General features: G+C 70.2%; 44 protein-coding genes and 1 riboswitch (1 of these 45 cut by a window edge). Of the genes, 30 read left to right on the top strand and 14 right to left on the bottom strand.

The genetic code is table 11. The features are described 5' to 3' along the window. Positions 1-86: 86 nt before the first annotated feature. The 4 genes from AOZ49_RS09900 to AOZ49_RS09915 all read right to left on the bottom strand — a co-directional run bounded on the left by AOZ49_RS09900 (position 87) and on the right by AOZ49_RS09915 (position 5284). Positions 87-2087: a ribonucleoside triphosphate reductase gene (locus tag AOZ49_RS09900; RefSeq protein WP_054475014.1), complete on the bottom strand. Its 2001-nt coding sequence runs from the start codon at positions 2085-2087 to the stop codon at positions 87-89. A 139-nt stretch (positions 2088-2226) separates the two neighbouring features. Beyond that, the gene (locus AOZ49_RS09905; RefSeq protein ID WP_054430615.1) at positions 2227-2577 is read right to left on the bottom strand and encodes a DUF3325 domain-containing protein; all 351 of its coding nucleotides are present in this window, start codon (positions 2575-2577) and stop codon (positions 2227-2229) included. After that, on the bottom strand, positions 2574-4187 hold the full coding sequence (locus tag AOZ49_RS09910; RefSeq protein WP_082380382.1) for a PepSY-associated TM helix domain-containing protein: 1614 nt from the start codon (positions 4185-4187) through the stop codon (positions 2574-2576). The genes AOZ49_RS09905 and AOZ49_RS09910 overlap by 4 nt, the downstream gene beginning before the upstream one ends. 170 nt (positions 4188-4357) lie before the next feature. Further along, positions 4358-5284: a helix-turn-helix domain-containing protein gene (locus AOZ49_RS09915; RefSeq protein WP_054475016.1), complete on the bottom strand. Its 927-nt coding sequence runs from the start codon at positions 5282-5284 to the stop codon at positions 4358-4360. A 111-nt stretch (positions 5285-5395) separates the two neighbouring features. Between AOZ49_RS09915 and AOZ49_RS09920 the strand changes: the two genes are divergently transcribed. The 4 genes from AOZ49_RS09920 to AOZ49_RS09935 are packed head-to-tail and all read left to right on the top strand — an operon-like array spanning position 5396 to position 12252. Beyond that, positions 5396-7456 carry a TonB-dependent receptor gene (locus tag AOZ49_RS09920; protein WP_197286715.1) on the top strand — a complete coding sequence of 687 codons (2061 nt, stop codon included), beginning with the start codon at positions 5396-5398 and terminating at the stop codon, positions 7454-7456. A gap of 1 nt (position 7457) precedes the next feature. Continuing rightward, positions 7458-8693: an MFS transporter gene (locus AOZ49_RS09925; protein ID WP_054475023.1), complete on the top strand. Its 1236-nt coding sequence runs from the start codon at positions 7458-7460 to the stop codon at positions 8691-8693. Then, on the top strand, positions 8690-10507 hold the full coding sequence (locus AOZ49_RS09930; RefSeq protein WP_231690291.1) for an ABC transporter ATP-binding protein: 1818 nt from the start codon (positions 8690-8692) through the stop codon (positions 10505-10507). Before AOZ49_RS09925 ends, AOZ49_RS09930 begins: the two co-directional genes overlap by 4 nt. Beyond that, complete coding sequence (locus AOZ49_RS09935; RefSeq protein WP_054475025.1) at positions 10504-12252, top strand: ABC transporter ATP-binding protein; 1749 nt, start codon at positions 10504-10506, stop codon at positions 12250-12252. The genes AOZ49_RS09930 and AOZ49_RS09935 overlap by 4 nt, the downstream gene beginning before the upstream one ends. A 42-nt stretch (positions 12253-12294) precedes the next feature. Here the strand turns inward: AOZ49_RS09935 and AOZ49_RS09940 are convergent, their stop codons facing one another. Both AOZ49_RS09940 and AOZ49_RS09945 read right to left on the bottom strand, forming a co-directional pair. Next, positions 12295-13287 carry a Bug family tripartite tricarboxylate transporter substrate binding protein gene (locus tag AOZ49_RS09940; protein WP_054475027.1) on the bottom strand — a complete coding sequence of 331 codons (993 nt, stop codon included), beginning with the start codon at positions 13285-13287 and terminating at the stop codon, positions 12295-12297. A gap of 12 nt (positions 13288-13299) precedes the next feature. Continuing rightward, positions 13300-14724: a M20 family metallopeptidase gene (locus tag AOZ49_RS09945; protein WP_054475030.1), complete on the bottom strand. Its 1425-nt coding sequence runs from the start codon at positions 14722-14724 to the stop codon at positions 13300-13302. A gap of 144 nt (positions 14725-14868) precedes the next feature. Between AOZ49_RS09945 and AOZ49_RS09950 the strand changes: the two genes are divergently transcribed. Continuing rightward, entirely contained in the window at positions 14869-15795 is a 927-nt protein-coding gene (locus AOZ49_RS09950) for a LysR family transcriptional regulator (protein ID WP_054475032.1), read from the top strand. Positions 15796-15825: 30 nt separating this feature from the next. On the opposite strand, the gene AOZ49_RS09955 is transcribed toward AOZ49_RS09950, so the two are convergent. Genes AOZ49_RS09955 through AOZ49_RS09965 form a run of 3 tightly spaced genes read right to left on the bottom strand, consistent with a single transcriptional unit; the run spans position 15826 to position 23125 of the window. Continuing rightward, a complete protein-coding gene (locus tag AOZ49_RS09955; RefSeq protein WP_054430607.1) occupies positions 15826-18885 on the bottom strand; it encodes an efflux RND transporter permease subunit in 3060 nt (1019 codons plus the stop codon). Beyond that, positions 18882-21959 (bottom strand): multidrug efflux RND transporter permease subunit, encoded by a 3078-nt coding sequence (locus AOZ49_RS09960; RefSeq protein ID WP_054475034.1) that lies wholly within the window; start codon positions 21957-21959, stop codon positions 18882-18884. Before AOZ49_RS09960 ends, AOZ49_RS09955 begins: the two co-directional genes overlap by 4 nt. Further along, positions 21956-23125, bottom strand: coding sequence for an efflux RND transporter periplasmic adaptor subunit (locus AOZ49_RS09965; protein ID WP_054475036.1), 1170 nt, complete (start codon positions 23123-23125; stop codon positions 21956-21958). Before AOZ49_RS09965 ends, AOZ49_RS09960 begins: the two co-directional genes overlap by 4 nt. A gap of 169 nt (positions 23126-23294) precedes the next feature. Continuing rightward, positions 23295-23365: riboswitch (Fluoride riboswitch) on the top strand. A gap of 115 nt (positions 23366-23480) precedes the next feature. Here AOZ49_RS09965 and AOZ49_RS09970 point away from each other — a divergent pair. Both AOZ49_RS09970 and AOZ49_RS09975 read left to right on the top strand, forming a co-directional pair. Further along, a complete protein-coding gene (locus tag AOZ49_RS09970; RefSeq protein ID WP_054475038.1) occupies positions 23481-24794 on the top strand; it encodes a voltage-gated chloride channel family protein in 1314 nt (437 codons plus the stop codon). Positions 24795-24811: 17 nt separating this feature from the next. Then, positions 24812-25180, top strand: coding sequence for a DUF190 domain-containing protein (locus tag AOZ49_RS09975; protein ID WP_054430603.1), 369 nt, complete (start codon positions 24812-24814; stop codon positions 25178-25180). 21 nt (positions 25181-25201) lie between these two features. Here the strand turns inward: AOZ49_RS09975 and AOZ49_RS09980 are convergent, their stop codons facing one another. Continuing rightward, positions 25202-26140: a LysR family transcriptional regulator gene (locus AOZ49_RS09980; RefSeq protein WP_054430602.1), complete on the bottom strand. Its 939-nt coding sequence runs from the start codon at positions 26138-26140 to the stop codon at positions 25202-25204. Between the two features lie 127 nt (positions 26141-26267). Here AOZ49_RS09980 and AOZ49_RS09985 point away from each other — a divergent pair, with 127 nt between their 5' ends. Then, positions 26268-27422, top strand: a complete 1155-nt coding sequence (locus tag AOZ49_RS09985; protein WP_054475154.1) for an FAD-dependent oxidoreductase — start codon at positions 26268-26270, stop codon at positions 27420-27422. 70 nt (positions 27423-27492) lie between these two features. Next, positions 27493-28308, top strand: a complete 816-nt coding sequence (locus AOZ49_RS09990; protein ID WP_054475040.1) for a hypothetical protein — start codon at positions 27493-27495, stop codon at positions 28306-28308. 19 nt (positions 28309-28327) lie between these two features. Here the strand turns inward: AOZ49_RS09990 and AOZ49_RS09995 are convergent, their stop codons facing one another. Then, positions 28328-29578, bottom strand: a complete 1251-nt coding sequence (locus tag AOZ49_RS09995) for an NnrS family protein (RefSeq protein WP_054475042.1) — start codon at positions 29576-29578, stop codon at positions 28328-28330. A 247-nt stretch (positions 29579-29825) separates the two neighbouring features. Here AOZ49_RS09995 and AOZ49_RS10000 point away from each other — a divergent pair, with 247 nt between their 5' ends. From AOZ49_RS10000 to AOZ49_RS10070, 15 genes are all read left to right on the top strand, one after another. Further along, positions 29826-31133, top strand: a complete 1308-nt coding sequence (locus AOZ49_RS10000) for an MFS transporter (protein WP_054475043.1) — start codon at positions 29826-29828, stop codon at positions 31131-31133. A 246-nt stretch (positions 31134-31379) separates the two neighbouring features. Next, the gene (locus AOZ49_RS10005; protein WP_054475045.1) at positions 31380-32765 is read left to right on the top strand and encodes a NarK family nitrate/nitrite MFS transporter; all 1386 of its coding nucleotides are present in this window, start codon (positions 31380-31382) and stop codon (positions 32763-32765) included. A 149-nt stretch (positions 32766-32914) separates the two neighbouring features. Then, positions 32915-36670 (top strand): nitrate reductase subunit alpha, encoded by a 3756-nt coding sequence (locus AOZ49_RS10010; RefSeq protein ID WP_054430598.1) that lies wholly within the window; start codon positions 32915-32917, stop codon positions 36668-36670. Beyond that, positions 36667-38229, top strand: a complete 1563-nt coding sequence (gene narH / locus AOZ49_RS10015; protein WP_054475047.1) for a nitrate reductase subunit beta — start codon at positions 36667-36669, stop codon at positions 38227-38229. The genes AOZ49_RS10010 and narH overlap by 4 nt, the downstream gene beginning before the upstream one ends. Before the next feature lie 14 nt (positions 38230-38243). Then, a complete protein-coding gene (gene narJ, locus AOZ49_RS10020; protein WP_054430596.1) occupies positions 38244-38891 on the top strand; it encodes a nitrate reductase molybdenum cofactor assembly chaperone in 648 nt (215 codons plus the stop codon). 17 nt (positions 38892-38908) lie between these two features. Then, the gene (gene narI, locus AOZ49_RS10025) at positions 38909-39592 is read left to right on the top strand and encodes a respiratory nitrate reductase subunit gamma (RefSeq protein ID WP_054475050.1); all 684 of its coding nucleotides are present in this window, start codon (positions 38909-38911) and stop codon (positions 39590-39592) included. A 15-nt stretch (positions 39593-39607) separates the two neighbouring features. Further along, positions 39608-40366 (top strand): peptidylprolyl isomerase, encoded by a 759-nt coding sequence (locus tag AOZ49_RS10030; RefSeq protein ID WP_054475052.1) that lies wholly within the window; start codon positions 39608-39610, stop codon positions 40364-40366. After that, on the top strand, positions 40363-41409 hold the full coding sequence (gene moaA, locus AOZ49_RS10035; protein WP_231690292.1) for a GTP 3',8-cyclase MoaA: 1047 nt from the start codon (positions 40363-40365) through the stop codon (positions 41407-41409). Before AOZ49_RS10030 ends, moaA begins: the two co-directional genes overlap by 4 nt. A 3-nt stretch (positions 41410-41412) precedes the next feature. Further along, positions 41413-42072: a carbonic anhydrase gene (locus AOZ49_RS10040; RefSeq protein ID WP_054430592.1), complete on the top strand. Its 660-nt coding sequence runs from the start codon at positions 41413-41415 to the stop codon at positions 42070-42072. Continuing rightward, the gene (gene mobB / locus AOZ49_RS10045) at positions 42069-42566 is read left to right on the top strand and encodes a molybdopterin-guanine dinucleotide biosynthesis protein B (RefSeq protein WP_054430591.1); all 498 of its coding nucleotides are present in this window, start codon (positions 42069-42071) and stop codon (positions 42564-42566) included. Before AOZ49_RS10040 ends, mobB begins: the two co-directional genes overlap by 4 nt. Before the next feature lie 81 nt (positions 42567-42647). Then, positions 42648-44585: a type IV pili methyl-accepting chemotaxis transducer N-terminal domain-containing protein gene (locus tag AOZ49_RS10050; protein WP_054475054.1), complete on the top strand. Its 1938-nt coding sequence runs from the start codon at positions 42648-42650 to the stop codon at positions 44583-44585. A gap of 13 nt (positions 44586-44598) precedes the next feature. Beyond that, positions 44599-45270, top strand: a complete 672-nt coding sequence (locus AOZ49_RS10055) for a response regulator (RefSeq protein WP_049074026.1) — start codon at positions 44599-44601, stop codon at positions 45268-45270. Between the two features lie 82 nt (positions 45271-45352). Further along, positions 45353-46369, top strand: a complete 1017-nt coding sequence (locus AOZ49_RS10060; RefSeq protein WP_054430589.1) for a ubiquinone anaerobic biosynthesis protein UbiU — start codon at positions 45353-45355, stop codon at positions 46367-46369. Then, positions 46366-47256, top strand: coding sequence for a U32 family peptidase (locus AOZ49_RS10065; protein ID WP_054475159.1), 891 nt, complete (start codon positions 46366-46368; stop codon positions 47254-47256). Before AOZ49_RS10060 ends, AOZ49_RS10065 begins: the two co-directional genes overlap by 4 nt. Then, positions 47253-47687 carry a ubiquinone anaerobic biosynthesis accessory factor UbiT gene (locus AOZ49_RS10070; RefSeq protein WP_054475055.1) on the top strand — a complete coding sequence of 145 codons (435 nt, stop codon included), beginning with the start codon at positions 47253-47255 and terminating at the stop codon, positions 47685-47687. Before AOZ49_RS10065 ends, AOZ49_RS10070 begins: the two co-directional genes overlap by 4 nt. A 21-nt stretch (positions 47688-47708) precedes the next feature. Here AOZ49_RS10070 and AOZ49_RS33425 read toward each other — a convergent pair whose 3' ends face one another. Both AOZ49_RS33425 and AOZ49_RS10080 read right to left on the bottom strand, forming a co-directional pair. Beyond that, on the bottom strand, positions 47709-49004 hold the full coding sequence (locus AOZ49_RS33425; RefSeq protein WP_231690293.1) for an amino acid ABC transporter permease: 1296 nt from the start codon (positions 49002-49004) through the stop codon (positions 47709-47711). Between the two features lie 974 nt (positions 49005-49978). Continuing rightward, entirely contained in the window at positions 49979-51019 is a 1041-nt protein-coding gene (locus tag AOZ49_RS10080) for an amino acid ABC transporter substrate-binding protein (RefSeq protein ID WP_054475057.1), read from the bottom strand. 169 nt (positions 51020-51188) lie between these two features. Here AOZ49_RS10080 and AOZ49_RS10085 point away from each other — a divergent pair, with 169 nt between their 5' ends. The 3 genes from AOZ49_RS10085 to AOZ49_RS10095 are packed head-to-tail and all read left to right on the top strand — an operon-like array spanning position 51189 to position 54482. Further along, positions 51189-52328, top strand: coding sequence for an aminotransferase class V-fold PLP-dependent enzyme (locus AOZ49_RS10085; RefSeq protein WP_054430585.1), 1140 nt, complete (start codon positions 51189-51191; stop codon positions 52326-52328). A 34-nt stretch (positions 52329-52362) separates the two neighbouring features. Continuing rightward, on the top strand, positions 52363-53658 hold the full coding sequence (locus AOZ49_RS10090; RefSeq protein WP_054475058.1) for an O-acetylhomoserine aminocarboxypropyltransferase/cysteine synthase family protein: 1296 nt from the start codon (positions 52363-52365) through the stop codon (positions 53656-53658). Between the two features lie 5 nt (positions 53659-53663). After that, positions 53664-54482, top strand: coding sequence for an alpha/beta fold hydrolase (locus tag AOZ49_RS10095; RefSeq protein WP_024068963.1), 819 nt, complete (start codon positions 53664-53666; stop codon positions 54480-54482). A 27-nt stretch (positions 54483-54509) separates the two neighbouring features. On the opposite strand, the gene AOZ49_RS10100 is transcribed toward AOZ49_RS10095, so the two are convergent. Then, the gene (locus AOZ49_RS10100) at positions 54510-55427 is read right to left on the bottom strand and encodes an AraC family transcriptional regulator (RefSeq protein ID WP_054475059.1); all 918 of its coding nucleotides are present in this window, start codon (positions 55425-55427) and stop codon (positions 54510-54512) included. A gap of 209 nt (positions 55428-55636) precedes the next feature. Here AOZ49_RS10100 and AOZ49_RS10105 point away from each other — a divergent pair, with 209 nt between their 5' ends. The 3 genes from AOZ49_RS10105 to AOZ49_RS10115 form a co-directional block, all read left to right on the top strand. Beyond that, positions 55637-56194 (top strand): carboxymuconolactone decarboxylase family protein, encoded by a 558-nt coding sequence (locus tag AOZ49_RS10105; RefSeq protein WP_054430582.1) that lies wholly within the window; start codon positions 55637-55639, stop codon positions 56192-56194. Then, the gene (locus AOZ49_RS10110) at positions 56191-57303 is read left to right on the top strand and encodes an acyl-CoA dehydrogenase family protein (protein ID WP_054475061.1); all 1113 of its coding nucleotides are present in this window, start codon (positions 56191-56193) and stop codon (positions 57301-57303) included. Before AOZ49_RS10105 ends, AOZ49_RS10110 begins: the two co-directional genes overlap by 4 nt. Continuing rightward, on the top strand, positions 57300-57671 hold part of the coding region annotated (locus tag AOZ49_RS10115) for an ATP-binding cassette domain-containing protein (protein WP_156355628.1) (this coding region is incomplete at its 3' end). The annotated region continues 58 nt past the right edge of the window; 372 of 430 annotated nt are visible. The genes AOZ49_RS10110 and AOZ49_RS10115, both read left to right, overlap by 4 nt.

Below are 57671 nucleotides of genomic sequence, written 5' to 3' on the forward strand. Positions count from 1 at the left end.
TGCGGGGTGATCACGGTTTGCATGATGGCTCCTGGGGAAAGGGCCGGGCGGGGATCGCCCGGGGAAAAACTCGATGGCCGGCGCGGTCAGGCCGGCGCGCAGCACGAAGCCTGCTTCGCCAGCAGTTCGGCGTCGCACTTGGGGCAGAACTCGTGGTGCCCGGCCAGATAGCCGTGGTTCGGGCAGATCGAGAACGTCGGCGTGACTGTGATGTACGGCAGCCGGAAATTCGACAGCGCGCGCCGCACCAGTTCCTTGCAGGCGCTGGCCGACGACACGGCCTCGTTCATGTACAGGTGCAGCACGGTGCCGCCGGTGTACTTGCCCTGCAGCGCTTCCTGCAGGGCCAGCGCCTCGAACGGATCGTCGGTGTGGCCCACCGGCAGCTGGCTGGAGTTGGTGTAGTAGGGCTGGGCCTCGGTGCCGGCTTGCAGGATGCCGGGATAGCGCTTGCGGTCCTCGCGGGCGAAGCGGTAGGTGGTGCCTTCGGCCGGCGTGGCCTCCAGGTTGTAGAGGTGGCCGGTCTCCTCCTGGAACTCGGTCATGCGCGCCCGCACCCGGTCCAGCAGCCGCACCGCCAGCGCGTGGCCGGCCGGCGTGGTGACGTCGTCGGCGCCGTCGCTGAAGTTGCGGATCATCTCGTTGATGCCGTTCACGCCCAGCGTGCTGAAGTGGTTGCGCAGCGTGCCGAGGTAGCGCCGGGTGTACGGATACAGGCCCTGGTCGATGTAGCGCTGCACCACCTTGCGCTTGGTCTCCAGCACGTCGCGGCCCAGGCCCAGCAGCAGGTCCAGGCGCGCCATCAGCGCGGCCTCGTCGCCGCGGCAGGTATGGCCCAGCCGCGCGCAGTTGACCGTCACCACGCCCACCGAACCGGTCTGCTCGGCCGAGCCGAACAGGCCGTTGCCGCGCTTGAGCAGCTCGCGCAGGTCCAGCTGCAGGCGGCAGCACATGGAGCGCACCATGTGCGGCTCCAGGTCGGAATTGAGGAAGTTCTGGAAGTACGGCAGGCCGTAGCGCGCGGTCATCTCGAACAGGCGCTCGGTGTTGGGGTGGTCCCAGTCGAAGTCGGGCGTGATGTTGTAGGTGGGAATCGGGAAGGTGAACACGCGCCCCTTGGCGTCGCCGGCCATCATCACCTCGATGTAGGCGCGGTTGATCATGTCCATCTCGGCCTGCAGGTCGCCATAGGCGAACGGCATTTCCTCGCCGCCGACGTAGGGGATCTGCTCCTTCAGGTCGGCCGGGCAGGTCCAGTCGAAGGTCAGGTTGGTGAACGGCGTCTGCGTGCCCCAGCGGCTCGGCACGTTGAGGTTGTAGATCAGCTCCTGCATGCACTGCTTGACCTCGGCGTAGGTCATCGCGTCGCGGCGGATGAAGGGCGCCATGTAGGTGTCGAACGAGCTGAAGGCCTGCGCGCCGGCCCATTCGTTCTGCAGCGTGCCCAGGAAGTTGACGATCTGGCCGATGGCCGCCGACATGTGGCGCGGCGGCGTGGCCTCGATCTTGCCGGGGATGCCGTTGAAGCCCTCGGTCAGCAGCTGGCGCAGCGACCAGCCGGCGCAATAGCCGCTGAGCATGTCGAGGTCGTGGATGTGGATGTCGCCGTCGCGGTGGGCCTGGCCGGCCTCGGGCGTGAAGACGTTGGACAGCCAGTAGTTGGCGGTGACCTTGCCGGCCACGTTCAGGATCAGGCCGCCCAGGCTGTAGCCCTGGTTGGCGTTGGCGTTGACGCGCCAGTCGCGCTGTTCCAGGTATTCCTCCATGGCGCTTTCCACGTCCACCAGGGTGTGGCGCAGCGCGCGCAGGCGGGCGTGCTGCTCGCGGTAGACGATGTAGGCGCGGGCGGTGCGCCAGTAGCCGGCCTTGACCAGCGTTTCCTCGACCTGGTTCTGGATGGTCTCCACGCCGGGGCAGACGTTGCCCTCGGCGGCCAGCGCCGCGATCACCGCGCTGGCCAGTCCCTGCGCGACGTCGGCGTCCAGTTCTCCGGTGCTGCGGCCGGCGGCGGCGAGTGCCGCCGCGATCTTGTCGCGGTCGAATGCGACGACCCGGCCGTCGCGCTTGAGGATGTGTTGGAGTTGCATCGCTGACACCATATGTTGTGGGGTAGGAAAACTCTACCACCACCTATGGTGTCAAAAACCGGGCCGCCGAGGCGTTTGTCAGGCCGGCTTGATGCCGGTCAAACGGCCCCGGCCGGGCCGGGGCGGGCGCAATGCGGCCCTAGAAGCCGAAGCCGACCCCGGCGATCGAGATCACCACCGCGAGCGCGGCGGTGCGCATCGCCGGGCGCGGCGACCACGACAGCATGCCGACCCACAGCAGCGCGCCGGCCGACAGCCAGCCCAGCCAGGCCACCACGCCCACGGTGTTGCCCCACAGGCCGACGCAGGGCAGCAGCGCCAGCAGCAACAGCAGGATGCCGGCGGCGCGCAGCACGCGGGTGTGGTTGGCGGAGGGATCGCGGCCCCAGACCTGGTCGTAGTGGCGCGGCATCGCCAGGCTCAGGCAGGCCATGCCCGAATAGGTCAGCAGCAGCGCCATGGCGATGCCGTATGCGTCGTTCAGATTCATGCCGTGGCTTCCTGGGGCGGTCGGGCGTTGCGCGGCGGCGGCGCCGACAGCGGCTTCTTCCGCAATCGTAGCGCGGCCCAGCCGGCCGCCAGGCCGGTGGCCACGGCCGTCAGTTCGACGCCGGCGCTTTCCCAGTCGCCGCGCGCGATCTGCGCCAGCGGATGGTCGCCGATCGTCGCCAGCGACAGCAGCGGCAGCAGCAGGCACAGCGCCGACAGCGCGGCCAATTGCCCGATCCATGCACGCCGCGGCGTGCACAGCCAGGCGTGGGCCAGCGTCAGCGCCCAGATGATGAAGAAAGCGCGCAGCTCCCAGCCGGCGCGCTGCGGCAGCGCCACCGGCAGCAGTCGGTTGGCCCACAGATAGCCGACGCAGGCGATCGCCAGGCCGGCCAGCGCGGCCACGTTCAGGCCCTCGATCAGGCGGTAGACGCGCGCGGTGGCGGCGCCGAATTCGTGGCCCATCTTGTTGCGGCGCTTGACCATGAACAGCACCGCGCCGGTGCCCATCATGGCGGCGCCGGCCAGGCCGCACAGGAAATACAGCCATTTCATGGCCAGCCCGCCGAACTTGACCATGTGCAGGTCGGCCATCACCTGGCGCGTCAGCGGCGCGGCGCCGCCTTCGACGCCGCCGGGCGCGCGCAGGCGCAGCAGTTCGCCGCTGGCGCCGGAGAATTCGGCCATGCCGCTGGTGCTGCTGATGTGGACCTGCTGGTCCGCCGTCTCGTTCCAGCCATAGACCGCGATGCGCATCGAGCCGTCTTCCGGATTGTTGATGACGATGGCGCGCGCGGTCTGCCCGATCAATTGTTCGGCGCGGGCCACCAGGGGCTCCAGCGCCGGCACGGCCAGCGCGGCGCCGGTCGGCGTCGGCCGGTCTTCGCGGGAGAGTTCGGCAAGATACTGGCGGGCGGCCTCGGCGCCGCTGCCATAGGCCGCGGCGATCGGCGCGGGCATCAGCGTCAGGGCCGAGATCACGATGCCGGTGTAGGCGATCATGAACTGGAACGGCAGGGTCAGCACCGCCGTGGCGTTGTGCGCGTCCAGCCACGAGCGCTGGCCTTTCTTTGCGCGGAAGGTGAAGAAGTCCTTGAAGATGCGCTTGTGCGTCACCACGCCCGACACCATCGCCACCAGCATCGCCATGGCCGCGAAGGCCACGATCCACACGCCCAGCGGCTGGGCATGCAGGTTGTAGTGGAAGTCGACGAAATGGTTGCCGCCGAACGTGGCGCGGCCTTGCGCGTGATGCGCTTCCTCTGGCAGTTCCTGGCCCGTCTCGGGATCCAGTTCGGCGTCGGCGTATTGGCCGTCGCGATCGAACCAGTACGCCACCAGGCCGTTGTCGTGAAAGCGGTCGACCGGCCAGATCTCCCACATGCCGGCGCCGGGGTGATGCTGCGCCATGTACTGCACCGCCAGGTCGAGCCGGCGCGCGCGATCCACCTTGACGGGCTCGCGCGCCGCCGCCTCGGCCTCGGCCGCGTGGTGCTCGGGCGTCATCCAATGGGTGATGGGTTCGGCGAATACCGCCAGGGCGCCCGTCAGGAAGACGGCGAACAGCAGCCAGGAAAACCACAGGCCGACCCAGGTGTGGAGCCAGGCCATGGACAAACGGAACGTGGGTTTCAGAACGCGCCTCGTTATTTTTCGACCCGGCCGCGGACCGGTGTCTTTTATTGAGAATGGTTCTGATTCTAGTCGAAATGGGGCCAGAGTAGGACGATGTAGGACCGCGAGCCGGGCGGCGGGTCGGGGACCGCGCCGACCACGATCGCCTATCCGCCGCGCTTGACCTGGTTCGGCAGGACGTCGTGGACCCGCTTGAACGCGCTGGAGAAGTGGCTCATGTTGGTGTAGCCGAGCTTCAGTCCCGCCTGCGACACACTGAGCCCGCCCGTTGCGATGAGGTCCCAGGCCGCGCGCATGCGTTCGCGCTGGTAGAGCGTATGCACCGGCAGGCCGAAGTACTGTTTGAAGGCCTGCTTGAGCTTGAAGGTGTTCATGCCGCATTGGCGCGCCAGATCGGCGATGGAGGGCGGCTGCGCCAGGTCGGCCAGCAACAGGCTGCGGGCCTGGTGCAGGCGTTCATGGTCCGCGCGGCGCACGGCGGCCGGCCGCGCCGCGACGCCCTCGGCGCGGGCGGCGCCGCGCACGCGCAGCACCTGGATCAGGAACTCCAGGCTGCGGGCCTCGCGCAGCAACGGCGAACTGGCGCCGCCCATCAAGGCGCTGTCCAGTTCCTGGGCCGCCTGCAGCAGCCGCGGATCGCTCGGGGTCAGCCACAGGCCAAGGCCGCGTTCCAGGTCGGCGGCCAGGGCATCGCCGTCTTCGCCGGCGATCTGGCGCAGCAGGGCAGGGGATACCAGCAGCCCGACATGCGGCATGTCGCCATGCATCTGCGTGTGCCAGGGGCCGCCGCCCAGCGTGCCGCACAGCAGTTGACGGCTCTGCAGCCGCTGCTGGCGGCCATCCACGGCCACGTCCATGCCGCCCTTGGGCCAAATCGACAGCAGCAGGCGCTGGTCGGAATCGCAGATCAGGCAATCGACCGGCTGCTCGTAGCGGCTGTGGCTGGCGAACGCCGTCAGTCCGGTGCCGGTCTGGTGCACCGCATTGGGCTGGGGCGCCGACGGCCACAGTTCGGGCGGCGGGTTGGGGTCGTCGGGCAGGTGCCGGGCAAGGTCGATCAACGGCAGGTCCATTGCAAATGCTCCCGATCCGGGCAGGAATACTGCCGATTCGGGCAGTAATTGTTAATGAGAATCGATATTGTATGGCCGATTCCTTCTCACCCCTGTGCGATTTTCATGTCCATGCCTACCCGAACTGCCCTGGCCGTTGGCCTGTCCCTGGCGCTGGCCGCGCCCCTTTCCCTGCGCGCGGCGCCACCCGCGGCCAACGCGGCCAATGGCGAAGCGGCCGCGGATGCCGTCCGGCTGGCGCCGGTGGTGGTCACCGCCACCAAGCAAGGCGCGGCCGAGCAAGTCACGCCCGCCAGCGTCACCGTGATTGACGGACTTGCCGTTGAACGCGATGGCCTGGACGGCCTGTTCGACGTGGCGTTGCGTTCGCCCAACGTCTACTTCACCAGCTTCACGCAAAACACGCCCAGCCTCACCATCCGCGGGTTGGGCTTCTCGGACGATGAATCCGACAGCGTCAGCACCAGCGTGCTGATCGACGGCGTGCCCATGACCGTCATGACGTTGGGCCAGTTGTTCGATGTCGAGCAGATCGAGGTGCTGCGAGGACCGCAAAGCACCCTGTACGGCCAGAACAGCATGGGCGGGCTGGTGGCCGTGCGCACCCGCGATCCGGGCTTCGCGTTCGGCGGCAACGCCCAGCTCGAGTACGCCACCGGCAACCGCCGGCGCGAGACGGCGGCCATGGATATCCCCCTGTCCGACCGCACCGCCATCCGTATCGCGGGCGGCGCCGAAAACGCCGATGGCTACGTCAAGAACGACGTCCTGGACCGTGACGACACCGGCGGCTGGCGCAGCCGCTTCGGCCGCGTCAAGTTCCTGCACGTGGACGATGCGGGCGGTGAATGGCGGTTGGGCGTGCACGGCGTGAAAACGCGGGGCGGCAACGACTTCTTCACCACGCGCCAACTCGCGGACAAGCACCATTCCGGCAATAGCGAAGCGGGCCAGAATGACCTGTCCTACACCCTGGTCACGGGCTCGTATGACCGTGAGCTGGCCAATGGCAACCGGCTCGCCGTCAACCTCGGCGGCAGCCGGATGGATTGGGATTACTGGATGCCCGAGTCGGTGCTGGGGGCATCCAGCGGCTTCAATTCCTCTGTCGAGCAGTACAGCGCCGAGGCCCGCCTGTCGCATCTGCCCAGCGGCGAGACCGGCCTGGACTGGATGGCCGGCCTGTATGGTTCGAAGATCCGCCGCGATTCGCCGTATACCTTCGCGATGCCCAATGTCTTCAGCAGTGTGACGTCGGCCCGCATCAAGGGGGCGACGGCGGCGATCTTCGGCGAACTGGGCTGGCGTTTCGACCCGCGCTGGCGCATCGCGGGGGCGCTGCGCGTCGAACGCGACGAGCGCCGCATGGACTGGCGCAGCACGCAAAGCGCCGGACCCTACAGCGCCGTGGAAACGCTGCGCGGCAAGACGCACGACACCGTGCTGCTGCCGCGCCTGACGCTCGAATACCGCCCCGATGTCCTGCAGTTCGCCTGGGCCACCCTGGCGCGCGGCTACAAGGCCTCGGGCTTCAACCAGTACGCGACCGACAGCGCTTCCGCCGCGCAGGCCTACCAGCCCGAGTATGGCAACTACGCCGAACTGGGCTACCGCCTGCAGGGACTCGACGAGAGCTGGAATGTAAGCGCCGTCGGCTTCTACACCAAGCTGCGCGACCAGCAGGTCGTGACCATCGGCAGCGGCGGCCAAAGCCTGACCAGCAACGCGGGCCGATCGCACAACGTGGGCATGGAACTGACCGGCACCTGGCGGCCCGTGCGCAGCGTGGACCTGAGCGCCTTCGTCGGCCTGGTCAAGGCGGTCTATGACGATTACCACAAGGGCGGCGTGGACTATGCCGGCCAGCAGTTTCCCAACACGCCGCGCCAGAGCTATGGCGTGACGGCGGCGTGGCGCTTCGCGCCGGGCTGGGAGGCGGGCCTGGCGGTGCGGCATCAGGGCTCGTCCTATCTCTATCCCACCGCCACGGCCAAGAACGACGCCTACACCTTGCTGGATGCGCAACTGACTTACCGCGTCGACCGCCATTGGACGGTCGGCGTCTACGGCAAGAATTTGACGGACCGCGTCTACTACACCCGCGCGCTCAACGACCTGGTGGTGGCGGGCACGGGCCGGGTGGTGGGCGTGCGCGTGGGCCTGGATTTCTAGCATGGCGACGCAACGTTCTTCGGACCGGCGCAGCCAGTTCGTGGCCCTGGGCCTGATGTATTTCGCGCAGGGCCTGCCGAGCGGCCTGGCCTTCAATGCCCTGGGCGTGCTGATCCGCGACGGCGGCCACAGCGTGTCCGACGTGAGCCTGACGGGCCTGGCGTTCCTGCCCTGGGCGCTGAAATTCCTGTGGGCCGGGCCGATCGAGAACTGGTGCGCGCGACGCAGCCATGCCTATGTGGTCGGCGCGACGCAATGGCTGGCCATCGTGCTGTGCCTGCTGCTGGCGAATTTCCCGCCGTCCACCGAGCTCTATCTGTGCGTGGCGGGCGCGGTGGCGTTGAATCTGGTCTGCGCCACGCAGGACATCGTGACCAATGCCTATGCCGTGGCCCGCATGCGCGGCCGCACGGCGGGCGCCGCCAACGCGATCCAGGTGTCGGCGTTCATCGGCGGCATGCTGGCGGGCGGCGGCGGCCTGCTGGTCGTGTATCAGCATTGGGGCTGGGCCGTGGCCATGCAGGGCCTGGCCGGCCTGATGCTGCTGCTCTACCTGCCGCTGCTGCTCGGCCGGCGCTGGCGCCAACCGCCGGCGACGGCCGCCGAAGGCGACCCGGCGCCCGGCCCTGAAGGGCGAGTGCGCCTGCGAGACCTGCGTGAACACCGCGACCTGGGCTGGGCGCTGCTGATCGCCATCCTGTTCAAGTGCGCCGGCACGGCCGTGGCGACCTTGCTGCAACCCTGGCTCATCGATCATGGCATGTCGGTGGCGCAGGCGGGCGGCCTGCAGGTCAGCAACCTGGTGGCCAGCGCCGTGGGCGGCGTGGTGATCGGCATTCCGCTGATTCGCTGGCTGGGCGACCGCGGCGCCGTGCTGGCGTCGCTGGCGGGTGCGACGCTGCTGCTGGGCACGGCGTGGGGCCTGCAGGCGGCGCAGGTCAGTGATGTCCGCGTGATCTTCGCGGCCTTCGCGGTGCAATCGCTGGCCGAAGGCGCCATGTACGTGACGGTCTGGGCGCTGTTCATGAACTGGGCTTCGCCGCGCCGGCCGGGCACGGACTACACCGTCATGCAATGTTGTGAAAGCCTGTCCAACGCCGCCGCGGCGGCCGTCATCGGCGGGCTCGGCCAGGCGCTGGGCTACCGCTACGCGTTCGGGCTGGCGTGGGCGGCGGCGTTGGTGGCCCTGCTGTTGATCGCGCTGGGCCTGCGCCGGCTCGAGGGAGCCGTCCGATGAGCGCGCCCAAGGCGCCGCAGGGCGTCGCCATCCCGGACGCCGATGCCTCCGATCCCGCGATGGACGCGGGCGGCCATCGTTTCGCCAGCCTGGTGCGGCATTCGCCCGGACTGCTGGGCCTGTCGGTGGCGACGGCGATCGTGTCGGCGGCGCTGAGCGTGGCGCCGTTCTGGCTCATCTACCGGATGGCGGTGGAATGGTGCGGTCCGGCGCCCGACCTGGCGTCCGTCCGCATGCTGGCCGGCTGGACACTCGCGGCGCTGGCGCTGCGCTGGGCCGCCATGGCGGCCAGCCACGTCCTGGCGCATCGCGGCGCCTTCAGCATCCAGCACCGCCTGCGCCTGGCGCTGGCCCGCAAGCTCGGCCAGGTGCCGCTGTCTTTCTTTGCCGCGCGTGGCCGTGGCGGGTTGCGGCGCGTGCTGACGGACGATGTCAACGGACTGGAGGGCTTCCTGGCGCACATGCTGCCGGACGCGGTGGCGGCGGCCGTGGTGCCGCTGGCGGCGCTCGCCGTGCTGTTCGCGGTCGATTGGCGCCTGGCCCTGGCGGCGGTGGCGCCTTTGCCGGCGGCGCTGGCGGCCCAGGCGGTGCTGATGCGCCGCGCCGCCAGCGGCGCGGGCCGCTGGAGCGCGTTGCAGCGCGAGATCGCCGACCAGGTCGGCGAGTATGTGCGCGGCGTGCAGGTGGTGAAGTCGTTCGGACTCGAGGCGCGTTCCTTCAGCCGGCTGGCGGCCGCCATCCACGGTTCCGCGGACTGGGTGGCGCAGTATGCGCGCGCCAGCGCCCGGGGTTGGCTGGTGTACGTGGGGCTGCTGTCCTCGAATCTGCTGCTGGTGGCGCCGCTGGGGGTCTGGCTGCACGCGCGGGGCGCGCTGGACATCCCGACGCTCTTCCTGTTCCTGCTGCTGGCGCCCGCCGTGCTGCAACCGCTGTTGCGCCTGACGTTCGTCCTGGGCGGGCAGTCGCAGCGAGCGCAGGCGCTGGCCCACATCAATGCCGTGCTGGCCGAGCCGGCGCTGGCACAGACGCCGGGCGCCACCGCGCCGGCGGGCGCGCTGTCGATCGAATACGACAGCGTCAGCCATCGCTATGGCGACCGGCTGGCGCTGGACGGCGTGTCGTTTCGGGCCGGCGCCGGTCGCCTGACCGCGCTGGTGGGGGCGAGCGGGTCGGGCAAGAGCACGCTCGCGCGGCTGTTGCCGCGCCTGTATGACGCCAGCGCGGGCCAGGTGCGGGTGGGCGGACGAGACGTGCGGGACTGGCCGCTGGATGCGTTGCTGGCGCAGGTCAGCGTGGTGTTCCAGGACGTGTTCCTGTTCCATGGCACCATCGCCGACAACCTGCGGCTGGCGCGGGCCGACGCCAGCGCCGGGCAGCTCGAAAGCGCCGCGCGCGCGGCCAGCGCCCACGATTTCATCATGGCGTTGCCGCACGGTTACCAGACCGTCATCGGCGAACGCGGCGCGCGGCTGTCTGGCGGCGAGCGCCAGCGGCTGTCGATCGCCCGGGCGCTGCTCAAGGACGCGCCGGTCCTGTTGCTGGACGAAGCCACTTCCAGCATCGATGCCGAGAACGAAGACCTGGTGCAGGACGCGCTGTCCCGGCTGTGTCGCGGCCGCACCGTGCTGATGATCGCGCACCGGCTGCACACGGTCATGCAGGCGGACCACATTGTCGTGATGGCGCGGGGGCGGGTGGTGGGGCAGGGCACGCATGAGTGCCTGCTGGCGGGTTGCGCCGCCTATCGTGAACTATGGCGCGACCACGAGGACGCGCTCGACTGGCGCCTGGGCGCGCAGGGAGAACAGGCATGATCCGAGCGTTGGCGCAGGCCGGATTCAGGTTGGCGGGACGGCGCGACGCGCGCCTGGCGCGGGGCGTCGCCTGGGCGGTGGCGGAAGGGGCGTTGAGCGCCGCGTTCTACGGCGCGCTGTACCTTCTGCTGCGGCGCGGATTCGCGGGCCAGGCTTCGCCAGGCTTCATCCTGGCGGCGACCGCGGGGCTGGCCGCGCTGGTCTGGCTGCGCATCGCGGCCGGCCAGCGCGCCATGCCGCTGATCTTCGCCGGCGCCTACGCCATGATGGGCGAAGCGCGGCTGCGGCTCGCGGACCATCTGCGGCGCCTGCCGATGGGTTGGTTCGCGCGTCAGCGCGATGGCGATTTGGCCGCGCGGCTGACCTCGGATCTGGACATGGTCGAGTCGATCTGGTCGCACTTCCTGGGCGTTTTCGTGGCGGGACTGGCGATGCCGTGCTTTCTGCTGTTGTTCCTGGCCTGGCTGGACGGACCGATGGCGCTATGGGTGGCGGCGGTGATGCCGCTGGCCGCGCTGGCGATGGCCTGGACGCAGCGCGTGGCGCGACGGCCCGGCGAACGGATGTTCGCCGCCAACGAGACGGCACAGGCTGCGCTGGCCGAGTATGTGGCCGGTGTTCCGGTATGGCGCGGCTTCGGTCGCCACGGGCAGGCCTGGCGCCGGCTGCGCGGCATCCTGGACGAGCAGCTGGCCGCGGTGACCGCGGTGGAATCGCGGCCGGCGCCCTGGCTGGCGTTGTTCGGCTTCGTGCTGGAAGCGGGGTTCGTGGCCGTGGCGCTGGCGGGCGCGGCACGCCTGGCCGATGCGTCCTACGGGCCGCGGCAATTGTTGCTGTTCCTGGTAGTGGCGCTGCCGCTGTACCGCCAGCTGTTCGAGGTCGGCCTGTCCACCTTGTTGCTGCGCTTCGCGCAACGCGCCATGCAGCGCATCGAGGATATCCTGCGGCAGCCGCCGCTGCCCGAACCGGCATGCCCATCCCTGCCGCAAGGCCAGGATTTCGAGTTGCGCGACGTGAGCTTTGCCTATGACGGCGGCGAGCCGGTCCTGGCCGGCGTGTCGTGCCGCATTCCGGCCAATGGCCTGACCGCGATTGTCGGCCGCAGCGGGGCCGGCAAGACCACGCTGGCGCACCTGCTGGCGCGGCTGTGGGATGTGACGGCAGGCAGCATCCGGCTGGGGGGCGTGGATGTGCGGCAACTGGGCACGCGGGCGCTGCACGAGCGCGTGGCGATCGTGTTCCAGGAGGTCGTGCTGTTTTCCGGCTCGGTGCGCGACAACCTGCTGATCGGCAGGCCCGACGCGACCCAGGCCGAGATCGAGGCCGCGGCGCGCCGCGCCTACGCGCATGACTTCATCATGGCCTTGCCGCAAGGCTACGACACGCGGTTGTCCGAGAATGCGGAGTCGCTGTCTGGCGGCGAGCGCCAGCGGCTGTCCATCGCCCGGGCGCTGCTCAAGGACGCGCCGATCCTGCTGCTGGACGAGGCGACCGCGAGCGTGGATCCGTCGGCCCAGGCCGAGATCCGGCGCGCTATCGGCGACCTGGCGCGCGGACGCACCGTGGTGGTCATCGCCCATCGCCTCAATGCGATCCAGCATGCCGACCAGATCCTGGTGCTCGATGGCGGGCGCCTGTGCGAATCCGGAACGCATGCCGAGTTGCTGGCGCGGGACGGCGTCTATGCCTCGATGTGGCACAGGCAGCAGCGCGCGCGAGGATGGCGCCTGCAGCCTTCGCCCTGATGGCGTGGGGTGGCTGCATGCGATCCGCCGCCCCCGCCGGCCTCAATCCAGCTTGATCTCGGCGCGCCGGCCCACTTCGCCGAAGGTCTGCAATTCCTGCTGCATGCGCGCCGTGAAGGCCGCGCCGTCCAGGTAGACCGGTTCCAGCGCCAGATCCGTGACGGCGCGTTGCACCTGTGGATCGGCCATGATTTCGGCCACCGCGCGGTTCAGCGTGGCCAGCACCGGTTGCGGCGTGCGGGCCGGCGCCACCAGCCCGTACCAGCCCACCATCGACACGCCCGGCAGGCCGCTTTCGATGAAGGTCGGCACGTCCGGCAATTGCGGCACGCGGTGTTCGCCGGTGACGGCCAGCGCGCGCACCTTGCCGGCCTTGACCTGCGGCGCGGCCGACGACACCGTGTCCACGCCCAGCGCGATCTCGCCGCCGATCAGGGCGGTGATGAACTGCGCGCTGCCCTTGTAGGGCACCGGCGTCATCTTGGCGCCGGCGGCCTCGGCGAACATTTCGCCCACCAGGTGCGGCGCCGATCCCGGGCCGAAGGTGCCGTACATCAGGCCGCCGCTGGCGGTCTGGCGGCGGGCCAGGTCGGCCGCCTGCTGCGCGGTCTCGGCTGGCAGGCTGTTCTGCACCAGCAACACCACCGGCGCCAGCGCCACGATGGCGATGTGCTCGAAGCTGCCGCGCGGATCGTAGGGCAGGTCGCGCTTGAGCGCCGGCAGCACGGTGTAGGTGGTGCTGCCCGACAGCATCAGCGTGTAGCCGTCGGGCTGGGCCTGCGCCACGGCGTTGGCGCCGATGACGGTCGAGGCGCCGGGCCGGTTCTCGACGATCACGGCCTGGCCCAGCTTGCCCGACAGCCGGTTGGCCAGCAGGCGGGCCACGGCGTCGGTGGCGCCGCCGGGCGTGAACGGCACCACCAGCTTGATGGCCTGTTCGGGGTAGGCGGCATGGGCGGCGGGCGCGCCCACGGTGGCTTGCAGGGCAAGGGCCGAAAAGCAGGCCAGCGCGGCGGCGCGGATTCTGGCGATCATGGTCGGGTCCGGTCAGGGTTGGGCAATGGTAACGGTGTTGCGGGCGGCCAGGCGCAGCGCGGCGCCCTGGTCGCCCAGGTCGCAGAACAGGCCGGCCATGATGGCCAGGCCCTCGCGCGCCACGCTGCCCAGCAGATGCTCGTTGGGCGCGTGCTGGGCGCAGGCGGGGTAGGAATGCGGCACCCACAGCGTGGGCAGGCCGAGCAGGTCGGCGAAGATGTCGTTGGGCAGCGAGCCGCCCAGGTTGGGCAGCAGGGCCGGCCGCAGCCCCGTGCTGCGCTCGATCGAGGCGGCGGCCCAGCGCACCCACGGGTTGTCGGGCGACAGCCGGGTGGCGCCGGCCTGCATGCCGACGCGCACCTGCACGTCGCCGAAGCCGGCCTCATCGAGGTGGGCGCGCACGTGGCGTTCCAGCGCCTTCCAGTCGGTGCCGACCACGAAGCGCAGCTGACACCAGGCCGAGGCGGCCGGCGGAATGGCGTTGACCGGCTTGGCCGGATCGCCGGCGCCGAAGGTCAGCACGTCCAGGCTGTTCCAGCCGAACACCTGTTCCGCGGGCGACAGCCCCGGTTCGCCCCAGTCGCTGTCGATCGCGGGATCGTCGGGACCGCCGCCGACCTCCAGGTCGGCCAGCGCGGCGGCCACCGGGGCCGGGATGGGCGGCGGGCGCAGGCCCGGCACCTGGATGCGGCCGCGCGCGTCCACCAGCGTGGCGATGGCGTGCGACAGGATGATGGCGGGGTTGGCCAGCAGGCCGCCCCAGTTGCCCGAGTGATAGCCGCGGTCGCGGGCGCGCAGCGACAGTTCGAAATTGACCGCGCCGCGCGAGCCCATGAACAGGGTGGGGCGGGCGGCTGCCAGGCGCGGGCCGTCGCTGGCGATGAAGACGTCGGCGGCCAGGCTCTCGCGCTGCGCCTGGCAGAACGCCGCCAGGCCCGGCGAGCCGGCTTCCTCGCCGGTCTCGATCAGCCAGGTGGCGTTGAATCCCAGCCTGCCGTCGCGCGCCCGCAGGACTTCGCGCAGCGCCGCCAGGTTGATGGTGTGCTGACCCTTGTTGTCGGCGGTGCCGCGGCCGTACCAGCGGTCGCCCTCGACCCGCAGGCGCCAGGGATCGCGGCCGGCGTCCCATTTGGCCGCGTTGCCGCGCACCACGTCGCCGTGGCCGTACAGCAGCACCGTCGGCAGCGAGGCGTCCTCGATGCGCCGCGCCACCAGGATCGGCAGGTCCACGCCCGTCGGGTTCGGATGCACGTGACAGGTGAAGCCCGGCGCCCGCAGTTGCGGCGCCAGTTCGTCGTTCAGATAGGCGTGCTGGCTGGGCGCCTGGCCCGGCTCCTCGCTCTCGGTCGGGTAGGCCACGCGGCGGGCCAGCTCGGCCTGCAGGGTGCCGTCGTCGTAGGCGTTGGTGGCGTGAAGAATGGCTTGTTCGCGGATCACAGCGGTCTCGGAGGCGAAGAAGGCACAAAGTTATTACGCTTGTTCACATGCCACAATTAGATAATTCGCATTTGATCGTTGCTATTTTGGCAATGGTTTGCGCGGTCGTTCCGAGGCGCTCGGCATGACCCTGGGGAGAGTGTCGTGATTTCGCTCGGTTTGAGGTATTTCCTGGAGGTCGCGCGCTGCGGCTCGGTCGCCGGCGCGGCGGCCGCGCAGCACGTGGCGGCGTCGGCGGTCAGCCGCCAGATCGCCAAGCTGGAGGACGAGCTGGGCGTCGCGCTGTTCGAGCGCCAGGCGCGCGGCATGGCGCTGAGCGAGGCCGGGCGCCAGTTGGCCGCCTACGCCAGCGCCGCCGCGCTGGAGGCCGAGCGCATCGCCACCGGCATCCGCCAGCGCAGCGCGCTGGGCGACGTGACCGTGCGGCTGGCCTGTACCGAGGGTTTCGCGCATCGCTTCCTGCCGCAGTGCATGGCCGATTTCAAGCGCCTGCATCCGGAGGCGCGCTTTCATCTGCTGGTGGAGCGGCCGGAGGAGGTCAACCGTCTGATCCTGGAGGGCCTGTCGCAGCTGGCGCTGCGCTACACGGTGGCGCCCGACGAGCGCCTCAAGACCGAGCTGCTGTGCCGCGCGCCGGTCTACGCCATCATGTGCCGGCATCATCCGCTGGCCGCGCGCCGCAGCGTCGGCGTGCGCGACCTGGCGCAGGCGCCGCTGTCGCTGGGGGATCCGGGCACGACGGTGCGCGACCTGTTCGACACGGCCTGCGCCAATGCCGGCGTGCACATCGAGCCGGCCTATGTGTCCAACCATTCGGCGGCCTTTCTGCCGATGCTGCCGGGCAGCCAGATCGTGGCGTTGACGGGCTACCTGACGGTGATCGGCCTGCTCGACAGCGCCGGCCTGGTGGCGGTGCCGTTCAGCAATCCTGAAATGCGCCAGCGCAGCATCCAGGTCGTGACCTTGCGCGGCGCCCACCTGCCGCCGCTGACGCGGGCCTTCCTGGCGCTGCTGGCCGAACGCCTGGGCGAGGCGCCGCGCGCCCCGGAACTGGCGCGCGCGGCGGATTGAGGCGCCGCAGGCGCGATGCGGACGGGCGGGTCAGGCGCGCCGCCCGGCCACCTTCAGCCGCAGCCGCTCCAGCGCCAGGTACACGATCGGCGTGGTGTACAGCGTCAGGAACTGGCTGATCATCAGCCCGCCGACGATGGTCACGCCCAGCGGCCGGCGCAGTTCCGAGCCTTCGCCCATGCCCAGCACCAGCGGCAGCGCGCCCAGCAGGCCGGCCAGGTTGGTCATGACGATGGGGCGCAGGCGCAGCATGGCGGCGCGGTGGATGGCCTGTTCCGGCGTCAGGCCCTCGCGCCGTTCCAGGCCGAGCGCGAAGTCGATCATCAGGATGGCGTTCTTCATCACCACCCCCACCAGCAGGAACAGGCCGAGCAGCGCGATCAGGCTGAATTCGATATTGGCCAGCCGCAGCGCCAGCAGCGCGCCGACGCCGGCCGAGGGCAGGGTCGACAGGATGGTCAGCGGATGCAGCGGGCTTTCGTACAGGATGCCCAGCACCAGGTAGATCGCCACCAGCACGCCCAGGATCAGCCAGGGCTGGTCCTGCAGGCTCTGCTGGAAGCTGCGGGCGTCGCCGCCCAGCCGCGTCTGGATGTGGGCCGGCACCATCAGCCGCGCCATGGCGGCGTCGATGGCGGCCAGGCCCTGCTGCAGCGAGACGCCCTCGGCCAGCGAGAAGCCGACGCCGACGGCGGCGAACAGGCCGTCGTGGAACACGCGGTCGTTGACCAGGCCGTGCTCGTAGGTGGCGAAGGCCGACAGCGGCACGCGGCTGCCGTCGGCCGCCACCACCTGGACGCGCTCGAGCACCTCGGGGTCCTCGGTGTAGCGCGGATCCAGCTCCAGCACCACGCGGTACTGGTTCATGGGGTCGTACAGCGTCGCCACCTGGCGCTGGCTGAAGGAATTGCTGAGCACGCTGGCGATGGTGCGCATGTCCACGCCCAGGCGCTGGGCGGCGGCGCGGTCGATGTTGATGACCACCTGCTGGGTGGCGGCGTCGCCCACCGCGTCGACGTCGCGCAGCTCGGGAATGTCGCGCATCGCGCGCGAGATCTTGCGCGACCATTGCCGCAGCGCCGGCACGTCGCTGGCCATGATGGCCAGCTCGTGGTCGCCGGAATTGCCGAAGCCGCCCGGCATGCGCAGGTCCTGGTCGACGTTCAGGAAGAACATGCCGCCCGGCACCGGCGGCGCGTTGGCGCGCAGCCAGTCGATCACCTGGGCCGAGGATTCGCGCCGCTCGGCCACGGGCTTCAGGCGGATCAGGAACAGCGAATTGCTGATGCCCAGGCTGCCGCCGTTGTAGCCGATCACGTCCTGCACCGCCGGATGCTTGAGCACCAGCTGGCGGTAGACGTCGATCTTGGGCTGCATCACCTGGAACGAGAAGCCGTCGTCGCCGCGCACGAAGCCCATCAGCTGGCCGGTGTCCTGCTGCGGCAGGAAACCCTTGGGCGCCTGCGCGTACAGGTAGGCGTTCAGCGCCACCACCGCGGCCAGCAGCAGCAGGGTCAGGCGGGCGTGGCCCAGCACCCGCGCCAGCGACGCGCCGTACCACTGGTGGGCGCGGGCGAATGCGGCGCGCAGCCGCGAGGGCCGCGGGTTGGCCTCGGCGGGCGGGCGCAGCCAGCGCGCGCACAGGCTGGGAATGATGGCGACCGACACCACCAGCGAGATCAGGATGGCCGCCACCAGCGTGATCGAGAACTCGCGGAACAGCCGTTCCACCAGCCCGCCCATGAACAGGATCGACACGAACACCACCGACAGCGCCAGCGTCATCGCCACCAGCGTGAAGCCGACCTCGCGCACGCCGCGCAGGGCCGCCTGGCGCGGACCCAGGCCGCGCTCGAGGTGGCGCGAGATGTTCTCCAGCACCACGATGGCGTCGTCCACCACCAGGCCCGCGGCCACGATCAGCGCCATCAGCGACAGGTTGTTGAGCGAGAAGCCCCACAGGTACATGACGGCGAAGGTGGCGATCAGGCACACGGGGATCGCCACGCTGGGAATGGCGGCGGCTCGGGCGCTGCCCAGGAACAGCCATACCACCAGGATCACCAGCCCGACCGCCAGCCCCAGCGTCACGTGGGCCTCGCGCAGCGTGGCGTGGATGCCGGGCGAGCGGTCCAGCACCACGGTCAGGTCGACGTCGGCGGGCATCAGCGCGCGCAGGCCGGGCAGGGCCTGGTTGATGGCGGCGATGGTCTCGATGATGTTGGCGCCCGGCTGGCGGCTGATGGTCAGCACCACCGCCGGGTCGTGGTTGTGAAAGCCGCTGCTGTAGCGGTTCTCGACCGAGTCGCTGACGCGCGCGATCTGCGCCAGCCGGATGGTGGCGCCGTCCTGGTGGCGCACGATCAGGCCGTTGTAGTCGTCGGCCGTGCGCGGCTGGCCGGGCGTGCCGACCTCCCAGCGCTGGTCGGCCGAGTCCAGCTGGCCCTGCGGTCCCATGGGGGCGGCGTTGGCGATGGACTGGCGCAGGTCGTCGAGCGCCACGCCATAGTGCGCCAGCGCGTTGGGGTTGACCTGCACCCGCACCGCCGGCAGCGAGCTGCCGCCCAGCGTCACTTCGCCGACGCCGACGATCTGCGAGAGTTTCTGCGCCAGCACCGTGGCGCCCAGGTCGTAGAGCCGGCCGGCGGGCCGCGTCGGCGAGCTGAGCGCCAGCGCCATGATGGGCGCCTGCGACGGGTTGACCTTGCGGTAGGTGGGGTTGCCGGGCATGCCGGACGGCAGCTCGGCGCGGGCGGCGTTGATGGCGGCCTGCACGTCGCGCGCGGCCGCGTTGATGTCGCGGTCCAGCGCGAACTGCAGCAGCACGCGGGTGGCGCCCTGGTTGCTGGAGGAGCTCATGGCGCTGACGCCGGCGATGCCGCCCAGCGCGCGTTCCAGCGGCGCGGCCACGGTGCTGGCCATGCTCTCGGGGCTGGCGCCGGGCAGATTGGCCCGCACTTCGATGGTGGGAAAGTCCACCTGCGGCAGGGGCGCCACCGGCAGCAGGCGCCAGGCCACCGCGCCCAGCAGCGTCAGAGCCAGCGCCAGGAAGATGCAGGCGACGGGCCGGTGCAGCAGCGCGCGGATCATGGCGCCGGCCGGTCCGCGGCGGCGGGCGCGGCCTTGCGGCGGCCCGCGCCCAGCTGGTGGAAGAACAGGTAGACGGCGGGCGTGGTGAACAGCGTCAGCACCTGGCTGACCAGCAGGCCGCCCACCATCACCCAGCCCAGCGGCTGGCGCAGCTCGGCGCCGGAGCCGGTGGCCAGCATCAGCGGCAGGGCGCCGAACAGCGCCGCCAGCGTGGTCATCAGGATCGGCCGCAGCCGCAGCAGCGCCGCTTCGCGGATCGCCTCGCGCGGCGCCAGGCCGCGGCTGCGTTCGGCTTCGAGCGCGAAGTCGACCATCATGATGCCGTTCTTCTTGACCAGCCCGATCAGCAGGATGATGCCGATGACGGCGATCAGGTCCAGCGGCCGGCCGGTCAGCAGCAGCGCCAGCAGCGCGCCCACCGTGGCCGACGGCAGGGTCGAGAGGATGGTGACCGGATGGATCGCGCTTTCATACAGCATGCCCAGCACCAGGTACATGGTGACCACGGCCGCCAGCATCAGCCACAGGGTGTTGGACAGCGAGGCCTGGAAGGCGGACGCCGCGCCCTGCAGGCGCAGCTCGACGCTCGGCGGCATGGCGATGTCCTGGCGCGCCGCCTCGATGGCGGCGATGGCCGCGCCCAGCGAGCCGTCCGGCGGCAGGTTGAACGAGAAATTGACGGCGGGGAACTGCGACAGGTGGTTGACCGCCAGCGGCACGGCGCGCTCGCTGACCGTGGCCAGCGCCGCCAGCGGAATCGGCTGGCCGTCCGCGGTTTTCAGGTGGATGCGCTCCAGCGCCTCGGGGCTGGCGGCCAGGCGCCGGTCCACCTCCAGGACCACGCGGTACTGGTTGGACTGCGTGAACAGGGTGGCGACCTGGCGCTGGCCGAAGGCGCTGTAGAGCGCCTGGGTCACGTCGTCCATGGTCAGGCCCAGCCGCGCGGCGGCGTCGCGCGAGACCTCCAGGTAGGCCTGGCGGCCGCCGTCCTGCAGGTCCGACGAGACGTCGGCCAGTTGCGGCGCGGCGGCCAGGCGCTGGGTCAGGGCGTGGCTCCAGCGCGCCAGCAGCGCGCTGTCGGGCGAGGTCAGGGTGAACTGGTACTGGCCGCGGCTGACGCGATCCTCGATGTTCAGCTCCTGCACCGGTTGCAGGAACAGCGAGATGCCCTGCACCTGGCGGGCGCGGGCGTCCAGGCGCGCCATGATGTCGGCCAGCGGCGCGCCGCGCTCGCTCCAGGGCTTGAGGTTGACCAGCAGGCGGCCGGTGTTGAGGGTGGCGTTCATGCCGTCGATGCCGATGAAGGACGACAGGCTGGCGACGTCGGGATCTTCCAGCAGGCGTTGCGCCAGCGCCTGCTGGCGCCGCGACATGGCCTCGAACGAGGTGCTTTGCGCCGACTGGGTCACGCCTTGCAGCACGCCGCCGTCCTGCACCGGGAAGAAGCCCTTGGGCACCGCCAGGTACAGCAGGCCGGTCAGCACGACGGTGGCCAGCATCGCCAGCAGCGTCAGGCGCTGGTGGCGCAGGGTGATGTCGAGCCAGCCGGCGTAGCGCGCCTGCAGGCGGTCGAGCAGGCCGGGCGGGCGCTCGGCGTGCGGCGGCAGCAGGCGCGCGCACATCATGGGCGTCAGCGTCAGCGACACCGCCAGCGAGATCAGGATGGCCACCGCCAGCGTGATGGCGAATTCGCGGAACAGCCGGCCGACCACGTCTTCCATGAACAGCAGCGGGATCAGCACGGCGATCAGCGACAGCGTCAGCGACACCAGCGTGAAGCCGATCTGCCCGGCGCCCTTGAGCGCGGCCGCCATCGGACTGTGGCCTTGTTCGCGGTAGCGGGCGATGTTCTCCAGCATGACGATGGCGTCGTCGACCACGAAGCCGGCGCCGATGGTCAGCGCCATCAGCGTCAGGTTGTTGGTGGAGAAGCCCGCCAGATGCATCACGCCGAACGTGCCGATCAGGGACAGCGGCACCGCCAGGCTGGGGATCAGCGTGGCCGGCAGGTTGCGCAGGAACAGGAAGGTCACCAGCACCACCAGCCCGACGGCGAAGGCCAGCTCCCATTGCACGCCGCGCACGGAGGCGCGGATGCTTTCGGTGCGGTCGGTCAGCACCCGCACCTGCACCGCCGCCGGCAGGCTGGCGGTCAGCTGCGGCAGCAGCGCCTTGACCTGGTCGGCCACCGCGATGACGTTGGCGCCGGGCTGGCGCTGGATGTTCACCAGCACCGCCGGCTGGCGGTCGACCCAGGCGGCCAGGTAACGGTCCTCGGCGCCGTCCTCCACCGTGGCGACGTCGCCCAGGCGCACCGGCGCGCCATTGCGCCAGGCCACGATCAGGTCGCGGTATTCCTGCGCGCTTTGCAGCTGGTCGTTGGCGTCCATGATGACCGAGCGCACCGGGCCGTCGAAGCTGCCCTTGGGCTGGTTGGAGTTGGCCTTGGCGATGGCCTCGCGCAGGTCGGTCAGTTGCAGCCCGCGCGCGGCCAGCGCCATCGGGTTGGCCTGCACCCGCACCGCGGGCCGCTGGCCGCCGGCCAGGCTCACCATGCCCACGCCCGACAGTTGCGCCAGGCGTTGCGTCATGCGGGTGTCGACCAGGTCGTAGACCTGCGGCAGCGGCAGCGAATCCGAGGTCACGGCCAGCGTCAGGATCGGCACGTCGGCCGGGTTGACCTTGCGGTACACCGGCGGCGTCGGCAGGTCGGACGGCAGCAGCGAGCCGCTGGCGCTGATGGCGGCCTGCACCTCCTGTTCGGCCACGCCCAGCGAGACGTCGAGCGAGAACTGCAGCGTGATCACCGAGATGCCGCTGCCGCTGGAGGACGACATCTGCTTGAGCCCCGGGATCTGGCCGAAGCGGCGCTCCAGCGGCGCGGTCACGGCGCGCGCGGTGACGTCGGGGCTGGCGCCCGGATAGGGCGTGGTGACCTGGATGATGGGGTAGTCGACCTGCGGCAGCGCCGCCACCGGCAGCATGCGCCAGGCGAGGATGCCCGACAGCAGCAGCGCCAGCATCAGGAGCGAGGTGGCGACCGGCCGCAGGATGAAGGGACGTGACAGGCTCATTGGGTTTCCACGATCAGCACGTCGCGGCCGTCATGCAGGCGGTCCACGCCTTCGACCACCACGCGCTCGGCCGCGGCCAGGCCCGAGCGGACTTCGACCCGGCCGGCGTTGGCGCGGCCCAGCGTCAGGTCGCGCCGGGTGGCGCGCTGGTCGTCATCGATGACGAAGACGAAGGCGCCGTCGGCGCCGTACTGCACCGCCGCCGTGGGAATCGACAGCACGTCTTCCTGCCGCGCCAGCGCCAGCCGGATATTGACGAACTGGTTCGGGAACAGCGCCTCGTCGGCATTCTCGAACAGGGCGCGCAGCTTGACCGTGCCGCTGGCGGCGTGGATCTGGTTGTCCAGCGCCTGCAGCGTGCCGAGCGCGATCAGGCGGCGTTCGTCGGCGTCCCAGGCCTGCACCTGCAGGGCGGCGTCGCCGGCCTGCGCCTGGGCCTGGCGCAGCAGGTCCAGATGGGTCTCCGAAATCGAGAACAGCGCCGAGATCGGGCGCGTCTGCACCAGGGTGGCCAGGCCATTGGCGTCGGCGGCGCGCACGTGGTTGCCGGCGTCCACGCGCCGAAAGCCGATGCGGCCGTCGTGCGGCGCCTGGATGCGGGTCTGCGCCAGCAGGCGGCGGGCGTCGGCGACGCCGGCCGCCAGGCGCTGGCGCTGCGCGGCGTAGCTGCGCGCCTGGGCCTCGGCGGTGTCCAGCTGCTGGCCCGCCACCGCTTCCTGGCGCGCCAGCTGCCGGTAGCGGCGCAGGTCGATCTCGGCATTGCCGAGCAGCGCCTCGACGCGCGCCAGTTCGCCTTCGGCCGCCGCCAGCGCCGCCTGGTAGGGGCGCGGGTCGATCTCGGCCAGCAGTTGGCCGCGGCTCACCGCCTGGCCTTCGGTGTAGTGCAGGCGTTGCAACTGGCCGTCGACCTGGCTGCGCAGCACCACCTGCGCCAGCGGCGTGACCGTGCCCAGCGCGTGCAGGTCGCGCGGCAGCGGGCCGCTGCGCGCGGCGGCGATGCCGACGGGAACCGGTTGCTGGCCGTAATTGGGAATGGCGGCGGGCGCGGGGCCTTGCAGGGCGTAGCGCCACAGCGCCCACGCGGCCAGCGCGGCCACGGCCAGGAGAGCGGCCAGCACCAGGCGCTGGCGCGAGGAGGCGGCGCCCACGGAAGGGGGCAGGGACATCTTGGTACTGCCGGGGACGGAAAGTTGGGGACAGGACGGATTCTATCTGAATAATAATTATTAGCGTTTTGGAATCAGTTTTCTGTCAGGTTGCGGCGCGGCCGGCCTGCCGCGCGGCGGGCGCATCGCGACGCGCTTGCCTCGCCGTTGGCGGGCTGCTAGCATTCGTCCGTTCGTCGGAGATGGCATTCCTCCACCAACCGCCGCGCGCCTTGCGCGGCTGATGATGCCTACAGATCCCTGGCACCGCCGGGGCTGTAGGCATTTTTTGCGTCCGCGGTTTTCTTGCCCGCGCCCGACGCATCCCGCAGCCTGGTGGATTCAGGGGAGTTTTTATCCTCGGACCCGGAACACCATGTCTCGCCCCTCCCGCCTGGAACAGTTGGAACTGCTGCCGTACATCGGCAAATGGCTCGTCATCGCCTTCATCGTCGCCTGCCTGGCGGGCGCCGCCTCGGCGCTTTTCCTGCACGCCCTGGATTGGGCGACCGCCACCCGCCTGGCGCATCCGGCGCTCATCTGGCTGCTGCCCGTCGCGGGCTTTTTCGTCGGCTGGTGCTATCTGCGCCTGGGGCGTCCGGTGGAAGCGGGCAACAACCTCATCATCGACGAGATCCACGATCCCAAGAAAGTCATTCCCCTGCGCATGGTGCCCATGGTGCTGGGGGGCACGGTGATCTCGCACCTGTTCGGCGCGTCCGTGGGCCGCGAAGGCACGGCGGTGCAGATGGGCGGGGCGCTGGCCGACCAACTGACGCATCTTCTGCGGCTGCGCCCGGAGGATCGGCGGATCGTGCTGATGGCGGGCATCGCGGCGGGCTTTTCCTCGGTGTTCGGCACGCCCCTGGCGGGGGCCATCTTCGGGCTGGAGGTGCTGGCGATCGGCCGCATGCGCTATGACGCGCTTTTTCCCTGCGTGGTCGCGGCGATCGCGGCGGACCAGGTGGGCCAGGCCCTGGGCATCCACCACACCCATTATGCGGTGTCGCAGGTCGCGCCGCTGGGCCTGGTGAGCGTGCTGAGCGTGGTGGTGGCGGGCATCCTGTTCGGCCTGATCGGCATGGTCTTCGCCAACAGCGCGCACGCCATCGGCGCTTTCATGAAGCGGCATATCGCCTACGCGCCGCTGCGGCCCCTGGCGGGCGGAGCGGTGATCGCGGCGGCGGTGTGGGCCACCGACGGCTATCGCTACATCGGCCTGGGCATCCCCTCGATCGTGCAGGCGTTCCAGCAGCCGGCGGCGCCGTGGGACTTCGCCGGCAAGCTGCTGTTCACCGTGGCCTCGCTGGGCAGCGGCTTCAAGGGCGGCGAGGTGACGCCGCTGTTCTACATCGGCGCCACGCTCGGCAACGCGCTGGCGCCGCTGCTGCAATTGCCGTTCTCGATGCTGGCCGGGCTGGGCTTTGTCGCCGTGTTCGCCGGCGCCGCCAACACGCCCATCGCCACCATCGTCATGGCGATCGAGCTGTTCGGGCCGGACATCGCGCCGTTCGCCGCCATCGCCTGCATCGCGGCCTATTTGTTCTCGGGACACAGCGGCATCTACCGCGCGCAGCGCGTGGGACACGCCAAGCACCGCGCGCTGCCCGGGGAACTGCGGCTGTCGGAACTGGGCGCGTACCGCAAGCGGCTGCGCCAGCAGTCCGTGGCGCGCACCCCTGAACAATGACCCGAGGACCTGACCCGATGACGACCGACCTGACCGCGCTGCGCCTGTACTTTCCCATTTCGGCCCGGGCCCGGGCCACGCGCTTCTGGCACCGGCTGAGCGCGCCCGCGCTGGCCCACCACCTGATCAACGCCGCGCGCCGCGCCGGCATCCAGCAGGCGGTGCTGCACCCCATCCAGTCCGGCTACCTGGCGGGCGAACGCCTGAGCCATCATCACCCGGAGGTCACCCACATGAAACACCCGCAATGCATCGAGCTGATCGACCGCGAAGCGGTGCTGCGGACCTTCCTGCATGACCATGCGGCCGAACTGCACAAGGTCCGGGCGGTGCTGCTCAAGTGCGAGATCCCGCTGATCCCCGGCGCCGAGCCGGCCATGGGCTGAACCCGGGCGGGTCAGGGACCCCTATGCTTGCGGCGCAGGCGCGGCGGCCGGGCCCAGGCCGACCTCGGCCAGGCGTTGCTGGATCAGATCCAGCAGCGCCCGGGCCCGCGCGCTGACCGACTGGCGGTGACTGTAGACGCCCAGCAATTGCAGCGGCGCGGGTTGCAGGTCCAACGGCACTTCGCGCAGGCGGCCGGTGGCCAGGTCTTCCTGGCATGAGGCGGCCGCCAGGATCGCGAAGCCGATGCCCTGGCGCGCGCCCACCAGCGCCAGTTCGCCGCTGTTGACGCGGTAGCGGCTGCGCACCGGCACCTTGACGATGTCACCGGCCGCGTCCACGAATTGCCACGGCATGCCCTTGAGCGCGCTCAGGGTGGTGATGCAGGGCAGCGCCTTGAGCTGGCGCGCCTGGCGCGGGGCGCCGACGCGGGCCAGCAGCGCCGGCGCGGCGACGACGATGCTGGGCAGGATGGCCAGTTCACGGGTGATGAGGCTGCTGTCGTCCTGGCGGCCGCGATGGAACACGATCGACAGATCGACATCCTCGCGCAGGGCGTCGATGCCGTCGAGGCGGGTGTCGCAGGCCAGGTCGATGCCGGGATGACGGTCGCAGAATTCCGCCAGGATCGGCGCCAGCAGCCGTGGCGCTTCGCCGGGCATGCACAGGCGCAGCGGCCCGCGCAGCGCCTGGCGGACGGCGCCCAGTTCCTCTTCCGTGGCGGCCAGGCTATCCAGCAGCGGCTTGGCCCGCTGGTACAGCAGTTGGCCGGCTTCGGTCATGCGCAGGTGGCGGGTGCTGCGTTCCAGCAGCCTCACGCCCAGCCGCCGCTCCAGTCCCGCGACATGGCGGCTGACGTTCGATGAGGGCATGGCCAGACGCCGCGCCGCGCCCGCGAAACTCTGTTCATCCACGACCGCCGCATAGACGCGAACGCTGTTCAGATCCAGGGCCTGGCCCATGATTATCCCGTTTGAGATATGAAAGGAACCCATTTTTCCATACTAGTTCTCGCATCCGGCGGAATCTACGATGCGGATCCTGTGTGCGGCGTCGGGCCGGCACGCGGAATTTGAACAGGAATTCAGCATGGACATCGGAATACTGGGCGGCGGGATTGCCGGCCTGAGCGTGGCGCTCGCGCTGCATCGGTCGGGGCATCGGCCGCGGGTCTACGAACGCGGCGCCGCGCCGGCCGCCATGGGGGCCGGCGTGACGCTATGGCCCAATGCGGGGTTCGTGCTCGACCGGCTCGGCCTGCTGCCGGACATCGCGGCGCTGGGGGGAAAGCCGGTGGCGATGCGCCGTTACGACCCCGCGGGCAATGCCCTGGGGGGACTCGACATCACCGCGCTGGATCGCCTGATGGGTTACCCGACCCATACGATCCTGCGCCGCGACCTGCTGGCCGCGCTGCTGGCGCACACGGCGCGTGCCGGCATCACGGTCGAGTATGACCACTGCGCCGTGGCGATCGAGCCGGGCGATGATGGCCGCGCCACCGCACGGTTCGGCAATGGCGCCGCCATCCGGCCGGACCTGCTCATCGGCGCGGATGGCCGGATGGACTCGGTGGCGCGTCGGTTCGTCACGGGTGACAACACGCCGGTGTACCAAGGGTTCGTGAACTGGATCGGTGTCGCGTCGGCGCCGGGCCTGGCCGATGACATCGCCATCCAGGACTATTGGGGCGTCGGCGAGCGTTTCGGCTGCGTCGCGGTGCGGCCGGATCTGGTCTATTGGGCGGGGGCCCAGGTCCGGCCGCTGTCCGCCGCCGGGCAGGGGGCGGATCCGCGCGCGGAGGTCGCCGGCCTTTTCGCCGATTGGGCCGCGCCGGTCGCGCGCATCATCCAGGCGACGCCCGCCGACGCCGTGCGCCTGATCGCCGTGCATGACCTGGACACGCCGGCGGTCTGGCACCGGGACAATGTGCTGCTGGTGGGCGATGCCGCGCATGCGCCATTGCCGACCTCGGGCCAGGGCGCCTGCCAGGCGCTGGAGGATGCCTGGCATCTGGGCCAATGCCTGGCGGCCGGGCCACGCGACCTGGAGGCGGCGCTGGGCGCCTTCACCGCGATCCGCCAACCCAAGACCGCCGGCTTGACCGAGCTGGCCCGCGTCCATGCGCGCGGCCTGTTCGAGCGCGATCCGGAGATCTGCCGCCTGCGCGACCAGCAGGCCAGGGCGGCCGACCCGGCGGCGGCGCTACGGGGTTTGGCCAGCGCCTGGGGCGAAGGGCTGTGAACGGGGATAATACGGTTTTCCAGCCAGTTTCCGCCCCGGCGCACGCCGGGCCGCTCATAGGGTTTCATCCATGCAAGAAAATACCTCCGCCGCCGCGCTGATCGACGCGCTGCGCACCGACCGCGCCGCGTTGCAGCTGTGGCAAACCGTGGCGCGCGAGTACCAGGGCAAGCATGCCGAGGTGCTGGCGCCGCTGGAGGTCACCGAGATCGAGCTCAAGGCCGGGCTGGTGTTCTGCTTCGACCATGCCGCCAAGCAGAAGGAGCTGACCAAGGCGGAACGCCAACTGGTGTCCGAGATCGCCGCGCAATTGGGGCAGGAGACGCTGTTCTCGATCCTGCTGGATAGCACGCCGGCCGAATGCGACGTCGAGCGCCTGAAGGCGGTCTACCGCAAGCACAGCGATTCCGACATCGACGCCGAAGTGGCCGAGGAACGCGAGGCCGAGGCGGCCGAGATGGCCGAGATGGCCGCCTCCGAGCAGGCCCAGGCAGACGCGCCCGCCACCGCGGCGACGTTCGGGCCCGACGCGCTGGCGCAGGCCGAGGCCTTGCTGGCGCTGGGGCCGGATGGCCTGGACGGCGTGCCCCAGGACACGCTCGCGCAGGCCATTCCCGTGCTGCGGGAACAACTGGCCGCGCTGAACCGCGAGCTGGCCGCGTTCGAGCGCGACTTCAAGGCCGAATACCGCTTCGATCCGGAGCAGCCGATCGACCCGGCCGACCTGATGGAAGACCTGGAGGCGGAAATCGCCGATGTGCAGGACTACATCGGCGAGCTGGAGTTCGAGCTGTCGCAGTTCGTCGACATGCAGCAGCTCAAGGCCTGGCTCAAGGCCATGAAGAAGCAACTGGAAGCGAGCCGCCGGCGCGAAGCGCGCGGCTGAGGCCGGGGCCGCCCGGATCTCAGGGCGCCCGGCGCGGCCCGGCGGGCACGATCTTCATCAGCGGCGCGGCCGGCTTGGCCGCGGCGTCCGCGCGCGGCCGGATCATCCACGGGAAGAAGCGCCACAGATACAGGCCGAACCCCAGCGCCCAGGCGCAGGCCGAGGCGTGCAGCAACCCCGCCGTGGCGCCGGTTGGCAGCAGGGCGGCCAGGCGCAGCAGCGCCGCCAGGATCACCAGGGCGTAGCTCAGCACCATGCTGCGGTCGGCGCGCAGCGGCCGGCCCAGGTGGCCCATCGCCGTGCGCGTGGCCATGCCGATGATCAGCACCGAGAAACCGGCCACGCCGATGACGTGCGCCGGCCAGGCTGGCCGCGCCACGTAGCCGGCCAGTTGCGCCGCGCCCGCCAGCAGGCCGATGCCCAGGCCCAGATAACCCACGTACAGGATCCACAGCAGCGGCACGCGGCGCGCGGCCCAGGGCTTCCAGGCCAGCCACTGCGCCAGCGCCAGGACGCCGGTGACCGCGAGCAGCAGCGCGGCGGCGCGCGGCGCGCCGGCCAGCAGGCAGGCAATCGCCAGCACGCCGGCGCCCAGCTGCCAATGGCCGCTGCGGGTGTGGGGCGGAATCTCCAGGCCCTGCACGGCGCGCTTGGCGAAGAACGGCAGCACGCGGCGCGCGATCAGCAGCGTCAGCACCGCCATGGCGAGCAGGCCGGTGTTGAAGTAGCGCATCAGCGCCACGTAATCGCCGGCCAGGGCGGCGCGCAGGTACAGCGCATGCGCCGCGGCCAGTGCCAGCAGCAGCAGGGGCACGCCGTAGTTGCGGCGGTTGCGCGTGATCCAGACGGCGCGCGCCAGCGCGGCGGCGGCCCACAGGAAGAACAGCAGGTCGGCCGCGGCCGCGAGGGTGAACGCCGTCATGCCGGGCGCCAGGTAGGCGCCGCGCGCCACCAGCCAGACCGCGCACAGCGCCGCCAGCGGCGCGCCGCGCAGCGGATTGCGGCCGGTCCAGTTGGCGCCCGCCGTCAGCAGGAAGCCGACCGCGATGGTGGCCACGAAGCCCCACAGCATCTCGTGCGCGTGCCAGGGCATGGCGGTCAGCACGCCGGCCAGCCGGGCCGGCGCGAACACCCACAGCAGCACGGACGCCAGCGCCCAGGAACAGCCGGCCAGATACAACGGGCGGAAGCCCATTTCGGTGAAGGCGCGCCAGTTCGGCCGCGCGGCGCCGTCGGCGGCGGGTTCTTCCAGGGTGAGCAGGGTGGACATTGGGGGCCTTTGCACGGGGCGGCCGGCGTACCGACCTTTAATGTGTATTTGAAATACATATTAACGCCGTCCGGCGGATGTCGCCCACCGCGCGCGCTTGATCGCGCGCAAACGCGGCGGCTTTTCCGGGGTGACTAGTCACATCGGCAGGGGGGATTTGGTCGGCCGGCGAATGGTGGCGGGGGGGGGCGAGGATGCCTAGGCTTGGGGCTGTCGTATTCCGTGTGCAAAAAAAGCGAGAACCACCATGGCATCAACCCACCCCTCGGCCAGCGCGCCCATGCGGGTCCTGGTATCCAGCACCTTCGCCTTCACCATCTGTTTCGCGGTATGGATGATCTTCGCGGTGCTGGGCATTCCCATCAAGACACAGCTCGGCCTGTCCGAGACCGAATTCGGCCTGCTGGCCGCCATGCCGGTGCTGACCGGCTCCCTGGTGCGGGTGCCGCTGGGCATCTGGACCGACCGCTATGGCGGCCGCCCGGTGTTCTTCGTGCTGATGCTGCTGGCGGTGGTGCCGATCTGGCTGCTGTCCTACGCCACCGAGTATTGGCAGTTCCTGGTGCTGGCGCTGTTCGTGGGCCTGACCGGCGGTTCGTTCTCGGTCGGCACGCCCTATGTGGCGCGCTGGTTTCCACGCAACAAGCAGGGCCTGGCCATGGGCGTGTTCGGCGCCGGCAATTCGGGCTCGGCCATCACCAAGTTCGTGGCGCCGGCGCTGATCGCCGCCGCCGGCGGCGCCTGGGTGATCGTGCCGCAGGTCTACGCGGTGGCCCTGCTGGTGACGGCGATCCTGTTCTGGCTGTTCTCGGCCTCGGATCCGTCGCACCGGGTGGTCGGCGGCGCCTCGCTGCGCGAGCAGATGGCGATGCTGAAGGACCCGCGCGTGTGGCGCTATTGCCAGTACTACTCGGTGGTGTTCGGCGGCTACGTGGCGCTGGCGCTCTGGATGACCAAGTACTACATCGGCGAATACGGCTTCGACATGAAGCTGGCGGCGCTGCTGGCCGCGTGCTTCTCGCTGCCGGGCGGCGTGCTGCGCGCCGTGGGCGGCTGGATCTCGGACCGCTACGGCGCCTACAAGACCACCTGGTGGGTGATGTGGGTGTGCTGGGTGGCGTTCTTCATCCTCAGCTATCCGCAGACGCACTTCACCGTGCTGACCACCGGCGGCCCGCGCCAGTTCGACATCGCCCTGGGCCCGACCAGCTTCACCATCCTGCTGTTCATTGTCGGCATCGCCATGGCCATCGGCAAGGCTTCGGTCTTCAAGTTCATCTCGGATGAGTTCGGCCAGAACATCGGCGCGGTCTCGGGCATCGTCGGCCTGGCCGGCGGCCTGGGCGGCTTCATCCTGCCGATCCTGTTCGGCGTGCTGCTGGACCTGACCGGCGTGCGTTCCAGCGCCTTCATGTTGCTGTACGGCACGGTCTGCGTCTCGCTCATCTTCATGCATTTCAGTTTCCGGCCCGAAAGCGCCGCCACCGCGCGGCGGCAAGCCGCTCAGGGCCTGTTCACACTGAAAGGAGCCTCGCATGAGCACCCAAATGAGTGACTATCAAGGCGCGAAGCGCAGACGTGGCAGGCCCCCGACGAGCATTCGCAACGACGAGAGGCGCTCATTTGGGTACTCACCCTTCGGGCAGGCCGGTAATCGGCCGCCAGGCGTCGTTGCGCTCACCTTGCGTGGCACAGCCACGCGGCGGCGACCGCGCCTAGCCTGGCGGCCGATTACCGGCCTGTGCGAGGCTCCTTTCAGTGTGAACAGGCCCTAACCCCCCGACCTCACCGGAGAAAACCTATGTCTTCCCATGTCCTGGCGCGCTGGGAGCCGGAAAACCCCGGCTTCTGGAAACAGACCGGCGCCCGCATCGCCAACCGCAATCTGTGGATTTCCATTCCCGCGCTGATGCTGGCGTTCAGCATCTGGATGCTGTGGAGCGTGGTGGTGGTCAATCTCGACCGCGCCGGCTTCATGCTGTCCAAGAACCAGCTGTTCTGGCTGACCGCGCTGCCGGCGCTGTCGGGCGCCACGCTGCGCATCTTCTATTCGTTCCTGGTGCCGGTGTTCGGCGGCCGCAAGTGGACCGCGATCTCGACCGCCTCGCTGCTGATCCCGGCGCTGGGCATGGGCTTCGCGCTGCGCGACCCGACCACCTCGTTCCCGACGCTGCTGATCCTGGCGCTGCTGTGCGGCCTGGGCGGCGGCAACTTCAGCTCCAGCATGGCCAACATCAGCTTCTTCTTTCCCAAGGACAAGAAGGGCCTGGCCACCGGCCTGAACGCCGGCATCGGCAACCTGGGCGTGTCGCTGGTGCAGTTCGTGGTGCCGGTGGTGATCTCGATGGGCGTGTTCGGCGCCCTCGGTGGCGAGCCGCAGACCGTCACGGCGGGTGACGTGCAGCGCAGCCTGTGGCTGCAGAATGCCGGCTTCATCTGGGTCATCCCCATCGCGCTGGCCTCGCTGGCCGCGTGGTTCGGCATGAACGACATCGCCGACGCGCGCGCCTCGTTCGCCGACCAGGCGGTGATCTTCAAGCGCAAGCACAACTGGCTGATGTGCTGGCTGTACGTGGGCACCTTCGGCTCGTTCATCGGTTTCTCGGCCGGCTTCGCCATGCTGACCAAGACGCTGTTCCCGCAGGTCGACCCGACCACCTACGCCTTCCTGGGCCCGCTGGTCGGCTCGCTGACGCGGCCGGTGGGCGGCTGGGTCTCGGACAAGCTGGGCGGGGCGCGCGTCACGCTGTTCACCTTCATCGGCATGATTGCCGCGGTGCTGGGCGTGGTGATGTTCCTGCCGCTGAACGGGCAGGGCGGCGACTTCAACGGCTTCCTGGCCATGTTCATCGTGCTGTTCGCGCTGACCGGCGTGGGCAACGGCTCGACCTTCCGCATGATCCCGGTGATCTTCCTGCGCGAGCGCACCCAGGCCGCGCAAGGCAAGGGCGAGGCCGCGCAGAAGCAGGCGCTGACCGACGCGGCGCGCGAATCGGCCGCGGTGCTGGGCTTTTCCGGCGCGATCGGCGCCTATGGCGGCTTTTTCATCCCGCGCAGCTTCGGCACCTCGCTGGAGCTGACCGGCAGCGCCCAGGCGGCCCTGTATTGCTTCATCGGCTTCTACGCCACCTGCGTGCTGATCACCTGGTGGTTCTACGCGCGCCGCAACGCGCCCGTGCCCTGCTGAGGGCGGGGTTGGCCGGGGTGACTAGTCACTCTGCCGCGCCCGCCCTGTGCCACCGGCGAATGGTCGGCCGGGCGGGCGACGCCTAAAGTGGTTCTGACAGCACAGATTGCAGTACGCGCCGGCCGGGCCGGCGCTCTTGGAGAAACGCAATGAGTCATTTTCTGGACCGGTTGAAGTTCATGTCGCGGGTGAAATCCACCTACGCGGACGGTCACGGCGAAGTGGTCAACGAGGACCGCAAGTGGGAAAACGCCTATCGCGCCCGCTGGCAGCACGACAAGGTGGTGCGCTCGACCCATGGGGTCAACTGCACCGGCTCGTGCTCGTGGAAGGTCTACGTCAAGAACGGCCTGATCACCTGGGAGACCCAGCAGACCGACTACCCGCGCACGCGGCCCGACCTGCCCAACCACGAGCCGCGCGGCTGTCCCCGTGGCGCGTCCTACAGCTGGTACGTCTATTCGGCGCAGCGCGTGAAATACCCGATGATGCGCGGCCGCCTGATGGAAATGTGGCGCGAGGCGCGCAAGACCATGGACCCGATCGCGGCCTGGGAATGGATCAGCCAGGACCCGGCCCGCGCCAAGCGCTACAAGTCGGTGCGCGGCCTGGGCGGCTTCGTGCGCACGGACTGGGACACGGCGATGGAAATGATCGCCGCGGCCAACGCCCTGACGATCAAGAAGTTCGGCCCCGACCGCGTCATCGGCTTTTCGCCGATTCCCGCCATGTCGATGGTCAGCTATGCCGCCGGCGCCCGCTACCTGAGCCTGCTGGGCGGCGCCTGCCTGAGCTTCTATGACTGGTATTGCGACCTGCCGCCGGCCAGTCCGCAGATCTGGGGCGAGCAGACCGACGTGCCGGAATCGGCCGACTGGTACAACTCGACCTACCTGATGGTGTGGGGCTCGAACGTGCCGCAGACCCGCACGCCCGACGCCCACTTCTACACCGAGGTCCGCTACAAGGGCACCAAGACGGTGGCGGTGTCCAGCGACTTCGGCGAAATGGTCAAGTTCGGCGACATCTGGCTGGCGCCCAAGCAGGGCACCGACGCCGCGCTGGCGATGGCCATGGGCCACGTCATCCTCAAGGAATTCCACCTGTCGGGCGCCTCGGCCTATTTCCGCGACTACGTGCGCCGCTACACCGACATGCCGATGCTGGTGCTGCTCAAGGAGCGCGACGGCTTCCATGCGCCCGATCACTTCCTGCGCGCCTCGCAGCTGGACGGCGCGCTGGGCGAGCAGAACAACCCCGACTGGAAGACGCTGGTGTTCGACGAAACCAGCGGCGACCTGGTGGCGCCCAACGGCAGCATCGGCTTTCGCTGGGGCGAGGGCGCGGTCAACGGCGGCGAGAAGGTCGGCCGCTGGAACCTGGAAGCGCGCGACGGCGGCAGCGGCCGCGCCATCGAGCCGCGCCTGAGCCTGGCGGACGGCGCCGACGCCGTGGTCGGCGTGGGTTTCCCGTACTTCGGCGCCGAGCACGACGAACTGCTGGTGCGCAATGTGCCGGTGCGCCGCATCCGCCTGGCCGATGGCAGCGAGGCCCTGGCGGCCACGGTGTACGACCTGCAGATGGCCAACTACGGCCTGGATCGCGGCCTGGGCGGCGGCAACGTGGCCACGTCCTATGACGACGACGTGCCCTACACCCCGGCCTGGCAGGAAAAGCACACCGGCGTGCCGCGCGCGCAGGTGATCCAGGTGGCGCGCGAGTTCGCCCAGAACGCCCACGATACCGAGGGCAAGTCGATGGTCATCGTCGGCGCCGGCCTGAACCACTGGTACCACATGGACATGATCTACCGCGGCATCATCAACATGCTGATGATGTGCGGCTGCGTCGGCAAGAGCGGCGGCGGCTGGGCCCACTATGTGGGCCAGGAAAAGCTGCGCCCGCAGTTCGGCTGGGCGCCGCTGGCGTTCGCGTCCGACTGGGTGCGCCCGCCGCGCCAGATGAACGGCACCTCGTTCTTCTACGCCCATACCAGCCAGTGGCGCCATGAAAAGCTGAACGTGCAGGAAGTGCTGGGGCCGACCGCCGACCGCGGCCGCTATGGCGACCTCAGCATGATCGACCTGAACGCCCGCGCCGAGCGCATGGGCTGGCTGCCGTCGGCGCCGCAGCTGCGCACCAATCCGCTGGACCTGACCGCGCAGGCCGAAGCCGCCGGCAAGGACCCGGTGGCCCACGCCGTCGAACAACTCAAGTCCGGCGAACTGCGCATGTCCTGCGAAGACCCGGACGATCCCGCCAACTTCCCGCGCAACATGTTCGTGTGGCGCTCCAACATCCTGGGCTCCAGCGGCAAGGGCCACGAGTATTTCCTGAAGTACCTGCTGGGCACGCAGAACGCCGTGTTCGGCGACGAGGCCGACGCCATCAAGCCGGTCGAGGTCACCTACCAGGAAGACGCGGCCGAGGGCAAGCTCGACCTGCTGACGGTGCTGGACTTCCGCATGAGCACCACCTGCCTGTACGGCGACATCGTGCTGCCGACGGCCACCTGGTACGAGAAGGACGACCTCAACACGTCCGACATGCACCCCTTCATCCACCCGCTGAGCGAAGCCGTGCAGCCGCTCTGGGAAAGCAAGACCGACTGGGAGATCTACAAGCTGCTGGCCAAGAAGTTCAGCGAGATCGGCGGCCCCTACCTGGGCAAGCGCCGCGACCTGGTGCTGACGCCGCTGATGCATGACACCCCGGGGGAACTGGGGCAGGCCTTCGAACCCAAGGACTGGAAGCTGGGCGAATGCGACCTGGTGCCGGGCAAGACCGCGCCCAACATGACCGTGGTCGAGCGCGACTACAACGACATCTACCGCAAGTTCACCTCGGTCGGTCCGCTGCTGGACAAGCTGGGCAACGGCGGCAAGGGCATCAACTGGAACACCGAGCATGAAGTGGGCGAGCTGGCCGGCATCAACGAGCGCGTGGCCGAAGCCGGCGTGAGCCAGGGCCGGCCGCGGCTGGACAGCGCCATCGACGCCGCCGAAATGATCCTGACCTTCGCGCCCGAGACCAATGGCCACGTGTCGGTCAAGGCCTGGGAAGCGCTGGGCAAGATCACCGGCCGCGACCACACCCACCTGGCGGTGGGCCGCGAGCACGACAAGATCCGCTTCCGCGACATCCAGGCGCAACCGCGCAAGATCATCTCGGCGCCGACCTGGTCGGGCCTGGAAAGCGAAGAGGTCAGCTACAACGCCGGCTACACCAACGTGCACGAGCTGATCCCGTGGCGCACCCTGACCGGCCGCCAGCAGTTCTACCAGGACCACCGCTGGATGCTGGACTTCGGCGAGGGCTCGTGCGTCTACAAGCCGGCGATCGACACCAAGACCGTGGCGCCGATGCTGGGCCGCTATCCCAATGGCGAGAAGGAACTGGTGCTGAACTGGCTGACGCCGCACCAGAAGTGGGGCATCCACAGCACCTATTCCGACAACCTGCGCATGCTGACCTTGAGCCGCGGCGGTCCCCACGTGTGGATCTCCGAGGCCGAGGCCAAGCAGGCCGGGCTGGTCGACAACGACTGGGTCGAGGTGTTCAACGTCAACGGCACGCTGACCGCGCGGGTGGTGGTGAGCCAGCGCGTGCCGGTCGGCATGTGCCTGATGTACCACGCCCAGGAAAAGATCGTGAACGTGCCGGGCGCGGAGACCAGCGGCAAGCGCGGCGGCATCCACAACTCGGTGACGCGCACCGTGCTCAAGCCGACCCACATGATCGGCGGCTACGCGCAGCAGGCCTACGGCTTCAACTATTACGGCACCGTGGGCGCCAACCGCGACGAATTCGTGGTGCTGCGCAAGATGAAGAAGGTGGACTGGCTGGAAGGCCCGCTGGTCGAGGATCCCGCCGCCCAAACGCAACAGGAAGAGAAGCAATCATGAGGATACGCGCCCAAATCGGCATGGTGCTGAATCTGGACAAGTGCATCGGCTGCCACACTTGCTCGGTCACCTGCAAGAACGTCTGGACCAGCCGCGACGGCGTCGAGTACGCCTGGTTCAACAACGTCGAGACCAAGCCCGGCATCGGCTATCCCAAGGAATGGGAGAACCAGGAGAAGTGGAAGGGCGGCTGGCGCCGCACGGCGGCGGGCAAGCTGGAACCGCGCCAGGGCGGCAAGCTGCGCATCCTGGCCAACCTGTTCGCCAACCCGAACCTGCCGCAGATCGACGACTACTACGAGCCGTTCACCTTCGACTACGAGCACCTGAAGAACGCGCCGCTGTCGCAGACGCCGCCCACCGCGCGCCCGGTGTCGGTGCTGACCGGCAAGAAGATGGACAAGATCGTCTGGGGCCCGAACTGGGAGGACGACCTGGGCGGCGAATTCGCCGCGCGCAGCCGCGACGCCTTGTTCGAGGGCGTGCAGAAGGAGATGTACTCGACCTTCGAGAACACCTTCATGATGTACCTGCCGCGCCTGTGCGAACACTGCCTGAACCCGGCCTGTGTCGCCAGCTGCCCGTCGGGCTCGATCTACAAGCGCGAGGACGACGGCATCGTGCTGGTCGACCAGGACAAGTGCCGCGGCTGGCGCATGTGCATCTCGGGCTGCCCGTACAAGAAGATCTATTACAACTGGCACAGCGGCAAGGCCGAGAAGTGCACCTTCTGCTATCCGCGCATCGAGGCCGGCCAGCCGACCGTGTGCTCGGAGACCTGCGTCGGCCGCATCCGCTACCTGGGCGTGATGCTGTACGACGCCGACCAGATCGAGCGCGCCGCCGCCGTCGGCAACGAGCAGGACCTGTACGAGTCGCAGCTGGACCTGTTCCTGGACCCGCATTCGCCCGAGGTGATCGCCGCCGCGCGCGAGCAGGGCATCCCGGAATCCTGGCTGGAAGCCGCGCGCCAGTCGCCGGTCTACAAGATGGCGGTGCAATGGCGCGTCGCCTTCCCGCTGCATCCGGAATACCGCACGCTGCCGATGGTCTGGTACATCCCGCCGCTGTCGCCGATCCAGACCGCGGCCGAGGCCGGCAAGATGCCGCAGCGCACGCTCGGCGCCAGCGCCATGATCCCGGACGTGGCCAGCCTGCGCATCCCGGTGCGCTATCTGGCCAACCTGCTGACGGCGGGCAAGGAAGCCCCCGTGTTGCAGGCGCTCGAACGGATGCTGGCGATGCGCGCCTACAAGCGCGCCGAGACCGTGCACGGCGAGCGCGATACGGCCTTGCTGGATCAGGTCGGCCTGTCGGAAGCGACCGTGCAGGACATGTACCGCATCATGGCGATTGCCGACTACGAGGACCGCTTCGTGGTGCCCAGCAGCCACAAGGAGATCGTCGAGGACAGCTTCAACGAGAAGGGCAGCTGCGGCTTCACCTTCGGCAACGGCTGCTCGGGCGGCGTCTCGGAAGGCACGCTGTTCGGCCGCAAGCCGCAGGGCAGCGAGATCTTCATCGACATGCCGAAGTCGCGCAAGAAGGCCGCGGCCTGAGACGGGAGAACACCATGAGCCTTTATCGCCTGCTTTCCGCGCTGCTCTGCTACCCCGAACAGGAACTGCTGGACGCCCTGACCGAGGTCGAGGGCGCGCTGGCCGCCTATCCGGAAGCCGAGGAAACCCTGCAACCGCTGATCGGCCACCTGGCCAGCCAGGACCTGATCGCGCTGCAGGAGACCTACGTCGCCACCTTCGACCGCAACCGCGCCCATTCGCTGCACCTGTTCGAGCACGTGCACGGCGAAAGCCGCGACCGTGGCCAGGCCATGGTCGACCTGCTGGAGACCTACCGCCAGCACGGCTTCGAACCGGTGGTGTCGGAACTGCCGGACCACGTGCCGCTGTTCCTGGAGTTCCTGGGCGTGATCGACCCGGCCGTGGCGCAGGACCTGCTGGACGACGCCATCCACGTGCTGGCCGCCATCGGCGCGCGCCTGGCGCGCAACGAGAGCCCGTACGCCAGCGTCTTCGTCGTGCTGCGCGGCCTGTCGCGGGTCACGCCGCGCGAGCAGACCGCGCCGCCGGTGCGCGACATGGACGAAGCCATGGAGACCTTCGGCACCGGCGCCGACGGCGTCGAACCGCTGCTGCGCCCGTTCTCGGGCGACGGCGCGCAGGCCGTGCGCTTCTATCCCCGGGCGCCGGTCACCCGCTAATTTCCAGGACACGCATCATGAATTCCCTGAACCAGTTCTTCTTCGGCATCTATCCCTACATCGCCCTGACGGTGTTCCTGCTGGGCAGCCTGGCGCGCTTCGAGCGCGAGCAGTACACCTGGAAGACCGACAGCTCGCAATTGCTGCATCGCGGCCAGCTGCGGCTGGGCAACATCCTGTTCCACGTCGGCATCCTGGGGCTGTTCTTCGGCCACCTGGCGGGCCTGTTGACCCCGGTGGTGGTGTGGGACACGCTGGGCGTGTCGCACACGCTCAAGCAGACGGTGGCCATGGTGGCCGGCGGCGTCATGGGCGGGCTGTGCCTGATCGGCCTCCTGATCCTGATCCACCGCCGCCTGAGCGACCCGCGCATCCGCAAGGCCACCCGGCCCGGCGACAAGCTGTTGCTGGCGTGGATTCTGGTGACGCTGCTGCTGGGCCTGTCGACCATCGCGCTGTCGGCCGGCCACATGGACGGTGAGATGATGGTGCGCCTGATGAACTGGGCGCAGCACATCGTCACCTTCCGCAGTGGCGCCGCCGACTTCGTGGCCGAGGTGCCGCCGCTGTTCAAGGCGCACCTGTTCATGGGCCTGACGCTGTTCGTGATCTTCCCGTTCACGCGCCTGGTGCACGTCTGGAGCGGCTTCGCCTCGGTCGGCTACCTGGGCCGCGCCTGGCAACTGGTGCGTCCGCGCTGATCCGAGGAGGCCGACATGCCTGTGACGATCAATGGCGTCGAACTGACCGACGCCGACATGGAGCAAGAACTGCCGCTGCACGCGGACGCGCCCAACCCGATGCGCGCCGCCACCACGGCGCTGGTGCTGCGCCGGGTGCTGCTGGATGAGGCCGCGCGGCAGGGGTTGGACCTCGCCTCGGAAGACGACGCCATCGGCGTCCTGCTGGAACGCCACGCGCCGGCGCCCGAGGCCGACGAGGCGGCCTGCCGGCGCTATTACCAGGCCAATCCGCAGCGCTTCATCGTGGGCGAGCTGATCGAGGCCGATCACATCCTGTTCCAGGTCACCCCCGGGGTGAATCTGGACATGCTGCGGGCCCACGCCGGCGCGGTGCTGGCCGACCTGCTGGCCGATCCGTCCGGTTTCGCCGAGGTCGCGCGGCGGCAGTCGAACTGCCCGTCCGCGACGGTGGGCGGCAACCTGGGGCAGCTGGGGCGCGGCGACACCGTGCCGGAATTCGAGAAGGCCGTGTTCGCCTTGCCGGCCGGCGGCCTGCTTCCGCAGGTGCTGGAAACCCGTCACGGGCTGCACATCGTGCGGGTGACGCGGCGCATCGAAGGACGCCTGCTGCCGTTCGAGCAGGTGCACGAATCGATCGCCTCTGCCCTGGCCGCCGCCAGCCGCGACACCGCCTGGCGCCAGTACGCCAGGCTGCTGGTGGATCGCGCCGACGTGCGCGGCATCGACCTGGGCGGCGCCGAGGACGACCGGGTGTTCGGGAGCCCGTCATGACTCCCGCGCCCGCCCTGGCGGTGGCCCCGGCGGCCTCGGTCGCCACCCTGGCGCCGGCCGCGCCGCGGGGGCTGATCGACGGCTTCGGCCGCCGCATCGACTATCTGCGGGTGTCGGTCACCGACCGCTGCGACCTGCGCTGCGGCTATTGCATGCCCAAGGGCTTCAAGGGCTTCGAGGAACCGTCCAACTGGCTGCGCCACGACGAGATGGGGCGACTGGCGGGCCTGTTCGCCGGTCTGGGCGTGCGCCGCGTGCGGCTGACGGGCGGCGAACCGCTGCTGCGCCGCGGCGTGGCCGACCTGGCGGCGGCGATTGCCGCGCTGCCGGGGGTGGACGACCTGTCGCTGTCGACCAACGGCACCCAGCTGGCGCGCCATGCCGCCGCGTTGCGCGCGGCCGGTGTGGACCGTCTCAACATCAGCCTGGACACGCTGGACGCGGCCGAGTTCGGCCGCATCACCGGCCGCGATTGCCTCGACGCGGTGCTGGCCGGCCTGCGCGCCGCGCGCGACGCCGGTTTCGCGCCGATCAAGCTCAACAGCGTGGTGCACGCCGCCACGCCCGAGGCCGACGTGCGCCGGCTGCTGGACTACGCCGTGGCGCAGGGCTTCATTCTGCGCCTGATCGAACCGATGCCGGTGGGCGATTGCGGCCGCCGCTATGCCCATGCCGACCTGGGCGCGCTGGGCGCGCGGCTGGCGGCCGACGCCGGCCTGGTGCCGGCGCTGGCGGGGCAGGGCGCGGGCCCGGCCCGTTACTGGAGCGCCGGCAGCGGCGCGCCGGTGCTGGGCGTCATCACCCCCATGTCGCGCCACTTCTGCGCCGCCTGCAACCGCGTGCGGCTGGGGGTGGACGGCACCCTGTACCTGTGCCTGGGCCAGGAAGACCAGGTGCCGCTGGGCCGGCTGCTGCGCGACGGCGCCAGCGACGCCGAACTGGAACGGGCGATCCGCGCCGGCATCGCCGCCAAGCCGGAGTGCCACGAGTTCACCACCCGGCCCGAGCGCATCGTGCGCTTCATGTCGCAGACCGGAGGCTGAACCATGCGCGATCTAGAACGGCTGGTGGACGGCTTCCAGCGCTTCCAGCACCAATACTACGAAGAGGCGCCGTCGCTGTACCGCAACCTGCGCGACGGCCAGCACCCCAGCACGCTGCTGGTGGGCTGCTGCGATTCGCGGGTCGATCCGGCCATGCTGCTGGGCTGCGACCCGGGCGACATCTTCACCGTGCGCAACGTCGCCAACCTGGTGCCGCCGCCCGACCGCGACCAGGGCCACCACGGCGTGCTGGCGGCGATCCAGTTCGCGGTCGAGCAACTCAAGGTCAGCCGCATCATCGTGCTGGGCCATGCCCAGTGCGGCGGCATCCGCGCGCTGATGGAGCGGCCGGCGCGCGCCGACGGCGAGCCCGACTACCTGAACCGCTGGATGGATATCGCCGAGCCGGCCCGCCAGCAGGTGCTGAGCCAGATGCCGGCGGCGTCCCTGGCGGAACACCGGCAGGCCTGCGAGCAGGCCTCCATCCTGATCTCGCTGCGCAACCTGGAAGCCCTGCCGTGCGTGCAGCGGCGCCTGCAGGCCGGCGACCTGACCCTGCATGGCTGGTACTTCGACCTGGTGGCGGGCGCTTTGCTGGCATACTCGGCCCGGGCGGACGCGTTCCTGCCCATCGTCTGTCCCTTGTTCACGGAGCCAGCATGACCCCCGTTTTCGGCATCGCCGGCCGCTCAGGCAGCGGCAAGACCACCCTGATCGAGGCCATGCTGCCGCTGCTGGGCGCGCGCGGCCTGAAGGTCAGCGTCATCAAGCACAGCCACCACGACTTCGAGATGGAGCCGCCCGGCAAGGACAGCGCGCGCTTTCGCCAGGCCGGGGCGCAGGAGGTGATGGTGGCGTCGCCGTTCCGCTACGCCATCGTGCACGAGCTGCGCGGCGCGCCCGAGCCGCCGCTGGCCGAGCAGGTGGCCCGCCTGGCGCCGGCCGACCTGGTGCTGGTCGAGGGCTTCAAGCAGGCCGCCATCCCCCGCATCGAGGTCTACCGCCCGGCGCTGGGCAAGCCGCCGCTGCACGCCGAGGACGGCAGCTTCCTGGCCGTCGTGACCGACGCGGCGCTCGATACCGGCTTGCCCTGCCTGCCGCTGAACGATCCGGCGGCGGTGGCGGATTTCATCGCGCGCACGGTGGGGCGGGGCTGAACTACACTTGAGGCTGTGGACCGCGCGGCGCCATGCTCGCCTCGCGACCGTCCCGCCCCCGCCCATCCGCCAGCCCATTTCATGACCACGCTCGACCATTCCCCCGACGCCCAGGGCCTGCCGTCGCCGCGGCACCGGCTGTCGACGCGCATTGTCGCCAGTTCGCTGATCGCGCTGATCGTGGTGCTGGGCATGATCGGCCTGACGCTGTGGCTGTCGTGGCAGCTGGAAGGCGCGGGCGCGGCCATCAACGACACCGGCAGCCTGCGCATGCGCGCCAACCGCGTCGCGGTCGAGCTGATGCGGCCGCAGGCCGGGCGCCAGGTGCGCACCGAGGAACAGGTGCGGCTGATGGACGACACCATTGCCCGCCTGGAGCGCGGCAATCCGGCGCGGCCGCTGTTCATTCCCAACGACCCGACCATCCGCCAGCATTGGCACGGCGTGGCCGAGTACTGGCGCGACATCATGCGGCCGGCGGCAATGCGCGCCATCGCCCGCGAAGACGCGGCAGAGTACCTGCAGACGCTGCCCGATTTCGTTGCCCGCGCCGACGAGCTGGTGCGCATGATCGAACAGGACAACGCCGGCAAGACGACCTCGCTGCGGCTGTCGCAGGGCGTGCTGGCGGCCATCGCCAGCGCCGGCACCCTGGCCATGATCTATCTGCTGTACTTGTGGATCATCGCGCCCGTGCTGCGCCTGCGCGACGGCCTGCAGCGCATGGCGGCGCGCGAGTTCAGCACCCGCCTGCCGGTCGAGAGCGAGGACGAATTCGGCGTGCTGTCGCGCGGCTTCAACCGCATGGCCGACGAATTGCAGAGCCTGTACACCGGCCTGGAGCAGCGCGTGGGCGAAAAGACCGCCCAGCTGGCGGCGCAGAACCGCGACATCGGCGCCCTCTACGACATGGCGGCGTTCCTGAACCAGCCCAACGACATCGAGGCCATGTGCCAGGGCTTCCTGCGCCGCGTCATGCTGCAGTTCGACGCCGAGGGCGGCAGCATCCGCGCGCTGGACCCGGACAACGAAAAGCTCAACCTGGTGGTGTCGCTGGGGCTGTCCGACGAACTGGTCGAATCCGAGCACTGCATGCGGGTCGACGACTGCTATTGCGGCGTGGCCACGCGCCAGGCCGGCGTCATCGTGATCCAGGATTTCCGCCAGGCGCCGCCGCAGCTGGACCTGAACTGCCAGCAGGACGGCTTCGCCAGCGTGGCGGTGTTCCGCATCGTCACGCGCGACGAGGTGCTGGGCTCGTACTCGCTGCATTTCCGCAGCCAGCGGCGGCTGGCGCCGTCCGACTCGCAGTTGCTGGAGACCCTGGGGCGGCACCTGGGCGTGGCGCTGGACAACCGCCGCCTGAGCGCCCAGGCGCGCCAGCTGGCGGTGGTGCAGGAGCGCGGCCTGGTGGCGCAGGGGCTGCACGACAGCCTGGCCCAGGGGCTGAACTTCCTGAACCTGCAGCTGCAGCTGCTGGACGCGGCGGTCAAGCGCGGCGACCAGGCTGAAGTCGAGGAGATCCTGCCGCTGCTGCGCACCGGGGTCGACGAAAGCTACAAGGACGTGCGCGAGCTGCTGACGAACTTCCGCGCCAAGCTGGGCCAGGGCGACCTGAAGGGCTCCATTGGCGACATCGTCGAACGCTTCCGCAGCCAGACCGGCATGCGCACCGACCTGGCCTTCAGCCAGGGCGTGGGCGCGCCGCTGGCGCCCGAGCAGCAGCTGCAGGTGCTGTTCATCCTGCAGGAAGCGCTGTCCAACGTGCGCAAGCATTCCGAGGCCGACCGGGTCGACATCGTGGTGCGCAACGACCGCGATTTCAACCTGCTGATCGCCGACAACGGCCAGGGCTACGACCCGGCCGAGGTGTCGCAGCGCGGCGAGGCCCACGTGGGCCTGCACATCATGCGCGAACGCGCCGCCCGCATGCATGCCACGATTACAATGAAATCCCGACCCGGCGGCGGCACGCGCATCGCGCTGACGCTGCCCGGCGCCGAACGCCAGGCCGCCTGAGCCCTTCAAGACCATGCCCATCCGTATCCTGCTCGTCGACGACCACACCCTGTTCCGCTCGGGGATGCGGCTGCTGCTGCAGCGCCAGCCCGATTTCGAGGTGGTGGCCGAGGCCGGCGACGGCGTCGAGGGCCTCAAGCGCGCCAAGGAACTCAAGCCCGACGTGGTGCTGCTGGACCTGAACATGCCCGGCCTGTCGGGCCTGGAGACGCTGCAGCTGCTGACCCAGGACCTGCCGTCCTGCGCCGTCATCATCCTGACCGTGTCGGAAGAAGCCGACGAGCTTGGCCAGGCGCTGCGCGACGGCGCCCGCGGCTATCTGCTCAAGAACATCGACGCCGAGGCGCTGACCACCGCCATCCGCCGCGCCGCCGGCGGCGAGCCGGTGATCGCCGAGAGCATGACGGCCAAGCTGGTCGAGCAGTTCCGCGGCCAGGCCAGCCTGGCCGCGCAGGCGCCGGCGGGGCAGGCCGAGCGCCATCGCCTCACGGCGCGCGAGCGCCAGATCGTGCAATGCCTGGCGCGCGGCGCCAGCAACAAGGTCATCGCGCGCGAGCTCGACGTCAGCGAAAGCACGGTCAAGATCCACGTGCAGAACGTGCTGAAGAAACTCAACCTGACCAGCCGGGTGCAGGTGGCGGTCTACGCCGTCGAGCACGGCCTGCACGGCGACGATCCGGTCTGACATCGCGCGTGCGCGGCGCCGCCGCCGCGCGGTTTGATCTGCGACAAGGCCCGCGGCCGTGCCGGCCCCTAGACTGGCCGGCATGCAAACCCGAACCTCTCCCCTAGAACTCGTGGCGCCGGCAGGCAGCCTGGCCGCGCTGAAGGCGGCGATCGAGGCAGGCGCCGACACCGTCTACCTGGGCCTGAAGAACGCCACCAACGCCCGCAACTTCGCCGGGCTCAACTTCACCGAAAGCGACATCCGCGCCGGCGTCGAGCTGGCGCACAGCAAGAACCGCCAGGTGCTGTTCGCCATCAACACCTTCGTGCAGGCGGGCCGCGGCCACGAATGGCGCGAGGCGGTCGATGCCGCGCACGCGCTCGGCGCCGACGCGGTCATCATGGCCGATGCCGGCCTGCTGGGCTATGCCCGCGACCGCTATCCCGACCTGCGCCTGCACCTGTCGGTGCAGGGCTCGGCCACCCACACCGACGCCATCGAACTGATGAAGGAGCAATTCGGCATCCGCCGGGTGGTGCTGCCGCGCGTGCTGACCCTGGCCGAGATCGCCCGCATCTGCGCCAACGTCAGCGTGGAAGTCGAGGTGTTCGGCTTCGGCAGCCTGTGCGTCATGGCCGAGGGCCGCTGCCTGCTGTCGTCGTACGCCACCGGCGATTCGCCCAACAACAAGGGCGTCTGTTCGCCCGCCAGCGCGGTGCGCTGGGTCGAGGAAGACGGCCGCCTGGACGCGCGCCTGAACGGCATCCTGATCGACCGCTATGGACCGGGCGAGGCGGCCGCCTATCCGACGCTGTGCAAGGGCCGCTTCGAGGTCGACGGCGTCGCCGACCACGCGCTGGAGGAACCCACCAGCCTGAACGCCATCGGCCTGTTGCCCAGGCTGGCCGAGATGGGCGTGTCCGCGATCAAGATCGAAGGGCGCCAGCGCAGCCCGGCCTACGTGACGCAGGTGGTGTCCACGCTGCGCGCCGCGCTCGACAGCGCCCACGTCGACCCCAACCGCTATTCCCCCCGTCCCGAATGGAACGCCACGCTGGCGCGCCATGCCGAGGGTTCCCAAGTCACGCAAGGCGCATTTGAACGTCCATGGAAATGAAACCCAAGGCTTTCCGCATCTCGGTCGGACCGCTGCTGTACTACTGGCCGCGCCAGCACACGCTGGCGTTCTACGCGGCGCTGGCCGACAGTCCGGCCGACATCCTCTATATCGGCGAAACCGTCTGTAGCCGGCGCCACGAGCTGCGCGCCGACGACTGGCTCGACCTGGCGCGCGACCTCGCGGCCACGGGCAAGGAAGTGGTGCTGTCCGGCCGCACGCTGATCGAGACCGGCGCCGAGGCCTCGGCCCTGCGGCGCCTGTGCGAGCAGCAGGACTTCCAGGTGGAGGCCGGCGAGGCCGGCGCGCTACGGCACCTGGGCGGGCGGCCGTTCGTGGCCGGACCGCACATGAACGCCTACCACGGCGGCACGCTGGAATGGCTGGCCGCGCGCGGCGCGACGCGCTTCGTGGCGCCGCTGGAAATGCACGTCAACACGCTGGCGCGGCTGCTGGCCGAGCGGCCGGCGGGGCTGGAGGCCGAGATCATGGTGTGGGGCCGCATGGCCCTGGCGTTCTCGGCGCGCTGCTTCACGGCGCGCCATTTCCGCCTGAAGAAGGATGATTGCGGCTTTCGCTGCATCGAGCATCCAGACGGTCTGGACATGCGCACCCGCGAATCGCGCGAGTTCCTCGCGATCAATGGCATCCAGGTGCAGTCGGCGGCCTGTCTCGACCTGCTCGACCAGGCGGGCTATCTGGCGGACATGGGCGCCGACGTGTTGCGCGTCAGCCCGCAATCGTCCGGCACGCTGGAGGTCATCGCCGCGCTCGACGCCGTGCGCGGCGGCCGTGTCCAGCAAGCCGTGGCGCCGCCCGCCGGCATCGGCCGCTGCAACGGCTACTTCCACGGGCAATCGGGCATCGCCTGGCAGGAGGCGCCATGAGCCGCGTCGGATTCACCGTGCCGGGGCTGGTCGCGCGCGTGGGCCGGCGCCTGCCGGCGTCCCTGGTGTCGCTGCATTTCGTGGCCGGGCTCGAGCTGGCCCGGCGCCTGGGCTGGCTCAGTCCGCCGGCGGAACTGGACGGGCGCAGCTTCGCCATCACCGTCGAGGACCTGGGCGTGCGCAGCAGTTTCATGGTGCGCGGCGGCGCGTTCCGGCCGCTCTGGAACGGCCAGGCCTGCGAGCTGGAACTGGGCGCCAAGGTCGCCGACCTGCTGGCGCTGATGCGCGCCGAGACCGACGCCGACACGCTGTTCTTCCAGCGCCGGCTGCGCATCTCGGGTGATACCGAGCTGGGCCTGATCGTGAAGAACTGGCTGGACGCCGCGCCGCGTCCGGCCTGGCTGGAGCGGCTGGGCGCGCGCGGCCACTAGGCCGCCAGCCCGCCGCGCGGCTCAGGCCGCCGCCGGTCCTTCCATGCGCCGCGCCACGCGCGACAGCGCCAGGCTGGCCGTGAAGTACAGCAGCGCCACCGCCAGGTAGACCTCGACGTGGTACGGCCGCCAGTCGGTGCCCGCCACCACCGCCTTGGCCGCGCCCAGCACGTCGAATACGCCGATGATGCTGACCAGCGAGGTGTCCTTGACCGCGCCCACGAACACGCCCAGCGCCGCCGGCGCGGCGATGCGGCGCGCCTGCGGCCAGATCACCGTCCAGTAGGCCACGGCCGGGCGCATGCCGAGCGCGCGCGCCGCCATCATCTGGCCGGGCGGAATCGCCTGCAGCGCGCCGCGCAGCACCTCCGCCAGCAGGCAGGCGGTATGCAGCGTCAGCGCCGCCAGCGCCATGCCGAACTTGGACACGCCGCCGCCCAGCAGCAACGGCAGCACGAAGGATGCGAACAGCAATTGCGTCACCAGCGGCACGCCGCGCACGGCCTCGATCAATGCGGCGGCCGCGAGCGATCCGCCGGGGCTGCCGGAACGGCGCAGCAGCGCCAGGCCGAAGGCCAGCGGCAACGCCGCCAGCAGCGCCGCGATCGCCAGGATCAGCGTCACCAGCAGGCCGCCCCAACGCAGCGGACCGATGGCCGCGCCGCCCCAGGGCCAACCGGCCAGCGCGATCACAGTGACGACCAGCATCAGCGCGACCCATGCCAGACGCGCTCGCGGCGCGAGCCGGCCCAGGCCCAGCGCCACCGCCACGCCGGCCAGCAGGGCGGCGCAGGCCGCCAGCGCCTGGGCGCGGTCGGCCTGCGCCATGGCGCCGAACAGCAGCAGCGGCAGGTTCTCGCCCACCGCGGCCCAGCAGGCGCCCGCCGCGGCGGCGCAGGTGGCGGGGCTGCCGCTCCAGACGGCGCGCAGCAGCGCCCAATCGAACAACGCCCAGCCCGCGGCGGCGAGCAGTAGCGCCATCAGCGCCGAGCCCAGCCAGCCGCCGATGCCGCGCGAGCCGCGGTCCAGCAGGCGCAGCGCGGGCCGCTCGCCCAGGCGCGCGCCGTGGCTGTCGCCGGGGCCGTGGCGGGCGTGGCGCGCGTTCCAGGCCGACAGCGCACCGCCCAGCGCCAGGGCCAGGCCCAGGTAGACGGCCACGGCCAGCGTGATGCCTTCCAGCGCCAGCCCGGTCTGGGTGATGGCGGTATTGATGACGGCCATCAGCTCCTGGTAGCCGATGGCGATGGCCAGGGTGCTGTTCTTGACCAGCGCCAGGCACTGATTGGCATAGGGGGGGCAGGGCCACGCGCGCGGCATAGGGCGCGACGACGTGGCGCAGCACGCCCCAGGGCGTCAGCGCCATGGCCTGGCCGGCTTCCACCAGGCCCACCGGCACCGCCCGCACCGCGGCGCGCACGATGTCGGCGATGTAGGCGGCATGGAACACCACCAGGCCGATCACCAGCGCGGCGAATTCGATGCTGGGCTGCCAGCCGCCCTGCAGGCCCAGGCCACGCCTGACGGGCAGGTCGACGGTGACGCCGGGCAACCATGCCCAGGCCAGCGCCGTCGCCGCCAGCGCGGCCCAGGGCGCGGCGCGGCCCAGGCGGTGGCGCAGGCGCCAGCCGAGCAGCAGGGCGCCCGCCGCCGCCAGCGCGTAGGGCAGCCAGCCGTGCAGCGCCGGCAACGCCAGGCCGCGGTTCGACAGCAGCACCGAGGGCAATGGCGACCACGCCTGGCGCGCGTCCGGCAGCCGCAGCAAGAGGCCATACCAGACGAACAATTGCAGCAGCACCGGGGTGTTGCGCAACGGCGCGATGATCAGGGCGGCGGTGCGCGCGGCCAGCGGACGCGAAGACAGCCGCAGCAGGCCCAGGCCGATGCCCAGCAGCGTCGCCACCGGAATCGCCACCAGCGCCACCGTGAGGGTGTTGACCAGGCCGGCGGCGATCGACATCCAGTAGGGATCGTCGGGCGTCACCGGCAGCAGGCTTTCCGAAATGCGGAAGCCGGCCGGCTGGAACAGGAAGCCGAAGCCGCCGCGGATGCCGCGCGCCGCCTGCGTGGCCTCGATGTGCAGCAGCAACAACGCGGCCAGGGCGGCCAGCCCCAGCGTCCAGGCCGCGAGGGGCAGCCAGCGCCGCCAGGCGGCGCTCCATGGCGTGGGATGAATCGCGATCATGTCGGTCCCGGCCGGCGCCGGCGAATGAGGAAAAGAGAAAGGAAAAAACGCCACGGGCGGGCCCGGGGGGCCGCCTGGCGGCGTCATGCGTCCACGCGATCGCGCGGGCTTACTGGAACGGCGGCGAATACAGCAGGCCGCCCCGGTTCCACTGCGCGTTCAGGCCGCGCTCCAGCTTGAGCGGGGTGGCCGCGCCCAGGTTGCGGTCCCACACTTCGCCGTAGTTGCCGACGGCCTTGATGACGTTGCGGGCCCAGCCCTCGTCCAGCCCGAAACTCTTGCCGATGCCGGGATCCAGGCCCAGCAGGCGGCGCACCTGCGCATCGGTGCTCTGCGCCTGGCTGTCGACGTTCCGGGAGGTGATGCCCAGTTCCTCGGCGGCCACCAGCGCGTTCACGGTCCAGCGCACGATGGCGGTCCAGTTGGGATCGTCCTGGCGCACGAAGGGGCCGAGCGGCGATTTGTTGATGCGCTCGGGCAGGATGACGAAGTCGTCGGGATTGGCGGCGCGCGCGGCGCGGCTGGCGGCCAGCGTCGAGGCATCCGACAGGTAGACGTCGCAGCGGCCGGCGTAGAAGGCCTGCTCCAGCTCGACCAGGTTCTCGATCACCACCGGGCGGTAGGTGAGCTTCTGCTTCTTGAAGTAGTCGACCAGGTTCTGTTCGTTGACGGTGCCGGGCTGCACGCAGACCTGCGCGCCGTCCAGTTCGGTGGCGCTTTTCACGCCCAGCTTCTTCGGCACCAGGAAGCCCTGGCCGTCATAGAACACGATGCCGGCCGAGACGATGCCCCGGCCCGCGTCGCGGCTGGAGGTGATGGTGGTGTTGCGGTTGAGCACGTCGATCTCGCCGCCCTGCAGCGCGGGGAAGCGCTGCTGCGAGCTGAGCGGCACGAAGCGCGTCTTCTCCGGATCGCCCAGCACCGCCGCGGCCAGCGCGCGGCACAGGTCGGCGTCCAGGCCGGTCCAGCGGCCCTGCTTGTCGGCGATAGACAGGCCGGCCGAGCCCTGGCTCACGCCGCACACCAGTTCGCCGCGCTTCTTGATGGCGTCGACCGTGGCGCCCGCCGTGGATGCGCTCGCCGTGGACAACGCCATATGTGCCAGCGCCGCCGCCACGCCGGCGGTCTTGAGTAGAGAGATCAACCGCATGCCGTTCCCGTATTCGAAGTATGCAAGAAAGGCATGAATTCTAGGGCTGCGCATCGCCGTCGCGAGCGACTGTATCGTCATATGGTTATGAGAACTTAGCCTTATCCAAATTGCCGTCATATACCTAGAATCCGTCCATACCAAGTTGCATGATTGAAGAAGGTTTCGCATGAGCTGGCAGGACGAATTCCGGGAATGGTTTCCCATCACTCGCGACAAGGCCTACGCCAACATCGCCTACACCAGCCCGCTGGCGCCCAAGGTGGCCGAGGGCGTGGCCGCCTTCTTCGACGGCATCACCCATGCCCGCAGCGACAAGCCGCAATGGCTGCGCGATGCCGGCGCGCTGCGCACGCGGCTGGCGCGGCTGATCGGCGGCGACGCGCGCCGGCTGGCCTTCACCAAGAACACCACCGAGGGCCTGAACACCGTGGCGCAGGGCCTGTCCTGGCAGGAAGGCGACAACCTGGTGGTCGACGACCAGGAACATCCCACCAACGCCTTGCCCTGGCTCAACCTGCGCCGCCGCGGCGTGCAGGTGCGGGTGCCGCCGTCGCGCGCGCACCGCTATACGGTCGACGACCTGTGGCGGCACGTCGATGCGCGCACGCGCCTGATCGCGGTCTCGTGGGTGCAATACGGCAGCGGCCTGCGCACCGACATCGCCGAACTGGGCCGGCGCTGCGCCGAGCGCGGCATCTGGCTGGTGGTCGACGGCATCCAGGGCGCGGGCCTGTTGCGCGCCGAGGTCGACGCCTGGGGCGTGGACGCGTTCGCCAGCGGCGCCCACAAGGGCTTCCTGGGGCCGCTGGGCGTGGGCCTGCTGCACGTGTCGCCGCGCCTGCTCGACGCGCTCGACCCGCTGTACGTCGGCCCTTCGGAAGTGACCACGCTCGACAAGACCGGCCTGCAATGGCAGGTGGGCGTGTCCGACGCGGGCGACGCCCGCCGCCTGGAGACCGGCAACCTGAACTATCCCGGCATCGCCGGCTGGGCCGCGGCGCTGGACCTGATCGAATGGGCGCGGCCCGAGCGCATCGAGCCGTGGGTACTGGAACTGTCCACGGCCCTGAGCGACGGTTTACGCGCCCAGGGCCTGCAGGTAGTATCGCCGGCCGACGCGGCGCTGCGCAGCACCACCACCGCATTGCGCGTGGCCGATCCGGCCGCGGCGCTGGCGCACCTGGCCCGCGAGGGCGTGGTGGCCAGCATTGTGGAGTATGGTTACCTGCGCCTGTCCGTCGGCGCCTATAACAATCATGGGGACATCGATCGCATCCTGCGCGCCGCGCGCGGGTTCGCCGCTTGATTCCATTGCCGATAACGCATTTGAGGAGCACTACATGACTGAAGCGAAGAAGCCCGATTGGCGGCTGGAAACCATCGCCGTGCACGGCGGCTACAAGCCGGACCCGACCACGCGCGCGGTGGCCGTGCCGATCTACCAGACCGTGGCCTATGCCTTTGACGACACCCAGCACGGCGCCGACCTGTTCGACCTGAAGGTGGCGGGCAACATCTACACCCGCATCATGAACCCCACCACCGACGTGCTGGAACAGCGCGTCGCGGCCCTGGAAGGCGGCATCGCCGCGCTGGCGCTGGCCTCGGGCCAGGCCGCGGTGACCTACGCGATCCTGACCATCGCCGAGGCGGGCGACAACATCGTCTCGTCCAGCACGCTGTACGGCGGCACCTACAACCTGTTCGCCCACACGCTGCCGCAGTACGGCATCACCACGCGCTTCGCCAACCCCAGCGACCTGGCGGCCTTCGAGGCGCAGATCGACGAGCGCACCAAGGCCATCTTCGCCAAATCGGTCGGCAACCCGCTGGGCAACATCACCGACATCGCCGCGCTGGCCGAGCTGGCCCACCGCCACGGCCTGCCGCTGATCGTCGACAACACCGTGCCGTCGCCGTACCTGCTGCGTCCGATCGAGCACGGCGCCGACATCGTGGTGCAGTCGCTGACCAAGTACCTGGGCGGCCACGGCACCAGCCTGGGCGGCGCCATCATCGACTCGGGCAAGTTTCCCTGGGCCGAGCACAAGGCCCGCTTCAAGCGCCTGAACGAACCCGATGTCAGTTACCACGGCGTGGTCTATACCGAAGCCTTCGGTCCGGCCGCCTACATCGGCCGCGCCCGCGTGGTGCCGCTGCGCAACACCGGCGCCGCGATCTCGCCGTTCAATTCGTTCCAGATCCTGCAGGGCATCGAGACGCTGGCGCTGCGCGTGGACCGCATCGTCGAGAACGCGGTCAAGGTGGCCAGCTACCTGCGCGAGCATCCCAAGGTCGAGTGGGTCAACTACGCCGGCCTGCCGGATCACCCGGACCACGCGCTGGTGCGCAAGTACCTGGGCGGCAAGGCGCCTGGCCTGTTCACGTTCGGCGTGAAGGGCGGCCGCGAAGCCGGCGCGCGCTTCCAGGACGCGCTGCAGCTGTTCACGCGCCTGGTCAACATCGGCGACGCCAAGTCGCTGGCCACGCACCCGGCGTCCACCACCCACCGCCAGCTCAATCCGGAAGAACTGCAGAAGGCGGGTGTGCGCGAGGAAACCGTGCGCCTGTCGATCGGCATCGAGCACATCGACGATCTGCTGGCCGACCTGGACCAGGCCCTGGCGCAGGTGTGAATGGCATGAGCATGATTTCCCGCAGGACCCTGTTGCAACTGGCCGCCGGGCTGCCCGCCCTGGCGGCGGCCCCGGCCATCGCGGCCAAGCCGGCCGCCGGCCGCGCCAAGACCTACGTGCTGGCGCACGGCTCCTGGCATGGCGGCTGGTGCTGGCGGCCGGTGGCCGACCGGCTGCAGGCCGCCGGCCATCGCGTCTACGCGCCCAGCTTCACCGGCATGGGCGACCGCGCCCACCTGCTGCACAAGGGCATCACCATCGACACCTTCGTCGAGGACCTGGTCCAGGTGATCCAGAGCGAAGAGCTGAACGACGTGATCCTGGTGGGCCACAGCTTCGGCGGCATTCCGATCTCGGGCGTGGCCGACCGCATTCCGGAGCGGCTGGCGCACCTGGTGTACTTCGATTCCATCGTGCTGCAGAACGGCCAGGATGCGTTCTCGGTGTACCCCAAGGCCGACGCCGACGCGCGCATCGCGGCCGCCTCCAAGGCCACCAACGGCCTGGCCGTGCCGATCCCCGAGCCGTTGCCCGCGGCCTGGGGCTTCAAGCCGGGCAGCGCCGACGAGGCCTGGGTCAAGCGCCGCCTGACGCCGCACCCGCTGGCCAGCTACACCACGCCGCTGACGCTCAAGCATCCCATCGGCAACGGCCGGCCGCGCACCTACATCCATTGCACCCAGCCCGAGCTGCCGGTGCTGGAGCAGTCGCGCCAGCTGGTGAAGTCGCAGCCGGGCTGGAACTGGGTCGACATCGCCGCCCCGCACGAAGCCCACATCACCCATCCGCAGTTGCTGGCGGAGTTGTTGCTGGGCCTGTCCTGAGGCGCGGCCTGCCTGGGCGCGCTCCGCTCAGGCGCCGCCGCGCCGCCAGGCCGAGGGCGCCACGCCCTCGGTGCGCTGGAACACCCGGCTGAAGGCCGCCTGCGAGCGATAGCCGACCCGTTCGGCGGCGTCCGCGATGGCGGCGCCCTGCGTCAGCAGGCGCCGCGCCACGCGCATGCGCAGCAGTTGCAGCAATTGCGCCGGCGTGGTGCCGCTTTGCAGCGTGAAGCGGCGATGGAAGGTGGCCTTGGACATGTGCACGTGGCGCGCCATGTCGTCCATGCTCCAGGGATCCGCCGGCCGCGCCAGGATCGCCTGCAGCAAGCCGGCCATGGCCGGATCGCGCGCCAGCACGAACAGGCCGTGGGCCTGGCGGTCATGGATCGCCAGGTGGCGCAGCATGAAAAAGATCAGCATGTCGGTGAGCCGCTCCAGCACCACCTCGGACGCGCCGCCATCGCGCGCGGTCTCACCCAGGATCAGGTCGAACACGCCGCGCGCGCTGGCGTAGCGGGCGTCGTCGGCGCGCAGCACCAGCACGTCCGGCAGCGTCTCGGCCACCAGGTCTGCCAGGCCCGGGCGGAACTGGAAGAAACCGCAGGCCAGCCCGGTGCCGTCGGCCTGGCGCGGCAGCAGCGGGCGCATGTCGCGGCATACCGGCGCGGCGGGCGCATCCAGCGGCGTCAGCGTGTGCGGCAGGTCGCGCAGGAAGAATACGCCGTCGCCGGCCGCCAGGGTCAGCGGCGCCTGGCCCGGCCCCAGCTCGACCCGGCAGCGGCCGTGCAGGATCAGGTGGAAACTGGCGCGGGCGCGGCCGCTGGTGCTGGCCGACCAATTGCCGCAATACTGCCCCAGGTGATACAAGCTGGATTGCACCTCCAGGCTCGACAGCAACAGGGCGTCGACGGCGGCTTGATCGGCGTTCGGGGCGGGCGAGGGCGGCATGGCGAAGGCAGTTTGGCAAGGGATCGGGCCGCGCTGGTATGGCGGCGCGACCGGATCAGTTTGGCGCGATGATACGCAGGGCGCCTGGTTATAAGCGCATAGCTGAAAGTCGATAAGATCGAGCATCAGCTTGCGATCCCCGTGCATTGTCGCGCGGGGCGGGGCGCCCGCACAATCGAGTTTTCGTTGATCGTCTTCTGGAGACCGTCATGGCCCGTTTGCCTGTCCACACCGCGCAGAGCGCTCCCGAATCCACCCGCGCCGCGCTGACCGCCGCCGAACAAGGCGCCGGCTATCTGTCCAACCTGCTGGGCGTGCTGGCCAATGCGCCGGTCGCGCTGGAGGCCTACCAGACGCTGTCGCAGATCAATGCCCGCGCCGGGCTGACGCTGCAGGAGCGCGAGGTGGTGCAACTGGTGGCCGGCGCCCGCCACGGCTGCACTTTCTGCGTCGCCGGCCATACCGCGCTGGCGCGCAACAAGGCCAAGCTGTCGCCCGAGGTGGTGGACGCGCTGCGCGCCCAGGGCACGCTGCCCGATGCCCGCCTGCAGGCGCTGGCCGCCTTCACCGAAGCCGTGATCCGCACCCGTGGCCGCGTCAGCGACGCCGAGCTGCAGGCGCTGCGCGAGGCCGGCTACAGCGACGGCAACGCGCTGGAAGTGATCGTTGGCGTGGGGCTGGCGACTATCTGCAATTTCGGCAATAACCTGGCGCAGACGCCGCTGAACGAACAGCTCGGCGCCTACGCCTGGAGCGGCGCGCAATGACGGCGCGGCAGCCGGATCCGCGACTGTCGCCCGGACTGACCGCCTGGCTCGATACCCACGCCGGCGCGCTGGATGATGGCAGCCACGACGCCGCCGAGGTCCTGCCGCAATTGGCCGCGGCGGGCGTATTCCGCCTGGGGGTGCCGGCCGCGCAGGGCGGCGCGCCGGGCACCGACATCGGCGACGCCATCGAGGCGGTGTCGCGGGTGGCCGAGCATTCCGTGGCCGCGGCCTTCGTGGCCTGGGGCCAGCGCGTCTTCATCGAATACCTGCTGCGCAGCCCCAATGCGGCCTTGTCGCAGGCCTGGCTGGCGCCCTTGCTGGCGGGCGAGGTGGCTGGCGCCACCGCGCTGTCGAACACCATGAAATTTCTCAGCGGCATCGAGTCGCTGCAGATCGGCGCGCGCCAGGAGGGCGCGCACTGGGTGCTGGACGGCCGCATGCCGTGGGTCACCAACCTGCGCAAACAGGGCTTCCTGGTGGCCGCGGCCGTCTCGGCCCCCGACGGCACGCCGGCCGTGGTGGCCCTGCCGCACGATATCGAGGGCCTGACGCGCAGCGCCGACCTGGAGCTGCTGGCGCTGCAGTCCAGCAACACCGCGGCGCTGGACGTGCGCGGCGTGCGCATCGATCCGCAATGGTTGATCCATCCCGATGCGCGCCAGTACCTGCCGCAGGCGCGGCCGGCCTTTGCCGGGCTGCAATGCGGCCTGTCCATCGGCCTGGCGCGGCGCGCCTTGCGCGCCGCCACCGAAACCGGGCAGGGCCAGGCGTCGCGCGGCATCCTCGGCGAACCGTTGCAGGCGCTGGCGCGGCAGCTCGACGAGGTGACCGCGCGCCTGGTCGACGGCGTGCGCAGCGAGCGCTTCGTGGCCGAACCCTGGCTGCTGTTCGAAAGCCGCATCGCGCTGGCCGAGATCGCCAGCCAGGCGGTGCAGCTCGAATTGCAGGCCAGCGGCGGCGCGGCCTACCTGAAGCCGGCCGGCGACGGCTTTGCGCGGCGCTGGCGCGAGGCGGCCTTCCTGCCCATCGTCACCCCCAGCCTGGTGCAGCTCAAGACCGAGCTGGCCAAGCGCCAGGCGCGCCTGGCGGCCGAGGGCGCCGCATGAGCGCGCGGCCGCGTCCGGTGTTGCAGGCGCACGGCCTGGCGCTGCGCTATGCGCAGGCGCCGGCCGACGTATTCCAGGACGTCGACCTGGTGCTGGACCGGGGCGAGGTGGTGGCGGTGCTGGGCGCCAGCGGCGCCGGCAAGTCGAGCCTGCTGCGGGTGCTGGCGGGCTTGCAGCCGGCCAGCGCCGGCACGCTGCTGATGGAGGGCGAACCGTTGGCCGGCGTGCATCCGCGCGTGGCGGTGGCGTTCCAGGATTCCGGCCTGCTGCCCTGGCTGTCGCTGGAACGCAATGTGGCCTTCGGCCTGGATTTCACCCACCAGCCGAGGTTGAGCGCCGCCGAACGCCGGCTGCGGATCGACCAGGCC

Origin of the sequence: Achromobacter sp. 2789STDY5608615, assembly GCF_001298995.1 — a bacterium.
GTDB classification, from domain to species: Bacteria; Pseudomonadota; Gammaproteobacteria; order Burkholderiales; family Burkholderiaceae_B; genus Achromobacter; species Achromobacter insuavis.

Bases quoted from the DNA above. Each gene is read 5' to 3' on its own strand.
- AOZ49_RS10065 (WP_054475159.1), top strand. From the start codon at position 46,366: ATGAAACCCAAGGCTTTCCGCATCTCGGTCGGACCGCTGCTGTACTAC.
- AOZ49_RS09990 (WP_054475040.1), top strand. From the start codon at position 27,493: ATGCAAGAAAATACCTCCGCCGCCGCGCTGATCGACGCGCTGCGCACC.
- AOZ49_RS10010 (WP_054430598.1), top strand. From the start codon at position 32,915: ATGAGTCATTTTCTGGACCGGTTGAAGTTCATGTCGCGGGTGAAATCC.
- AOZ49_RS09955 (WP_054430607.1), bottom strand. From the start codon at position 18,885: ATGATCCGCGCGCTGCTGCACCGGCCCGTCGCCTGCATCTTCCTGGCG.
- AOZ49_RS09925 (WP_054475023.1), top strand. From the start codon at position 7,458: ATGGCGACGCAACGTTCTTCGGACCGGCGCAGCCAGTTCGTGGCCCTG.
- AOZ49_RS09960 (WP_054475034.1), bottom strand. From the start codon at position 21,959: ATGAGCCTGTCACGTCCCTTCATCCTGCGGCCGGTCGCCACCTCGCTC.
- narI (WP_054475050.1), top strand. From the start codon at position 38,909: ATGAATTCCCTGAACCAGTTCTTCTTCGGCATCTATCCCTACATCGCC.
- AOZ49_RS10080 (WP_054475057.1), bottom strand. From the start codon at position 51,019: ATGCGGTTGATCTCTCTACTCAAGACCGCCGGCGTGGCGGCGGCGCTG.
- narJ (WP_054430596.1), top strand. From the start codon at position 38,244: ATGAGCCTTTATCGCCTGCTTTCCGCGCTGCTCTGCTACCCCGAACAG.
- AOZ49_RS09970 (WP_054475038.1), top strand. From the start codon at position 23,481: ATGTCTCGCCCCTCCCGCCTGGAACAGTTGGAACTGCTGCCGTACATC.
- AOZ49_RS09965 (WP_054475036.1), bottom strand. From the start codon at position 23,125: ATGTCCCTGCCCCCTTCCGTGGGCGCCGCCTCCTCGCGCCAGCGCCTG.
- AOZ49_RS09985 (WP_054475154.1), top strand. From the start codon at position 26,268: ATGGACATCGGAATACTGGGCGGCGGGATTGCCGGCCTGAGCGTGGCG.
- AOZ49_RS10085 (WP_054430585.1), top strand. From the start codon at position 51,189: ATGAGCTGGCAGGACGAATTCCGGGAATGGTTTCCCATCACTCGCGAC.
- AOZ49_RS09995 (WP_054475042.1), bottom strand. From the start codon at position 29,578: ATGTCCACCCTGCTCACCCTGGAAGAACCCGCCGCCGACGGCGCCGCG.
- AOZ49_RS09940 (WP_054475027.1), bottom strand. From the start codon at position 13,287: ATGATCGCCAGAATCCGCGCCGCCGCGCTGGCCTGCTTTTCGGCCCTT.
- AOZ49_RS10055 (WP_049074026.1), top strand. From the start codon at position 44,599: ATGCCCATCCGTATCCTGCTCGTCGACGACCACACCCTGTTCCGCTCG.
- AOZ49_RS10040 (WP_054430592.1), top strand. From the start codon at position 41,413: ATGCGCGATCTAGAACGGCTGGTGGACGGCTTCCAGCGCTTCCAGCAC.
- AOZ49_RS10100 (WP_054475059.1), bottom strand. From the start codon at position 55,427: ATGCCGCCCTCGCCCGCCCCGAACGCCGATCAAGCCGCCGTCGACGCC.
- AOZ49_RS10005 (WP_054475045.1), top strand. From the start codon at position 31,380: ATGTCTTCCCATGTCCTGGCGCGCTGGGAGCCGGAAAACCCCGGCTTC.
- AOZ49_RS09920 (WP_197286715.1), top strand. From the start codon at position 5,396: ATGCCTACCCGAACTGCCCTGGCCGTTGGCCTGTCCCTGGCGCTGGCC.
- AOZ49_RS10090 (WP_054475058.1), top strand. From the start codon at position 52,363: ATGACTGAAGCGAAGAAGCCCGATTGGCGGCTGGAAACCATCGCCGTG.
- AOZ49_RS09935 (WP_054475025.1), top strand. From the start codon at position 10,504: ATGATCCGAGCGTTGGCGCAGGCCGGATTCAGGTTGGCGGGACGGCGC.
- AOZ49_RS33425 (WP_231690293.1), bottom strand. From the start codon at position 49,004: ATGCCGCGCGCGTGGCCCTGCCCCCCCTATGCCAATCAGTGCCTGGCG.
- AOZ49_RS09900 (WP_054475014.1), bottom strand. From the start codon at position 2,087: ATGCAACTCCAACACATCCTCAAGCGCGACGGCCGGGTCGTCGCATTC.
- AOZ49_RS10070 (WP_054475055.1), top strand. From the start codon at position 47,253: ATGAGCCGCGTCGGATTCACCGTGCCGGGGCTGGTCGCGCGCGTGGGC.
- AOZ49_RS09905 (WP_054430615.1), bottom strand. From the start codon at position 2,577: ATGAATCTGAACGACGCATACGGCATCGCCATGGCGCTGCTGCTGACC.
- AOZ49_RS09930 (WP_231690291.1), top strand. From the start codon at position 8,690: ATGAGCGCGCCCAAGGCGCCGCAGGGCGTCGCCATCCCGGACGCCGAT.
- AOZ49_RS10050 (WP_054475054.1), top strand. From the start codon at position 42,648: ATGACCACGCTCGACCATTCCCCCGACGCCCAGGGCCTGCCGTCGCCG.
- AOZ49_RS10060 (WP_054430589.1), top strand. From the start codon at position 45,353: ATGCAAACCCGAACCTCTCCCCTAGAACTCGTGGCGCCGGCAGGCAGC.
- AOZ49_RS10095 (WP_024068963.1), top strand. From the start codon at position 53,664: ATGAGCATGATTTCCCGCAGGACCCTGTTGCAACTGGCCGCCGGGCTG.
- moaA (WP_231690292.1), top strand. From the start codon at position 40,363: ATGACTCCCGCGCCCGCCCTGGCGGTGGCCCCGGCGGCCTCGGTCGCC.
- AOZ49_RS10000 (WP_054475043.1), top strand. From the start codon at position 29,826: ATGGCATCAACCCACCCCTCGGCCAGCGCGCCCATGCGGGTCCTGGTA.
- AOZ49_RS10030 (WP_054475052.1), top strand. From the start codon at position 39,608: ATGCCTGTGACGATCAATGGCGTCGAACTGACCGACGCCGACATGGAG.
- AOZ49_RS09975 (WP_054430603.1), top strand. From the start codon at position 24,812: ATGACGACCGACCTGACCGCGCTGCGCCTGTACTTTCCCATTTCGGCC.
- AOZ49_RS09910 (WP_082380382.1), bottom strand. From the start codon at position 4,187: ATGGCCTGGCTCCACACCTGGGTCGGCCTGTGGTTTTCCTGGCTGCTG.
- AOZ49_RS10105 (WP_054430582.1), top strand. From the start codon at position 55,637: ATGGCCCGTTTGCCTGTCCACACCGCGCAGAGCGCTCCCGAATCCACC.
- AOZ49_RS10110 (WP_054475061.1), top strand. From the start codon at position 56,191: ATGACGGCGCGGCAGCCGGATCCGCGACTGTCGCCCGGACTGACCGCC.
- mobB (WP_054430591.1), top strand. From the start codon at position 42,069: ATGACCCCCGTTTTCGGCATCGCCGGCCGCTCAGGCAGCGGCAAGACC.
- narH (WP_054475047.1), top strand. From the start codon at position 36,667: ATGAGGATACGCGCCCAAATCGGCATGGTGCTGAATCTGGACAAGTGC.
- AOZ49_RS09915 (WP_054475016.1), bottom strand. From the start codon at position 5,284: ATGGACCTGCCGTTGATCGACCTTGCCCGGCACCTGCCCGACGACCCC.
- AOZ49_RS09980 (WP_054430602.1), bottom strand. From the start codon at position 26,140: ATGGGCCAGGCCCTGGATCTGAACAGCGTTCGCGTCTATGCGGCGGTC.